General features: G+C 58.5%; 66 protein-coding genes and 1 pseudogene (1 of these 67 only partly in view). 47 read left to right on the top strand and 20 right to left on the bottom strand.

The annotated features are described in order from the left end of the window. The 11 genes from ACYZTS_RS00335 to ACYZTS_RS00285 all read right to left on the bottom strand — a co-directional run. Nucleotides 1–80, bottom strand: the beginning of a protein-coding gene (locus ACYZTS_RS00335; protein ID WP_461993189.1) for a hypothetical protein. It extends 253 nt beyond the left edge of the window; the window shows 80 of its 333 coding nt (coding positions 1–80); its start codon is at nucleotides 78–80; its stop codon lies off the left edge, out of view. An 81-nt stretch (nucleotides 81–161) separates the two neighbouring features. Then, the gene (locus ACYZTS_RS00330; RefSeq protein ID WP_461993186.1) at nucleotides 162–518 is read right to left on the bottom strand and encodes a hypothetical protein; all 357 of its coding nucleotides are present in this window, start codon (nucleotides 516–518) and stop codon (nucleotides 162–164) included. 1 nt (nucleotide 519) lies between these two features. Then, entirely contained in the window at nucleotides 520–861 is a 342-nt protein-coding gene (locus tag ACYZTS_RS00325) for a hypothetical protein (RefSeq protein ID WP_461993184.1), read from the bottom strand. After that, on the bottom strand, nucleotides 858–1,490 hold the full coding sequence (locus tag ACYZTS_RS00320) for a lambda exonuclease family protein (RefSeq protein WP_461993182.1): 633 nt from the start codon (nucleotides 1,488–1,490) through the stop codon (nucleotides 858–860). Before ACYZTS_RS00320 ends, ACYZTS_RS00325 begins: the two co-directional genes overlap by 4 nt. After that, on the bottom strand, nucleotides 1,477–2,421 hold the full coding sequence (locus tag ACYZTS_RS00315; RefSeq protein WP_461993180.1) for a recombinase RecT: 945 nt from the start codon (nucleotides 2,419–2,421) through the stop codon (nucleotides 1,477–1,479). Before ACYZTS_RS00315 ends, ACYZTS_RS00320 begins: the two co-directional genes overlap by 14 nt. Before the next feature lie 7 nt (nucleotides 2,422–2,428). After that, complete coding sequence (locus ACYZTS_RS00310; protein ID WP_461993178.1) at nucleotides 2,429–3,586, bottom strand: hypothetical protein; 1,158 nt, start codon at nucleotides 3,584–3,586, stop codon at nucleotides 2,429–2,431. A 155-nt stretch (nucleotides 3,587–3,741) separates the two neighbouring features. Next, on the bottom strand, nucleotides 3,742–4,266 hold the full coding sequence (locus ACYZTS_RS00305; protein WP_461993176.1) for a hypothetical protein: 525 nt from the start codon (nucleotides 4,264–4,266) through the stop codon (nucleotides 3,742–3,744). Next, nucleotides 4,263–4,466: a hypothetical protein gene (locus tag ACYZTS_RS00300; RefSeq protein ID WP_461993174.1), complete on the bottom strand. Its 204-nt coding sequence runs from the start codon at nucleotides 4,464–4,466 to the stop codon at nucleotides 4,263–4,265. Before ACYZTS_RS00300 ends, ACYZTS_RS00305 begins: the two co-directional genes overlap by 4 nt. Continuing rightward, nucleotides 4,463–4,678 carry a hypothetical protein gene (locus tag ACYZTS_RS00295; RefSeq protein WP_461993172.1) on the bottom strand — a complete coding sequence of 72 codons (216 nt, stop codon included), beginning with the start codon at nucleotides 4,676–4,678 and terminating at the stop codon, nucleotides 4,463–4,465. Before ACYZTS_RS00295 ends, ACYZTS_RS00300 begins: the two co-directional genes overlap by 4 nt. Beyond that, on the bottom strand, nucleotides 4,675–4,968 hold the full coding sequence (locus ACYZTS_RS00290) for a hypothetical protein (protein ID WP_461993170.1): 294 nt from the start codon (nucleotides 4,966–4,968) through the stop codon (nucleotides 4,675–4,677). Before ACYZTS_RS00290 ends, ACYZTS_RS00295 begins: the two co-directional genes overlap by 4 nt. Before the next feature lie 541 nt (nucleotides 4,969–5,509). Further along, a complete protein-coding gene (locus ACYZTS_RS00285) occupies nucleotides 5,510–5,695 on the bottom strand; it encodes a hypothetical protein (protein WP_461993168.1) in 186 nt (61 codons plus the stop codon). Nucleotides 5,696–6,130: 435 nt separating this feature from the next. On the opposite strand from ACYZTS_RS00285, the gene ACYZTS_RS00280 reads away from it, so the two are divergent. Next, entirely contained in the window at nucleotides 6,131–6,448 is a 318-nt protein-coding gene (locus ACYZTS_RS00280; protein WP_461993166.1) for a DUF1654 domain-containing protein, read from the top strand. A gap of 38 nt (nucleotides 6,449–6,486) precedes the next feature. Here the strand turns inward: ACYZTS_RS00280 and ACYZTS_RS00275 are convergent, their stop codons facing one another. Together ACYZTS_RS00275 and ACYZTS_RS00270 are read right to left on the bottom strand one after the other, a co-directional pair. Then, the gene (locus ACYZTS_RS00275; protein ID WP_461993164.1) at nucleotides 6,487–6,762 is read right to left on the bottom strand and encodes a hypothetical protein; all 276 of its coding nucleotides are present in this window, start codon (nucleotides 6,760–6,762) and stop codon (nucleotides 6,487–6,489) included. A gap of 9 nt (nucleotides 6,763–6,771) precedes the next feature. Next, nucleotides 6,772–7,620: an XRE family transcriptional regulator gene (locus ACYZTS_RS00270; protein ID WP_461993162.1), complete on the bottom strand. Its 849-nt coding sequence runs from the start codon at nucleotides 7,618–7,620 to the stop codon at nucleotides 6,772–6,774. 86 nt (nucleotides 7,621–7,706) lie between these two features. Here ACYZTS_RS00270 and ACYZTS_RS00265 point away from each other — a divergent pair, with 86 nt between their 5' ends. The 36 genes from ACYZTS_RS00265 to ACYZTS_RS00090 all read left to right on the top strand — a co-directional run bounded on the left by ACYZTS_RS00265 (nucleotide 7,707) and on the right by ACYZTS_RS00090 (nucleotide 37,986). After that, nucleotides 7,707–7,883, top strand: coding sequence for a Cro/CI family transcriptional regulator (locus tag ACYZTS_RS00265; protein WP_461993161.1), 177 nt, complete (start codon nucleotides 7,707–7,709; stop codon nucleotides 7,881–7,883). 54 nt (nucleotides 7,884–7,937) lie between these two features. Beyond that, the gene (locus tag ACYZTS_RS00260) at nucleotides 7,938–8,126 is read left to right on the top strand and encodes a hypothetical protein (RefSeq protein ID WP_017133288.1); all 189 of its coding nucleotides are present in this window, start codon (nucleotides 7,938–7,940) and stop codon (nucleotides 8,124–8,126) included. Between the two features lie 20 nt (nucleotides 8,127–8,146). After that, entirely contained in the window at nucleotides 8,147–8,386 is a 240-nt protein-coding gene (locus ACYZTS_RS00255) for a hypothetical protein (protein ID WP_461993158.1), read from the top strand. Between the two features lie 301 nt (nucleotides 8,387–8,687). After that, on the top strand, nucleotides 8,688–9,695 hold the full coding sequence (locus tag ACYZTS_RS00250; RefSeq protein ID WP_461993156.1) for a replication protein: 1,008 nt from the start codon (nucleotides 8,688–8,690) through the stop codon (nucleotides 9,693–9,695). Continuing rightward, complete coding sequence (gene dnaB / locus ACYZTS_RS00245; RefSeq protein WP_461993154.1) at nucleotides 9,692–11,032, top strand: replicative DNA helicase; 1,341 nt, start codon at nucleotides 9,692–9,694, stop codon at nucleotides 11,030–11,032. The genes ACYZTS_RS00250 and dnaB overlap by 4 nt, the downstream gene beginning before the upstream one ends. Continuing rightward, the gene (locus tag ACYZTS_RS00240; protein WP_461993152.1) at nucleotides 11,032–11,235 is read left to right on the top strand and encodes a hypothetical protein; all 204 of its coding nucleotides are present in this window, start codon (nucleotides 11,032–11,034) and stop codon (nucleotides 11,233–11,235) included. Before dnaB ends, ACYZTS_RS00240 begins: the two co-directional genes overlap by 1 nt. 183 nt (nucleotides 11,236–11,418) lie before the next feature. After that, nucleotides 11,419–12,012: a hypothetical protein gene (locus ACYZTS_RS00235; RefSeq protein WP_461993150.1), complete on the top strand. Its 594-nt coding sequence runs from the start codon at nucleotides 11,419–11,421 to the stop codon at nucleotides 12,010–12,012. Continuing rightward, nucleotides 12,005–12,421, top strand: a complete 417-nt coding sequence (locus tag ACYZTS_RS00230; protein WP_150712704.1) for a recombination protein NinB — start codon at nucleotides 12,005–12,007, stop codon at nucleotides 12,419–12,421. The genes ACYZTS_RS00235 and ACYZTS_RS00230 overlap by 8 nt, the downstream gene beginning before the upstream one ends. Further along, a complete protein-coding gene (locus ACYZTS_RS00225) occupies nucleotides 12,421–13,014 on the top strand; it encodes a recombination protein NinG (RefSeq protein WP_461993148.1) in 594 nt (197 codons plus the stop codon). The genes ACYZTS_RS00230 and ACYZTS_RS00225 overlap by 1 nt, the downstream gene beginning before the upstream one ends. After that, the gene (locus tag ACYZTS_RS00220) at nucleotides 13,011–13,370 is read left to right on the top strand and encodes an antiterminator Q family protein (RefSeq protein WP_461993146.1); all 360 of its coding nucleotides are present in this window, start codon (nucleotides 13,011–13,013) and stop codon (nucleotides 13,368–13,370) included. Before ACYZTS_RS00225 ends, ACYZTS_RS00220 begins: the two co-directional genes overlap by 4 nt. Further along, complete coding sequence (locus ACYZTS_RS00215) at nucleotides 13,367–13,660, top strand: hypothetical protein (RefSeq protein WP_461993144.1); 294 nt, start codon at nucleotides 13,367–13,369, stop codon at nucleotides 13,658–13,660. The genes ACYZTS_RS00220 and ACYZTS_RS00215 overlap by 4 nt, the downstream gene beginning before the upstream one ends. 22 nt (nucleotides 13,661–13,682) lie before the next feature. Continuing rightward, nucleotides 13,683–14,015 carry a hypothetical protein gene (locus tag ACYZTS_RS00210; RefSeq protein ID WP_461993143.1) on the top strand — a complete coding sequence of 111 codons (333 nt, stop codon included), beginning with the start codon at nucleotides 13,683–13,685 and terminating at the stop codon, nucleotides 14,013–14,015. A 400-nt stretch (nucleotides 14,016–14,415) separates the two neighbouring features. Beyond that, nucleotides 14,416–14,757: a phage holin, lambda family gene (locus ACYZTS_RS00205; protein ID WP_461993141.1), complete on the top strand. Its 342-nt coding sequence runs from the start codon at nucleotides 14,416–14,418 to the stop codon at nucleotides 14,755–14,757. Further along, nucleotides 14,754–15,176: a structural protein gene (locus tag ACYZTS_RS00200; protein WP_461993139.1), complete on the top strand. Its 423-nt coding sequence runs from the start codon at nucleotides 14,754–14,756 to the stop codon at nucleotides 15,174–15,176. Before ACYZTS_RS00205 ends, ACYZTS_RS00200 begins: the two co-directional genes overlap by 4 nt. After that, nucleotides 15,173–15,556 carry a hypothetical protein gene (locus tag ACYZTS_RS00195; protein ID WP_461993137.1) on the top strand — a complete coding sequence of 128 codons (384 nt, stop codon included), beginning with the start codon at nucleotides 15,173–15,175 and terminating at the stop codon, nucleotides 15,554–15,556. The genes ACYZTS_RS00200 and ACYZTS_RS00195 overlap by 4 nt, the downstream gene beginning before the upstream one ends. Then, entirely contained in the window at nucleotides 15,477–15,713 is a 237-nt protein-coding gene (gene lysC, locus ACYZTS_RS00190) for an Rz1-like lysis system protein LysC (RefSeq protein WP_461993135.1), read from the top strand. The genes ACYZTS_RS00195 and lysC overlap by 80 nt, the downstream gene beginning before the upstream one ends. Continuing rightward, nucleotides 15,710–15,946, top strand: a complete 237-nt coding sequence (locus ACYZTS_RS00185) for a hypothetical protein (RefSeq protein WP_461993133.1) — start codon at nucleotides 15,710–15,712, stop codon at nucleotides 15,944–15,946. The genes lysC and ACYZTS_RS00185 overlap by 4 nt, the downstream gene beginning before the upstream one ends. A gap of 3 nt (nucleotides 15,947–15,949) precedes the next feature. Then, nucleotides 15,950–16,579: a hypothetical protein gene (locus ACYZTS_RS00180; protein ID WP_461993131.1), complete on the top strand. Its 630-nt coding sequence runs from the start codon at nucleotides 15,950–15,952 to the stop codon at nucleotides 16,577–16,579. Further along, nucleotides 16,539–17,999, top strand: coding sequence for a phage terminase large subunit family protein (locus ACYZTS_RS00175; RefSeq protein WP_461993129.1), 1,461 nt, complete (start codon nucleotides 16,539–16,541; stop codon nucleotides 17,997–17,999). The genes ACYZTS_RS00180 and ACYZTS_RS00175 overlap by 41 nt, the downstream gene beginning before the upstream one ends. Before the next feature lie 10 nt (nucleotides 18,000–18,009). Next, complete coding sequence (locus ACYZTS_RS00170; RefSeq protein WP_461993127.1) at nucleotides 18,010–18,330, top strand: hypothetical protein; 321 nt, start codon at nucleotides 18,010–18,012, stop codon at nucleotides 18,328–18,330. A 3-nt stretch (nucleotides 18,331–18,333) separates the two neighbouring features. Further along, a complete protein-coding gene (locus tag ACYZTS_RS00165; RefSeq protein WP_461993125.1) occupies nucleotides 18,334–20,022 on the top strand; it encodes a portal protein in 1,689 nt (562 codons plus the stop codon). After that, on the top strand, nucleotides 20,023–20,334 hold the full coding sequence (locus ACYZTS_RS00160) for a Bbp19 family protein (RefSeq protein WP_461993123.1): 312 nt from the start codon (nucleotides 20,023–20,025) through the stop codon (nucleotides 20,332–20,334). It begins immediately after the preceding gene. Continuing rightward, entirely contained in the window at nucleotides 20,327–20,965 is a 639-nt protein-coding gene (locus ACYZTS_RS00155) for a hypothetical protein (RefSeq protein WP_461993121.1), read from the top strand. The genes ACYZTS_RS00160 and ACYZTS_RS00155 overlap by 8 nt, the downstream gene beginning before the upstream one ends. A 12-nt stretch (nucleotides 20,966–20,977) precedes the next feature. Beyond that, nucleotides 20,978–21,982 (top strand): major capsid protein, encoded by a 1,005-nt coding sequence (locus tag ACYZTS_RS00150; protein WP_461993119.1) that lies wholly within the window; start codon nucleotides 20,978–20,980, stop codon nucleotides 21,980–21,982. Between the two features lie 10 nt (nucleotides 21,983–21,992). Then, nucleotides 21,993–22,451 (top strand): Bbp16 family capsid cement protein, encoded by a 459-nt coding sequence (locus ACYZTS_RS00145; protein ID WP_461993117.1) that lies wholly within the window; start codon nucleotides 21,993–21,995, stop codon nucleotides 22,449–22,451. Between the two features lie 10 nt (nucleotides 22,452–22,461). Continuing rightward, nucleotides 22,462–22,845, top strand: a complete 384-nt coding sequence (locus ACYZTS_RS00140) for a hypothetical protein (protein ID WP_461993115.1) — start codon at nucleotides 22,462–22,464, stop codon at nucleotides 22,843–22,845. Between the two features lie 57 nt (nucleotides 22,846–22,902). Beyond that, complete coding sequence (locus ACYZTS_RS00135; RefSeq protein WP_461993113.1) at nucleotides 22,903–23,547, top strand: hypothetical protein; 645 nt, start codon at nucleotides 22,903–22,905, stop codon at nucleotides 23,545–23,547. Beyond that, nucleotides 23,544–25,853 (top strand): phage nozzle protein, encoded by a 2,310-nt coding sequence (locus ACYZTS_RS00130; RefSeq protein ID WP_461993111.1) that lies wholly within the window; start codon nucleotides 23,544–23,546, stop codon nucleotides 25,851–25,853. Before ACYZTS_RS00135 ends, ACYZTS_RS00130 begins: the two co-directional genes overlap by 4 nt. Continuing rightward, on the top strand, nucleotides 25,834–26,310 hold the full coding sequence (locus ACYZTS_RS00125) for a hypothetical protein (RefSeq protein WP_461993109.1): 477 nt from the start codon (nucleotides 25,834–25,836) through the stop codon (nucleotides 26,308–26,310). Before ACYZTS_RS00130 ends, ACYZTS_RS00125 begins: the two co-directional genes overlap by 20 nt. Then, nucleotides 26,298–26,771, top strand: coding sequence for a virion core protein, T7 gp14 family (locus ACYZTS_RS00120; RefSeq protein WP_461993108.1), 474 nt, complete (start codon nucleotides 26,298–26,300; stop codon nucleotides 26,769–26,771). Before ACYZTS_RS00125 ends, ACYZTS_RS00120 begins: the two co-directional genes overlap by 13 nt. A 4-nt stretch (nucleotides 26,772–26,775) precedes the next feature. Continuing rightward, nucleotides 26,776–29,190, top strand: a complete 2,415-nt coding sequence (locus tag ACYZTS_RS00115; protein ID WP_461993106.1) for a hypothetical protein — start codon at nucleotides 26,776–26,778, stop codon at nucleotides 29,188–29,190. Next, a complete protein-coding gene (locus ACYZTS_RS00110; RefSeq protein ID WP_461993104.1) occupies nucleotides 29,187–30,962 on the top strand; it encodes a hypothetical protein in 1,776 nt (591 codons plus the stop codon). The genes ACYZTS_RS00115 and ACYZTS_RS00110 overlap by 4 nt, the downstream gene beginning before the upstream one ends. Beyond that, nucleotides 30,959–33,508, top strand: a complete 2,550-nt coding sequence (locus tag ACYZTS_RS00105) for a hypothetical protein (RefSeq protein ID WP_461993102.1) — start codon at nucleotides 30,959–30,961, stop codon at nucleotides 33,506–33,508. The genes ACYZTS_RS00110 and ACYZTS_RS00105 overlap by 4 nt, the downstream gene beginning before the upstream one ends. 64 nt (nucleotides 33,509–33,572) lie before the next feature. After that, nucleotides 33,573–36,008, top strand: a complete 2,436-nt coding sequence (locus ACYZTS_RS00100; RefSeq protein WP_461993100.1) for a phage tail fiber domain-containing protein — start codon at nucleotides 33,573–33,575, stop codon at nucleotides 36,006–36,008. A gap of 176 nt (nucleotides 36,009–36,184) precedes the next feature. Continuing rightward, the gene (locus tag ACYZTS_RS00095) at nucleotides 36,185–37,528 is read left to right on the top strand and encodes an O-antigen ligase family protein (RefSeq protein WP_461993098.1); all 1,344 of its coding nucleotides are present in this window, start codon (nucleotides 36,185–36,187) and stop codon (nucleotides 37,526–37,528) included. Nucleotides 37,529–37,638: 110 nt separating this feature from the next. Beyond that, nucleotides 37,639–37,986, top strand: coding sequence for a LexA family protein (locus ACYZTS_RS00090; RefSeq protein ID WP_461993096.1), 348 nt, complete (start codon nucleotides 37,639–37,641; stop codon nucleotides 37,984–37,986). 234 nt (nucleotides 37,987–38,220) lie between these two features. On the opposite strand, the gene copD is transcribed toward ACYZTS_RS00090, so the two are convergent. From copD to ACYZTS_RS00070, 4 genes are read right to left on the bottom strand one after another with little or no spacing between them, the layout of a single operon-like run. Then, complete coding sequence (copD, locus tag ACYZTS_RS00085; RefSeq protein WP_461993094.1) at nucleotides 38,221–39,171, bottom strand: copper homeostasis membrane protein CopD; 951 nt, start codon at nucleotides 39,169–39,171, stop codon at nucleotides 38,221–38,223. Nucleotides 39,172–39,174: 3 nt separating this feature from the next. After that, entirely contained in the window at nucleotides 39,175–39,558 is a 384-nt protein-coding gene (gene copC, locus ACYZTS_RS00080; RefSeq protein ID WP_461993092.1) for a copper homeostasis periplasmic binding protein CopC, read from the bottom strand. Nucleotides 39,559–39,614: 56 nt separating this feature from the next. Next, entirely contained in the window at nucleotides 39,615–40,502 is an 888-nt protein-coding gene (locus ACYZTS_RS00075; RefSeq protein WP_461993090.1) for a copper resistance protein B, read from the bottom strand. A gap of 10 nt (nucleotides 40,503–40,512) precedes the next feature. After that, nucleotides 40,513–42,249: a copper resistance system multicopper oxidase gene (locus ACYZTS_RS00070; RefSeq protein WP_461993088.1), complete on the bottom strand. Its 1,737-nt coding sequence runs from the start codon at nucleotides 42,247–42,249 to the stop codon at nucleotides 40,513–40,515. A gap of 735 nt (nucleotides 42,250–42,984) precedes the next feature. On the opposite strand from ACYZTS_RS00070, the gene ACYZTS_RS00065 reads away from it, so the two are divergent. The 4 genes from ACYZTS_RS00065 (at nucleotide 42,985) to ACYZTS_RS00050 (ending at nucleotide 45,469) form a co-directional block, all read left to right on the top strand. After that, nucleotides 42,985–43,410, top strand: coding sequence for a hypothetical protein (locus ACYZTS_RS00065; protein WP_461993086.1), 426 nt, complete (start codon nucleotides 42,985–42,987; stop codon nucleotides 43,408–43,410). A 377-nt stretch (nucleotides 43,411–43,787) separates the two neighbouring features. After that, nucleotides 43,788–43,979 carry a YegP family protein gene (locus ACYZTS_RS00060; RefSeq protein WP_461993084.1) on the top strand — a complete coding sequence of 64 codons (192 nt, stop codon included), beginning with the start codon at nucleotides 43,788–43,790 and terminating at the stop codon, nucleotides 43,977–43,979. Nucleotides 43,980–44,119: 140 nt separating this feature from the next. Continuing rightward, nucleotides 44,120–45,046, top strand: a complete 927-nt coding sequence (locus ACYZTS_RS00055; RefSeq protein WP_461993082.1) for a LysR substrate-binding domain-containing protein — start codon at nucleotides 44,120–44,122, stop codon at nucleotides 45,044–45,046. A 57-nt stretch (nucleotides 45,047–45,103) separates the two neighbouring features. Then, complete coding sequence (locus ACYZTS_RS00050) at nucleotides 45,104–45,469, top strand: 5-carboxymethyl-2-hydroxymuconate Delta-isomerase (RefSeq protein ID WP_028621862.1); 366 nt, start codon at nucleotides 45,104–45,106, stop codon at nucleotides 45,467–45,469. Between the two features lie 46 nt (nucleotides 45,470–45,515). Here ACYZTS_RS00050 and ACYZTS_RS00045 read toward each other — a convergent pair. After that, nucleotides 45,516–45,785, bottom strand: a pseudogene (locus tag ACYZTS_RS00045) (LysR family transcriptional regulator); the annotation flags it as partial. Nucleotides 45,786–46,170: 385 nt separating this feature from the next. Between ACYZTS_RS00045 and ACYZTS_RS00040 the strand changes: the two are divergent. The 6 genes from ACYZTS_RS00040 to ACYZTS_RS00015 all read left to right on the top strand — a co-directional run bounded on the left by ACYZTS_RS00040 (nucleotide 46,171) and on the right by ACYZTS_RS00015 (nucleotide 51,944). Then, nucleotides 46,171–47,553 carry a glutamine synthetase family protein gene (locus ACYZTS_RS00040; RefSeq protein ID WP_461993080.1) on the top strand — a complete coding sequence of 461 codons (1,383 nt, stop codon included), beginning with the start codon at nucleotides 46,171–46,173 and terminating at the stop codon, nucleotides 47,551–47,553. A gap of 106 nt (nucleotides 47,554–47,659) precedes the next feature. After that, complete coding sequence (gene rnd, locus ACYZTS_RS00035) at nucleotides 47,660–48,793, top strand: ribonuclease D (RefSeq protein ID WP_461993078.1); 1,134 nt, start codon at nucleotides 47,660–47,662, stop codon at nucleotides 48,791–48,793. Continuing rightward, a complete protein-coding gene (locus ACYZTS_RS00030) occupies nucleotides 48,790–49,083 on the top strand; it encodes a YcgL domain-containing protein (protein ID WP_007898694.1) in 294 nt (97 codons plus the stop codon). The genes rnd and ACYZTS_RS00030 overlap by 4 nt, the downstream gene beginning before the upstream one ends. A gap of 120 nt (nucleotides 49,084–49,203) precedes the next feature. Further along, a complete protein-coding gene (locus ACYZTS_RS00025; protein WP_461993076.1) occupies nucleotides 49,204–50,136 on the top strand; it encodes a D-2-hydroxyacid dehydrogenase in 933 nt (310 codons plus the stop codon). A gap of 109 nt (nucleotides 50,137–50,245) precedes the next feature. Then, nucleotides 50,246–50,695: a YcgN family cysteine cluster protein gene (locus ACYZTS_RS00020; protein WP_028621857.1), complete on the top strand. Its 450-nt coding sequence runs from the start codon at nucleotides 50,246–50,248 to the stop codon at nucleotides 50,693–50,695. Between the two features lie 19 nt (nucleotides 50,696–50,714). Beyond that, the gene (locus tag ACYZTS_RS00015; RefSeq protein ID WP_461993074.1) at nucleotides 50,715–51,944 is read left to right on the top strand and encodes a hypothetical protein; all 1,230 of its coding nucleotides are present in this window, start codon (nucleotides 50,715–50,717) and stop codon (nucleotides 51,942–51,944) included. 88 nt (nucleotides 51,945–52,032) lie between these two features. Here ACYZTS_RS00015 and ACYZTS_RS00010 read toward each other — a convergent pair whose 3' ends face one another. After that, nucleotides 52,033–52,410, bottom strand: coding sequence for a YgaP family membrane protein (locus ACYZTS_RS00010; RefSeq protein ID WP_028621855.1), 378 nt, complete (start codon nucleotides 52,408–52,410; stop codon nucleotides 52,033–52,035). Between the two features lie 90 nt (nucleotides 52,411–52,500). Continuing rightward, entirely contained in the window at nucleotides 52,501–52,971 is a 471-nt protein-coding gene (locus tag ACYZTS_RS00005; protein WP_010462134.1) for an RNA methyltransferase, read from the bottom strand. Nucleotides 52,972–53,226 lie beyond the last annotated feature (255 nt).

Raw genomic sequence — 53,226 nt, 5'->3', positions numbered from 1 at the left:
CGATGCCGCAATTCCTTCTCGTCGTACTCGACTCGCTTTGCTGCAGCTTTCGCCGATCTTTCCTGTCCGGTCTTGGCCATGGCTTACCTCTTCTATTCCGCTGGCCGGGATTCCCAGCCAGGTCTGTCGTTTGCGTTGCTGAACTCGAGCGATCCTGCGCATTAGCCTGTCGCCGGGAAGTCGAGGGCGAAGTCATTGATCAGCTTTCGACAGAGCGTCTCGCTGATTTCCAGATGCCTGCTCGCCTTGTACCGAGACATGCCGGCCGCTTTGCACTCCATCAGCCGCACAGCCAACGCCTCTTTCTCGGCTGTGCTGATGATCCGGCCACGCTTTGATTTGACCGGTGCGATTCGCCCGTACCCGTAGCGAAGTGGCGGCACTTCTGGTGGCGATAAGCTGTCTTTGCCGACGCCGCGAGGGATGTGCTGGATTGATCCGTTGGCCGCGAAGAACGCAGCTTTCGCGACATCCAGTTCACATTGGCGCTCGGTGCTTTTTACTATTGCTGGGTCCATATCAGTCTCCTTTCGATCGACTGTCGATATCGATGTGATGGATTTCCGCGAGCTCGCGAAGCACGAACCGGGTCAATCCCAGTGCCGCGCAGATCTCCACCTGAGAGCGAGTGCCGGCCAGCGCTTTGATCTGAGCGACCATTGAGGCCCTCTTCTGTCGGCGGGCTTCCATCGTCTTGGCGGTGCAGGTCGAGAACTGGACGCCATGCTCGATGGCGATTCGGTTGAGAGAGCGGGTGGAGCGATGCAGCGCCTTCGACGCGGCGAAGATTCCCGCGTCAGCGAACTGATGCAGGGCTTGGGCGATGGCCGGCTCTGCGGCCTTGTGGGCGTCCCATCTCATGCTGCTTTGCTCCTCATCCGTTCGCGCATTTCCTTTTCAAGCCCTGCCAGCTCTTCAAGGAAGGCCTTGATCTCGGCTTCCATCTCGCGACCACGCTTGAAATCGAAGTCGTAGCGAAAGCATATGTATTGCAGCTCTTCAGGAAGGCGGTCGTCGTAGCTCACGAAGTCGGCCCAGTGGCGGCCAGTGCAGGCCATCTGGGCAAGCATCTGCCATTCGTATTGCGGATCGTGACGTCCTGACTGCATCGTCGCGATATGGGTTGCCGTGTTGGGGCACTTGATCTCCAGCACGCCATCGTCCCCGGCAAGGCCGTCAGGTGATGCCCCGAATCCTTGGATGGTGGGGTGCATGACCAGCCCGGTTTCGACGACCATCAGACCCTTGTCTGCCTCGTAGGCCATGCAGGCGAATGGCTCAAGCTCAACGCCGCGCTGCACTGCGGCATTACGCGAGAGGTCGGACCCGCCTTGTTGGCCGGTAAGGCGTTCGCACAGCAGCTCCATCATGTAGTTTTTGCGAGTGGCAGACGGCGCGCTGCCTCGCCCGTTGGCCATGACATCCTTTACGCGGCTGGCCGTGACGTTTCCGAGACGTGCCGCAAACCATTCAGCGCTACGCTGCTCCATCTAAAACCTCCTCGGCCTGGCCTTCGATTGGCGCAGCCTCTGCTTTCAGGGTTTCGCTGCGCTTGGTCACTTCCGACTTAAATCGGGAATGACCTGCAGCGTCTTTGGCTTGCTTCATGGCTGCGGTGCCTTGGTGGTAAACCTCGGCGAGCGCTTCCAGGCTTCCAGCCTTCAGGGCTAAGTCGATCCAGCTGTTCACCATCTCAGGATCGGTCGGCGCCGAACCGGGCATGCCGGCCAAGCCTTCGCCGCCATCCGTGTTCAGGTGGTGGATGGCCTGTTCGAGTCGATCAGTCTTCGGCCAGTACTTGTAGCCGCGCTTGACGACGGTCTTCTTGGCCATCTCGCCAGGGTCAGTGACCCACGGGCAAGACTTCTGCTTACTGACCCATGCCTTCCAGGCGCTTGACCGGTCGCGGATGGCGTTGACGTCATCGATGCTCATCGTTTCCGTGAGGTAATCGCCGTCGGCGGTTTTGACCACCACGTAAACGCCAATGGCGTCGCCGCGATCCTTGGCGAAGGGGTTGTATGAGTGGGAAGGTGGTTTGTCGAAGCCGTTCAGAGTGAATGAATCGGCCGCATAGACGAGTTCAGCCTGAGCCCAGCGGATCGCGCCGGTTGCCATCGCCAAATCCATCAGGCCGATGTAACTGATGTCGAGGCAGATCTTGCCGTCGCGAGGGACCAGATAGGCCTGTTTTTTGGCCGGGTTTAAGCTGATGCCGATCGCAGCGATGTTCGTGATCGCATTGGCTACCGACTGCCGGTTCTGCATGGCGATTTTGGTGGCGTACTCGCCGGAGGTAATGACCTGAATGGCGAACTCAGCTTCGCGCTCGAAGTTAAGCGAACGATCAGTCAGGACGTTGGCGAACTGGTTTCGCACCGCATAGATGTCTTGCGTGATGGTTGCGATTGCTGTGCTCATGTCGTCCTCAGTATTGAATGCTGATTGCTGGGATAAAGCCGCTGGCGATCACTTTCACGGCCAGGCGGGCGCATTCCTCGCTCATGCCGTTGGCAATGAAGGCCTCTTTGGCTGCCTTGTAGATGGCGCCTTTGTGCGCCTTGTCAGCTTCGCGGGCCTGAGCCTGCTCCAGTTCAAACGCTACGGCTGCGGCTTGGCGGGCCAGTTCGTTCTGACGCGCTTGCTCGACTGCTTGTTCTTGGCGCAGCACTGCGGCGACTCGTTCCTGCTCGGCTCGCTGTTCGGCGGCAACACGACTGGCTTCGGCCTGCGCCGCTGCTGTGCGGGCTTGTTCGGCCTGTAGTTCCAGTTGCATGAGCTGGCGTTCGGCGGCGGCCTCGGCGTCCCGTGCAGCCTGTTCAGTGGCGCGTTGCGCGACTGCTGCCTGATCAAGTAGCTCCTGTTCTCTGCGTGCTGCGGCATCACGTTCAGCCTGTGCCCGCTGCTCGGCTTCGATACGAGCCTGTTCAGCAGCAACGCGGGCAATCTCTGCCTCACGGTCACGCCGTGCTTGCGCTTCGGACTCGGCGCGTAACCGGATCAGTTCGGCCTGCTCGGCTTCGTACTGGGTGCGCTCGGCCATCAGAACGCGCAGCTTGGCAAGCGTCTGATCCTTCACCTGGGCGGCCTCAGCAAGAAACTCTTCCCAGCTGTCATCCATCGGCACCAACTCGAGGTTGGCAATGAGCTGACCAACCTCTGCGGCGGTCGGCGTGGCATCCAAAACGAGCAGGTCTCTCATGCTCTGGATGCGATCGACGTGTCCGTCAGTGCGGGCAAGCTCGGCCTGCTCCCATTCCGTCAGCGGCTGGCGAGTGGCATCGCGGAGGGCGTCCATCTTGGTGACGAACTCACGCAATTCAGTCTCGACCACCTTCGGCATTTCCTTCAGGCGCTTCAGGTAGTCGCGGCCCGGCTTTTCGACAGCAGCCTTTGACTTGCTGACCTTCGCAGCCAGCGAGGCAATGCGCTCCCGGCCTTTGCGGGTGGTCAGGTCTGGCACTTCTGCGGAGACTTCAGCAGCTACCGCTTCTAGGAAGCGACCCAGGCCGCCAGTAACGTAGATGGCCGGCGCGTTATCGGCGCTGATGTCATCAATGGTGATGACTTGCTGTTCTGCGGACATAAGGAATCCCTGCCGCGATGCACGCAGCGTTTGAAGGTGGGGTTATTGGGTGATGCAATCAGCGAGGGCGCTGAGCAACATCACGAGAGTGGTGCCGGCCAGAACGATTCCCGAACCTCTCCAGAGGTAGATGCGCTTGGCGCGCTGGTAGGAGGTCACTGCGCTGCCTGCTTACGCCATCCCGCGTCGTACAGTCGACCTGCCTGAATCAGCGCAAACGCGTTTTCATCCTGATAGCAGTCTTTCAGCAGTTGCCGGCACGCCGCCTCCCGTTCATCCGCCGCTATCCGCTCGGGGGTCCGAATGGGGCGCATACGCCTTCCTTCATCCGTGTACATCGCCAGCTTGTTTCCGAACTTGACTACGCAGAATTCTTCGCGGCCTTCCGGGTCTTCGCCAACAGCTACGCAAACACCTTTGTGCCACATCTCGAATTCTTCGCATGCAAAGCCAGCTTCCAGCTCAGTACCAACAGGCGGCAGGCCTTCGCCTGTCCAGACAACAGGTCGCTCAGTTAAGCCGTGAAACGCAGAAAGCTCGTATCCGGTAGTGCCGAACTCCCAGATACCTATGTCCTCAACATACTGATAATTCTTTTCGCCAATCCAGGCGGCCTGGTTAAAACTATTGAATCCATGCCGCTTCGCCCAGTGCGGCGCCTTGCTCCAATCAATATTCATGCCTTCACCTCATAAGCCACAGTCCACTCACCACACATGCAGGCCCGACCACTCCATGCATGCACGTTCGGGATGCCGGCATCGTGGGCCAGCGACAGGGCGCCCAGCCACTTGGTATGGGTAAAGGCGAGGATCATGCGGTCGGCGGCCAGCTCTTCAATCTGCTCGTCGATCAGCGATTTAACCGGTGCAGTCGTCATGCAACCCTTCCTTGTCGGCGCTCATAAACACGGCGCAGGCGTTCGGTGTAGTGGGCTTCTTCGTCCGCAGTGATAACGCTCAGGGTGCGGAAGATCAGCAGGGCGGTGTTGGCCGAAGCCCTCACTGCGATTGCGCTGCATTGCGTGTCGATCATGCTTGCGACATAACCGTCGAGCATGCCGATGGCCAGATCGTGGCTGCTGGTGCTCATGCCGCCCACCGACCATTCTTGCGGCGTTGCATGGCGTCAATCTCAACCCACAGTGCGGTTTCAATCTGTTGGCCGAACTGGTGAGCCACCACCGGCAGCTGATGCGGCCTAACGTCCATTGGCACGCCATCATCGTCATAGCAGATGGCCGACTCGACTTTGAACTCCAGCTCGCGGCTGCCGTAAAAGTCCCAATCGCTGTTCCAGCTGTTAAAGCAGGGCGCGATATTCTCGCAATGGGTCACCTCCACCTGGAGGACGAACCCTTCAACAATCACTTCGTAAGTCATGGTCGCCTCCAAGTGGCGGTTGGTTGAATTCACTCGGCTGCCTTCGTTCCTGCCAGTTGCCGTTGGGCGCAAGGGAAGGCATGCGACTGAGTTCAATAAAAAGGCCCAGTCGAAACCGGGCCTTTCCCTCTTTACGTAACAGCCTGCGGAGCCATGTGGGCCGCGCAAGTATCTGAAGTTCACATGGCTGCCAATCCTCCGTACTGGTTTTCAACTGCAGCGGCGTGCTCTGGCAGCTGGGTGCAGGTGGGCGGTTATAGGCCGCGATTTCGTCCGCATCGGTAGATCAACTGACTTCATAGCTCGACCCGCTTCGGCATGCGCATGAGCGGCGGGGTTGTCCTCGACCAGTTGATCTACCGATGCGGCCTCTTTCGAGGTCATCGGGTGGGTTCAAGGCAGCTTTCAGCGTGACCACCCACGCTCCCAACCATCGCTGCATAAGGGCAGTTTTCGTCAGGCTGACGTGGAGCAGGCCCATACATTCCGTTTCAAGTGCTGCCGACGACAGCTACACGGTTTGCAGTGGGGCCTGACATTCTTACAGCGTCAGCCCGTGCTCAATGCAGAACTGAATCTCTGCGTCGTATCCAGCACGGCTCAGAACCTGCTGTCCGTTCTGGTCGTAGATCGCTCGGTGGAAGCCAGGGCCATTCCGGCGCGGTGTCCGCTCAACCGTATAGCCGTGGCGCTGGTAGCAGTCGTTGGGGCTGTTTGGGTTAGGCATCGTCTTACCCTCCAGGGTGTTTGATTTCCCGTCTGGCCCTGTCGCCAAGGCCAGCCAGTGAAATCTGTTTTCTCCACCACGCGCATCGCCTCGGTTTCCCCACCTGGCCGGGTCACACATTTCGTGTGCAGTGTTATTCCCGGCTGGCTTGCGTGGTTTCGCGTACTCACATCTGGTGAGCACGGCCAGTTCCAGAGCTGGCATGGCATCGACTATTTGTTGCTCGCACTTACCGGATCGGGTCCGGGGTAGTCGATGGCGAGGATCCTGAACTGTTAAAGAGCGGTGGGTCTGTTGAGGCCCTGTCCAACTGCTCTTGTGTTTGAAGTGCAAGTCGGCTTGCATTAATAAAAGCATGCTGGTGTTTCGAATGCAAGCACGCTTGTATTTATTTTTCGTACTGTACGGATATACAGCAAACAAAAAGGAGGTTTTATGGCAAAGCAGAAGGGTGGCGCGGCACAGGCTCAACGGCATGTAGTGAGCGGAATAGAGCGGCTGGGCTTGAGGGTTTCGTCAATGATCAACCATCCAACCGCGCAGCATCAGCGGTGGGTGACCATTCACAGATTGGACACGGACGGAGATCGGGAGTGGGACGAGGTGATGGGGTTATTGTCCGAGACGGACGATCTAGAGATGACATTCAACGATGACGATTCAGTCACGCTGAAGTGGGAAGCGCGATCTGATGAGGATCGAGTGGTAGAAGCAGAAGATTTTGAAGTGGCGGCGGAGCCCGCGCCGTTCTGACATACAAAAGGCCCGCATCTTGGCGGGCCCTCGCAACCTCAGTTAAAGGCTTTCCAGCCGAGCCAGCCGAAGAAGCAAAGGCCGGCCGCGACAGTGAGCATGTCCTCCATCTTGGGTCTGGTCCTCTCGGTCAGCGCCGACAGCAGCGCACCGGCCAAGAGCAAAACCATCCCAGCGGTGAACAGCTTCCCTGATGAGTCGACGTTGAGGGCGTAAAGGCACAGCTCCAGCAAGACCATGAGGCCGCCGGCGAGAAACGTCATAGTGGTGAGCAGAGAAGCCTTGGTGTTCATCTGTGCGAGATCAGTGGTCATGGCCATCCCTCAAGCTTTCTTCGCGTTCCAGATCAGCAGAACCTTGGCGTGGATCCTGACGTCATCAATCAGCGCCTGCTGGTTTTCGTAGTGTTTGTTGTCCGAGATGAGCAGGTAGTGGTCAGCATCGATCATCTGCAGACGTTTGATGTAAAGCAGGTCGTGCCAGGTGATGACATATAGACCTTCACCAATAAACTCGGACACGCCACGATCAACCACGACGGGGTCCTTGTCATTGATCGTGCCTTCCATGCTCTGACCCCAGCCAGTGATCAGTGCCAGGGCTGCGGCCGACGTGTAGGTCACTCCCTTCTCGCGCAGGACATCTTCGCGCACCACCAGGTTGCGGATGGCTTCATTGTAATCGGCCGGCACCTGTCCATGACCCATCGCGGCACGGATGTCGTACTGTGGGATCAGGATTTCGTCGGCTGTCGCTTTGATGCCCGAGAAGTCCGCCGCGATTACATTCCCCGATCTCACCTCAAGCGCCGTCTCTTGCACTGCATCAGCGATTTTCTGCCGAGCGTCTTCCGGTAAATTCTTCCCGTGCTTGGCCAGCATCTGGCGAACGATGTCAGCCGACGACTGGGTCTCGGCCTGAATCGTGACCAGCTCCCTGCGGCGCGGCGGCTCGCCCTTACCGGAAAGCAGCCAGTCGACGGTCGTGTCGTAGCCCTCGGCAATCGCGCTCAGGTTTTCATTCTTTATGTTGCTGGTGTCGCCGGCAAACCACTGGCGCACAGCTTCATAACTGACCCCGCAAGTGGTCGCGATGTCTCGCTTAAAGCCGCGAGCGCCTACCTCGGGCTTTCTGGCTAAAACGAGTTTCGTAATTCGATCAGTAATTTTCATGCGAGCAATCTACAAGAGAGCTTGTCAAGCATGCTTGCCTTGCAAACACAAGCATGCTTGAATATGGGTAAGCAAAGGAGGTCGGCATGACCAAAACACAAGCAATCAAGCATTTCGGCTCCGTCTCGGCGCTGGCTAAAGCACTCAGCGTCACCTACGAGGCCGTCCGCCAGTGGGACGGCGTGCCCGAGTTGCGCCAGTACCAGATCGAGCGAATCACTCAAGGTGAGCTGAAAGCTGAGCAGAAATCCCAAGCTGCGTAGCCGTGCCGTCCTACTCAACATTTCTGAACCTTCAAAAGCCGCAAGGAGCAACACATGTACGAAGACCCTAAGCACTTAAATCACAACGAAACAAAGGTTCGTTTGAGCGATGAATACGACAGCTATCTGCGATCGCTCGCCAAGATCCACGGAACCCAGAAAGCCGTTCTGGCGCGGGAAATTCTGAAAGCTGCCATTCAGCAGATGAGGGATGAGCTTACCCGTGTTCAAGACATGGCCTGAAGGCCCGCAATGGAGGCTCTATGCCTGAGAACCAGAGCGATCTGTCTTTGGGACAGCTCGCGGATGCTGAAGACATCCAATTCCTTGAACAGGCAGCCGCCGAACTTGGAATCACGCCACAACAACTGGTGAAGGAATTGATTGAGCGCCACATCGTTGCCAGGACAAGACCGAAGACGATGCCGGGGACAGTTCAGCCATTCCGGCGACCGTACAACCCAGCGAGAGCTGGGCCTGATGAGGGCCTGAAAAGTGAATGAAGCCAAATCGCAGACACAAAAAAGCCGGGGCGCAATCCCGGCTTTTCGTGCTGCACATAACTTGAAACTCTGTGAGGCCGATTATGCATACCTCTGACATTGATGTACAGGGCCTGAAAAAGTCCGCGACACATTTTCTGCAATCGCAAAACGTGTCGCGCTGCAATTTCCACCTCGACGCAGCAATGAGCGCCGCGAAGCAGATTCGCTTCCAGTACTCCAAGCCATCCAAAAATAAGCTCGTGCGCGAATGCCTTGATCATCTCCAGGCTTTCCTGGCGTCGTCGGAAGGCGCTCGCCCATGAACAATGTCATTCCTCTCAAAATCACCGGGGGTTTCACCCGGATGGAAAACAAGCTCATCGAAGCCTTGATGGTTGTCGATCTGCCTGGGCGAGAGCTGAAGGTTGCACTGTACGTGGCCAGAGCCACCATAGGCTTCCATGTGCCCGAAGCTCGCATCCAGGCTACCGAGATATCCAAGGCGACAAACATTCATCCTGACGTCGCTTCCAAGGCCATCAGCCACTTGCTCAAGCGCCGGATTCTCTACCGCGTTGGAGGAGCCCGTGGCGATATCGGTATCAGCGACCCCTCTGAATGGATCTTCTACGACACCAAAAATGAATGTCCGAATCAGACCATATCGTCCGACTCGGATCATTCGGACCGAGTCGTCAGTATTGCGAGACAGACCAAATCCGACGACTCCCTTCTTTATACAAAGAAAGAACCCCTAGTAACTGTTTCTACGAAACAGATTACTGCCCCCCAAGGGGCGAAACCCACCCAGCCTGAAATCAAAACCGAAAAGCCAGCAGCTCTGGTTTCGTTCGATGGTGAAGATTTCGAAGTCGACGCCACCCTGATCACCAAGTGGGCAGAAGCCTACTCGCCGACCGATGTTGAGGCCGAGATCAAGCGTGCCGCCGCCTGGGCCAGTGGGAGCAAGCCGAAAAAGGACTGGCGCCGCTTCCTGGTCAACTGGTTGGGTCGCGAATTCAAGAAGAATCCAAGTGGCGCGTCTGAGGCCGGCGTCCCGGTGGACAAGATCATCGACCTGTACCACAAGGTCTGCCCGAACCTGCCGGCCGTCACCGTGGCGAGCGACAAGGTTTTGCGCAGCATGATCGCCGAGCGCTGGAACGAGTCGCCGACTCACCAGAGCGGGCAGGGCTTCTGGCTCCCGTTCTTCCAGAAAGCAAACAACCGAAGCCAGGTGTTCTTCCGTGGCGCCAACGTCGCGCCGCGTCTTGAGGCCCTCGTTAGTCGCGCAGTCTTTCGCGAAGTGTCGGAGGCATCCCAATGATGGAACTTCGAAGCCTTGAGGCCGAGCACGGCGTGATTGGCGCCATGCTCTGCCAGCCCCACCTGATCGATGTGCTCAGCGACCAGCTATCCGCTGACGCCTTTTCGTGGGATGACAACGCCGAGCTGTACCGCCTGATTCTGGAAATGCATGCCGATGGCCAGCCAGTCGACATCGTAACCCTGAACGACCGCCGCGCTGAGCTTGCGAGTGGTGTACGTGTCATGGCGTATGCCGCCGAGATCCAATCCAACACGGCCAGCGTTGCTAACGCGATGGTTTACGCAAAGATCATTCGCGAGCGGGCCGTCTGCCGCCTGATGTCAGCTGCCGCCGCAAGAATCAACGAGGTGGCGCACGAAGAAGCCAGCATCGAGGACAAGATATCCCTCGCTCAATCGATCGTGCTTGGCCTGGACAGCAGCGGCAGCGATGGCGAGTGCCAGATGGTCGGCGACATCCTCATGGAGCACGTCGAGATCCTGCAGGATCGGCTCGACAAGTTCGCGGCGGGCGTAGCCATCGACGGTCTCGGTACCGGGCTCCCTGATCTGGATGGATTCACGCAAGGGCTTAAGTCCGGGCAGATGATCGTAGTTGCCGGGCGTCCTGCAATGGGCAAGACAACCCTGGCAATGAACATCGCCGCAGATGTGGCCATCAACCAGAAAAAACCGGTTCTGGTCATCAGCCTGGAAATGAGCAAGACCCAGCTCATGGACCGTCTGCTTGCCGCTGTTGGAGGCATCCCGCTTCCGTCGCTGAAAACCGGTGAGTGCAGCAACGACTATGTAACCGAGCTGAACGCTGCCGTGCTCAGGCTTCGCGACGCGCCGATAGCGGTGTCCGACGTGCCAGTCATGACCATGCCTCGCATCCGCTCAATTGCCCGCCGCCAGTCCCACCGCATGGGCGGCCTCGGCCTTGTCGTCATTGATTATCTCGGGCTCGTCGAAGGCGAGGGCAAGGGTCGCACCGAAGATGTCACCGCCATGTCTCGCCAGATCAAGCTGCTGGCTCGCGAGCTGGATTGCCCGGTGATCATCCTGTCCCAGCTCAATCGCGGCTGTGAAGGCCGACCAGACAAGCGCCCCGTGCTCAGCGATCTGCGTGAGTCGGGGGCTATCGAGCAGGACGCCGACATCGTCATGTTCGTGTACCGGGACGAGGTCTATCACCCGAACACTCAGGACAAAGGCATCGGCGAAATTCTCATCCGCAAAAACCGGGATGGCGAAATCGGCATGGTGCCGACCGCCTTCCAGGGCGCCAAGTCCCGCTTCCTTCCGCTGGCCAGCCACGCCCGCCAAGACAACGTCGTGAAGGTGAATTTCTGATGGATACCAACAAGCTTAAATATCTTGCCCTCGAAGAGATGAGTCTGCGCGACTGCACTAACAGCGAGCAAATTGAAAAGTGGGTGCAATCCGTAAAGATGTTGCGCATCGAAATCCCTGACTGGTGTTGCGTGGTGCTGGAGTTGATCGCTGAAAACGAAGTATTGCGCGCGAAACTTGAAGCAGCGGAGCAACGGACATGACCACTAAAACCCAAATCGGATTTGCTTGCGGCCTTGCTGGCTTCGGCATCGGTATCTACTGCGTCCTGATCACAATGGCGGTGACAGCATGATCATCACCTGGGAACAACTGAAAGCCCTGCTCAATACGTCGGTAGTAATTCACGACGGACGTGATGGGTATTCCTTCGCGAGGGTGGTGGCATGACTGACTACAGCGAATTGAAAATTATTGCCGAGGCGTGCCAGCAGCATCAGCCGCTTCGTTTCATGCGCAGTCACGGCGCGCTTTACATCCGCAACGACAACGGCATCGTCTTTGACGTGCATCAGAACCGGTCATTCCCCGAGTTCATGGCACAGAACAAGGATTACGCGGATCTGGTGCTCGCCGCCAATCCTGCGACGGTCTTGGCCCTGATCGCCGAAAACGAGCGCCTATCTGCCGATATCGAAGGTTTCGAGTCCGGCGAGCACGCTGCCCAAGTTGCTGAGGAGCTTGGACATCAGTTGTGTGCTGCGCAGGCGATGCTGGAAACGGCATATGCCGAGCGCGACCACCTCAAGGCCGAAAACGCAGGCCTCAAGACCGGCTACGAAGCCTATGAGCAGGTAGTGCAGGGGCTCAAGGCTGAGAACGAGGTTCTGCGCAAGCTCGTCCCGAGCAAAGAAATCATCTGGTGCGCCTGCGGTGACGGCCATGCGGCCAACAGCTACGGCGCGGGGTTCATGGATGCGAACAACGGCGTGTGCGCGAATTGCGACGCCGCCATGAGCAAGGAGCCTTCCCATGGTTGAGATAGTCATGCGTCACCGCACAGACACCAGCCGCCTCAATGGCTTCCTCGACGGCACAGATTTCACGAAGCCGAAGAAGATCATCATCAAGGATCTCGACCGCAGTGGGGAGCAGAACAAGAAACTTCACGCATCGCTGACCGACATCGCCAACCAGGTGGAGCACGCCGGCCGCAAGTGGGACGTGCTCATCTGGAAGCGCCTGCTGACCGCTGCGTGGTTGCGCGAGGCCGGCGATCAGCCTCAGATGATTCCTGCGGTCGATGGCCACGGGTTCGACGTGATCTACGAACGTACGTCGAAGCTGACCGTGAAGCAGTGCGCAAGCCTGTTGGAGTGGATCGCAGCATTCGGCGCCGAGCACGATGTCCGCTGGACGCAGAAGGATTTGTGGGAGGGTCGTTACTGATGCTCGCCACCAAACAACCGAAGGCCAAGACCTGCAAGAACTCAGTATGCAGGGCCTCTTTCGTGCCTCAGCGCCTCGAGCAGGCGGTGTGCAGTCCTAAGTGCGCGCTGGCCACCGCCGACGTGAACCGCGAGAAGGCACGCAAGTCGCTGGCCCAGATCGAGCGCAAAGAGATCAAGGTCCGCAAGGAGAAGCTGAAGAGTCGCGGCGACCACATCCGCGAAGCTCAGCAGGCTTTCAACGAATACATCCGCGCACGCGATCAGGCCGCCGGCCACCTCTGCATATCCAGCGGCAAGCCATTGGACTGGAGCGGAAACGCGGTAGATGCCGGCCATTACCGCAGCGTCGGATCCGCGCCGCACCTTCGCTTCGATGAGCGCAACTGCCATGCCCAGAGCAAGCAGGACAACCGGTTTCTCTCGGGTAATGCCGTGGATTACCGGATCGGCCTGATTGCGCGCATTGGCCAGGAGGCCGTCGACGCGCTGGAGTCCGACCAGAGCGTACGCAAGTACACCGTGGAAGAGATCAAGGCCATCAAGGCTCACTACCGGGCGAAGACCAGAGAACTCAAGAGGGCGGCAGCATGAGAGACGCAGAAGATCTTTTGACCCAGTGGGGCCGCTGGAGCCGTCAGCAAGTGGGTGTTCCTCGCTGCACCTCCCCCTCATACGTCCTGATGCGCGATAACGTTGAGCAAATGGATTGCCTGCCCGCCGCGAGTATCACGGACGAAGATGCGCTGATGATTGATCGACTGGTCGCTGTGATGGGCCGCAAACGCCCTGACATGGCCGCATGCATTCGCGTGTATTATCGGGGGATAGATAAGACCATGGCAGAGGTCGGCAAGGAATTGGGCTTGGCGCGGCTGAAGGTGCGCGAGCTGATCATCGCCGGCCACGCGTTCATTGAAGGATGTCTCGAGATGAGGATGGCGGCATGACAGATCTCGACCAACTTGAAATGGACCTCGCGACCTATCACTGGTCTGACGTCGCGAGCGAGAGCTTATTGCGGGAACTGGTATCGCGTTTACGTGCCGCCGAGAGAGACGCCGAGCGGTATCAGTGGCTGCGCAGTACGGGCTGCTGGGAGGATGAAGTTGATAAAATACCGTGGAGGGAGCGGCCAGATTTTCTTTGGGTCGCTTCTTCCAGGGAAGAAGTAACAAATAATGATGGCGAGAATCTTGATGCCGCGATTGATTACCTCATTGCAAGGAGCAAAGTATGATTCGTCGAGCCGGAGGATCGTCATGACTGACCGTGAATTATTGGAACTGGCAGCTATCGCTATCGGCGGCGAATATCGAGACCATGCATTAGGTCATCAATATCTCGCATTCCCTCCACACTGGAATGGAAGCGCGTGGAATCCGCTCAATGACGACGGCGATGCGCTGCGCCTGGCGGTGATGCTGGACTTCTGCGTCGAGATGAATGGGCAAGGCCCTTATGTGAATGATCGCTTCGGTAAAAGTCTGGCTGCGCACCAAAGTTGCTCGGAAGAAAACCATCTTCAAGTTGTCAGGCGTCAGATTGTCCGCGCCGCTGCCGAGATCGGTAAATCCATTGACGTGTTAACTTGAAAGTGGCACATTAACACCAGATTGCGGTTTTACCGCTTCAGATAAGCCCGGCCATTGAGTCGGGCTTTTTGTTTTATGCAGATGAATGCTCAGGCTGATGAGCAATAGCCGGTCGCGACGGTAGCGCGCTTGGGCGAACAGACGAATCAAGCAAGCCGGGGATCAGCGCCGGCCATCTGCACCCAGCTCCACCGGCAGTGAAACAGCATAACGCTGCGGATCAGACCGGAACGCACCGCCGGGTGGAAACATTCGGCGCCGGATAAAGGTAACCGGCAAAGCCCAGCCCTAAACCAGCTGGGCTTTTTTATTCCCCAATTTTGGCGAATCCGCCCCCTCGGACTTACGCCAGGCCTCGCAGGCCTTCTTATCGCCTACATCCCGAAAGGGAATACCTGAGATGCCAAAGATGACGCCTGATAAAGACCCCACGTTATGGGCAGAAGCCTTGCGGGTCTTGAGAAGTATCGTCGGCGATCCCCTTTGGCAGGGAGCAATCATGGCCGCGACTATTTCTCTCCTTCGCGTGCTGTACGACGCCAAGGAAACGAAGGTGTGGCGGGTGATCTTGGAGTCGCTCATCTGCGGCGGACTCAGCCTCTCGGCCAGCAGCATCATCAAGTGGATGGAATGGCCTGACGGGCTCTCAGTAGCGGCCGGCGGGATGATCGGATTCCTTGGCGTAACCGCCATCAGGGAATTCGTCCTCAAGTTCATCGGCAAAAAGGTGGACGTGGCATGACCGGCACCCGCGGAGTCAGGAACAACAACCCCGGCAATATTGATTACAGCCCGGCGAACAAATGGAAAGGACAGCTGGGGGTTGAGCTTGGAACGTCCAAGCCCCGATTCGCCCGCTTCGATTATCCCGAGAACGGAATCCGCGCCCTCGCCAAGCTGCTCCTGACCTACCAGAACAAGCACAACCTTAAAACAGTCAAGGCGATCATCAATCGTTGGGCGCCCAGCGTCGAGAACGACACGGCCGCATACGTGCGAGCAGTGGAGAAGAGTACCGGTACCAAACCTGGGGCCGAGATCGATCTCAAAGACGAAGCGGTTATGAAGGGTTTCGTGAAAGCCATCATCCACCACGAAAACGCCGGCTTCGAATATTCACAATCAATTCTGAATGAAGGTGTGCGCCGGGGGCTGGCATGAACGTCCTCCGAGCGATGGCGCTTGCTGCCGTGATCGCCCTGGTAGCCGTATTACTCATCGGGATACAGCAATACCGCGTCATGGCTCTCCAGGCGTCGGTCACCTTCGAGCAGGGTGAAAAGACCAAAGCCGTACAGGCCAACGCCGAGAGCCAAGCCACCATCACCACGCTACAGGCCGAAGCCAAGCGCAACGCAGCGTTTCAGGCGGACCTGAGCAAGCGCATCAAGGCCAGCGAACAAAAGGCCCGCCAAGCGAGGAAAGACTTTGAAGACCTCAAACGCAACAGCAAGCCTGTTCGTGATTGGGCTGCTCAGCCTATTCCTGGCGGCCTGTTCAAGCCCGCCAGTAGTGACAAAGACAAGCGCGCTACTAATTGAATCGCCTGAACTCGTTCCGTGTGAGCGAGTGACCACGGAAGACGCCGAGCTGCGCACCAACGGTGACGTCTGGAGCCTCAAGGATCGGGCGATCAACCTTCTCGACACCTGCGCCGATCAGGTAGACGCATCCATTCAGCGGAGTAAGAGCAAGTGACCAAGTATTTGATCAAGACCCATGACGGCGTGGTGCACACCATCAACGCCGCCACGTACGTGCAGGACTCTCTCGGTCTGCGCTTTGTGGGTGACGCTGGTGCGACCCAAGGCCTGTTCCCATTCTTCGAGTGGATGAAGGTATCCGAGGAAGAAGAGCACAGCACAGACGATCAAGCCGCGCCGCAGACTGACGAAGCCGGCACCGCCTCGCCCGAATTGGCCGGGGAGTAAGACGTGGCTGATAAGATCACGCCGGACTGGGAGCGCATAGAGCAGCTGTACCGCGCCGGCCTGCTGTCCGTACGCGAGATTGCAGCATCACAAGGCATCACGCACGGCGCCATCAACAAGCGCGCCAAGCGGGATGGTTGGGTGCGCGACCTCAAAGCGAAGATCAAAGCCAAGGCTGATTCACTGGTATCCAAAAGCCTGGTATCCACTCCGGTATCCATGGATACCATTAAATCGGAGCGGGACACGGTAGAGGCAAATGCCCAAGTAATCGCCAGCATCCGCATTGGGCATCGAACCGACATCGGCCGTTACCGCAGGCTGGCCAACAAGCTTCTGGATGAGCTTGAAGGGTTGACTGATAACCGCGAGTTGTTCGAAGAGCTTGGCGAGCTGCTGGAGCGCCCAGATGACAACGGCATGGACAAGCTCAATGACCTGTATCGCAAAGTTATCGATCTTCCTACTCGCACCAAAACACTGAAAGAGCTGGGCGACACTCTGAAGAACCTGATCGCGCTTGAGCGCCAGGCTTATGACGTCGGCGCCGAGCAACCAAATGACGACCGCAGCAAACTGACGGAAGACGAACTTGATCGCAGAATCGCCAAGCTCTCAGGTCAGCAAGGCTGAGAAACTTGAGCTCCTGGCGCTGCTTGAAGAGAAAGCGCGCCGGGATGCTCAACGGCGACACTTGCTTCAGTTCGAAACGCTGTACGAGTGGCAGCACAAGTTCGTAAAGGCCACGGCCGACAACACGTCATGCATGCTGATGGCTGCGAACCGGGTTGGCAAAACGCGCACCGGCCTGACCATTGATGCCATGCACTTGTTGGGCGACTACCCGGATGACTGGGAAGGGCACAAGTTCAGCCATGCGCCGATGTGCTGGCTGCTGGGCTTCTCGATGGAGAAGACGCGTGACCTGCTTCAGACGCCGCTGTTCGGCACGCTGGAAGGTGGCAAGTGGTCTGGCGGCCTGATACCTGCAGACCGGATCGTTGCCCACCTGTCCGCCACCGGCACATCAGGCGCGATGCGACAGATCACGGTCAGGCACAAGACCGGCAGCATAGCCACGGTGCAGTTCTGGTCCTACAGCCAGGGCCAGCACGCAATCATGGGCGACAGCGTCGACTGGTACCACATCGACGAAGAGCCGAGAGACAAAGCGATCTACCCGCAGGTTCTGACCCGCACCGCAACCGGTGATAAGGGGCAGGGCGGTCGCGGGATCCTGACGTTTACGCCGGAGAACGGGCGCACCGAACTGGTAGTTCAGTTCATGGACTGCCCGGCCGAGGGCCAATACATTCAGCGCGCCACTTGGGCCGATGCACCGCACTTGACTGCTGAGACGCAGCGCAAGTTGCTTGGCATGTATCCAGAGTGGCAGCGCGACATGCGATCCAAGGGGCTTCCATTGCTGGGTACTGGTCTGATCTTCGACTTCGGGGATGAGGACATCAAGTGCCAGCCGTTCCCGTGCCCCGATCATTACTGGGTCATCAACGGCATGGACTTCGGCTGGGATCACCCGCAGGCACACGTGCAGCTGTGGATCGACATGGACTCGGACACGATCTACCTGGCGCATGCCTGGAAGAAGTCCAAGGTCACACCATCCACGGTGTGGGGCACCATCAAGGCCTGGGCGCAGAACGTGCCGACGGCCTGGCCATCGGACGGGTTGCAGTCGGAGAAGTCCTCAGGCGAGCAGCAGAAGGCCGCCTACGTCGATGCGGGATGGCAGATGCTGCCCACGCACGCGACATGGCTGGACGGCGGCGTCGGTGTCGAGATTGGCCTCGTCGAGTTGTACGAGCGCATGACCACCGGCCGCTTCAAGGTGTTCTCGCACCTGACCGACTTCTTCGACGAGAAGATGAGCTATCACCGCGACGAGAACGGAAAGATCGTCAAGCTGAACGACGACATCCTCTCTGCGGCCCGTTACGCCTACATGATGCGGCGATATGCCCGTCAGAAGTACCAGTGCAAGCCTGCTCAGCACGGCACACACCAAACCGATTACGACCCCTTCAACCAATAGGAGAGCAGCCATGTGTGGCGGAGGCAAACTACCAGGCACTGACTTCATCAAGAAGTGGGACCCACTGCGCGGCGGTGACGTGATCCTCGACAAACTCGGCCTGCCAAGCGTGCTGGGTGATGAGCACGGGATGATGAATGGCAACGAGCCCGAGGTGAACGCGACCGGGACCACGACCATTCCGCAGGAATCCAACGTGCCGGAGGAAGTGCAGTCGGCCCGCGATGCAGAGAAGCGCCGTCGCGCGGCTGCGTCGGGCATGTCCTCGACCATCCTCGGCGGCTCTACGGCCGGCACCACCACCGGGACCAAGTCCCTGCTGGGGCAATAACCTATGGACGAGACTCCACGTCAACGCGCAGACAAGCGCCTCACGATGCTCAAGAGCGAGCGTCAGCCGTGGGAGATCACGTGGAAGGACTTGTCCGATTACGTCCTGCCGATGCGCTCGAAGTTCCTGTATGACGGCAAGCCTCAGGGTGATCGCCGCAGCAAGAAAATCATCAACAGCACCGGAACCAAGGCGAGCCGCACCCAGTCCGCCGGCATGGTGTCGGGCATCACTTCACCGGCCCGCCCATGGTTTCAGATGAGCACCGAGTCGCAGGAGGCGATGGAGTTCGGCCCGATCAAGGCCTGGCTGTATGACGTCACCCAGCGCATGCGTGACAAGTTCCTCAAGTCGAACCTGTACAGCGCATTGCCGGTTGTGTACGCAGAGATGGGCACCTTCGGCATTGGAGCCATGTCGATCGAGGAAGACGAGGACGAGGTGTTCCGCTTCGAAGCCTTCACCGTCGGCCAGTATTACGTCGCAAACGGCGCCAACGGCAAGGTGGACACGTTCTACCGTGAATTCAAAATGACCGTGGGCCAGCTGGTCGAGAAGTTCGGCAAGGAACAGTGCTCCGCCCGGGTGAAATCAGAGTGGACTGCAGGTCGTCGTGACACGTGGGTCGACTGCGTCCAAGCCATCGAGCCGAACAAGTACCGTGAAGACGGCAAGCGCGACAGCAAGAACCTGCCGTTCTCCTCGATCACCTATGAGGTTTCGGCCGAGAACCCGAAGGATCTGCTGGAAGAGAAGGGCTTCCACGAATTCCCGATCATCGCCATTCGTTGGGACATGCTGCCCGAGGATGCGTACGCCACCGGCCCAGGCCACGTCGCGTTGCCAGACATCAAAGCATTGCAGCTCTATGAGAAGCGCTCGGCGCAGATGGTTGATAGAGGGTCTGATCCGGCCCTGCAAGCCCCGTCAACGCTTCGTGGGCAGCCAAGTTCGATGATTCCCGGTGGCATCACCTACGTGGATCAGGTGGGCGGCCAGAACACCATTCAGCCGATCTACACGCCGAACCCTGCTTGGCTCGGCCCTCTTCAGCAGAAGATCAACGACCTAGAGCAGAGCGTCAAAGAGTCCTACTTCGCCGACCTGTTCCTGATGATCAGCCAGTTGGACGACGTGCGCAGCGCTACCGAGATCGTTGAGCGCAAGGAAGAGAAGATGCTGATGCTCGGCCCAGTGCTCGAGCACATCAACGATGAGGGCCTTGATCCTCTGACCGACCGCTGCTTCAACATCATGCTGCGCCAGTCGCTGCCGATCTGGCAGGGGGTTATCGACGGCATCCCGTTGCTGCCGCCGCCGCCTGAAGAGTTGAGCGGTATCGAGCTGAAGGTCGAGTACGTGTCGATCCTGGCCCAGGCACAGCGTGCTCTCGGCGTTGCCAGTCTTGAGCGTTACGCGGCGTTTGTGGGCAACCTCTCCGGCGCGTTCCCGAATGCTGCCGACAAGATGGACGCCGATCAGCTCATTGACGAATACGCCAATGCGATTGGTGTTGTGCCAACAGTCGTGCGCGGTGATGAGCAGGTTGCCGAGATACGCCAAGCCCGCGCCCAGCAGGCACAAGCAGCACAAGCACAGCAGGTGCTCGGCTCCGGTATCCAGGGCGCCAAGCTCCTTTCCGAAACCGAAGTCACGCCGAACAACGCACTCGGCCAAATGCTCGGAGCCTAAATGTTTGATGACGACGATATCCAGCGCACTGAGCTGGAGGCCAAGCAGCGCCTTGAAGAAAGGCGTGAGGTCGATGACTTCCTTTGGCTGATGGGCGATCTGCGGGGCCGGCGCATCGTCTGGCGCCTGCTGAGCCAAGCCCGGATCTTCCACTCCACCTTCGACACCCACGGCGGGCGCATGAGCCTGAACGAGGGCGAGCGCCAGTCCGGCCTGCGCCTGATGGCAAAAATCAACCTCCTGTGCCCTGACCTTTACCCGGCCATGGTCAGGGAAAACACAGTGAAACAAGAGGAAAAGATCGATGACTGACGTAACCGAGGCAACCACCACCACAACCGTAAGTGGTGCCGAGACCGCTCCGTCACAGACCGTCGCAGCACCAGCAGTTGCACCCGCAGTAACAGCGCCCGCTGAACCTGCCGCAACCGCTCCAGCCGCGACGGAACCACCTGCCGAAGCCACAAAGCCAGCGGGCGCACCTGAGAAGTACGAGTTCAAAGCGCCAGAAGGCTATGTGCCTGACGCGCAGCTGCTTGCCGGGTTCGAGTCTCTTGCCAAAGAGCTGAACCTTCCGCAAGACGCGGCGCAAAAGCTCATGGAGTTCGACGCCAAACGACTCGCCTCATCCCAGGACGCGGCTGCGGCTGATCAGAAAGCGCAGGTGGAAGCGTGGATCGGCGAACTGAAACAGGACAAGGACTTCGGCGGTGCCAACTTCGACGCGAGCGTCAAGGTTGCCCAGAAGGCCATGGCCGATTTCGGAACGCCAGAACTGCGCCAGATGCTGGATGCGTCGGGTCTCGGGAGTCATCCCGAAGTCGTCCGCTTCTTTCATCGAGTTGGCAAGGGCTTGGGTGAGGGTTCGATTCACAAAACCACCACCGAGCAACCGGCCGAGCGCTCGCTCGCCGAACGCATGTACCCAAATTATCCAGCTTAAGGAGCGCCATACATGGCCACTATTGGTAACACCGTACCGACGCTGCTCGATGTAGCCAAGCGTATGAACCCGGACGGCGGCGGCATCATGCCGATCGCTGAAATGCTCACCCAAGAAAACGAGATGTTGCTCGACATGCCATGGTACGAGGGCAACCTTCCTACCGGCTCGCGCATCACCACCCGCACCGGTCTGCCGTCGGTCATCTACCGCAAGCTGAACAGCGGTGTGCCGCCAAGCAAGTCGACCACTGCACAGGTTGACGAGTCCTGTGGCATCCTCGAAGGCCGCGGTCAGGTCGACAAGGATCTGGCGCTGCTCAACGGCAACACCGCAGCGTTCCGCCTTTCCGAGTCCAAGTCGTTCATGGAAGCGATGAACCAGGAAATGCAGCGCGGCGTGCTCTACGGCAACACCGACGTGACGCCTGAGTCGTTCACCGGCCTGGCTCCACGCTTCCCGACTGTACTGCCTGCCACTGCGCAAACCGGCGCGAACGTGATCGATGCCGGCGGCACTGGCTCGACCAACACCTCGATCTGGCTGATTGGCTGGGGCGAAAGCACCGTGCACGGCATCTACCCGAAAGGCTCGAAGGCCGGTCTGGTTCACAACGACCTGGGCGAAGGCGATGCGTTCGACGTGAACGGCAACCGCTTCCGCGCGCTGATGGACCAGTACCAGTGGAAGTGCGGTATTGCGGTCAAGGACTGGCGTTATGTGGTCCGCATCGCAAACGTCGACGTGGCCACCCTGACCAAAAACGCCGCCACCGGTGCAGACATCCTCGACCTGATGACCCAGGCACTGGAATTGATCCAAGGCCTGACCGGTGTTACTCCGGTGTTCTACGTCTCGCGTCGTGTGCGTTCGTTCCTGCGCCGCCAAACCGTCAACAAGGTTGCATCTGGCACCCTGAGCTACGACAACGTCGCGGGCAAGCCTGCGCTGATGTTTGGCGAAGTGCCGGTGCGCCGTGTTGACGCCATCCTCAACACCGAAGCCCGCCTGGTTTAAGGAGCTCACCATGTACGTTGATAAGCAAGCCGAGTTCTCGGACAGCCAGGTCGTCACTGCGACGGCCATTTCCACCAATGTTTACGACCTGTTCCCGGTCGGTAACGGGGTGAACAGCAACACCGTGCGCGACATCGGTGTGGGCGAAGACGTTTATCTGGTTGTTCAGGTAGACGCCGCAGCCACCGCCGCGGGCGCCGGGACTGTCACTGTCACCCTGGAGTCGTCCACCACTGCGGATCTGGCAACCGCGCCAACCGTTCACTTCTCCTCGAAGGCGTACGCGCTGGCTGAGCTCACGGCCAACAAAACGCTGATGGCGATCAAGCTGCCAGCGGACGCATACAAGCGCTACATCGGTGTGCGTTACACCGTGGGTACCGGTCCGCTGACTGCCGGTTCGTTCTCCGCGTTCTTCGCGAAGGATATCCAGGCGTTCCGTGCGTACGTCAAAGGCTACAACTTCTGAGGATTGAGTCATGACCAAGAAGACTGAAGAGCCTGACCTGAAGTGGTACGAGGTATTGGAGCCGAGCTACATCGGTGACCGCCTCTGCCAAGTCGGTGAGCAGGTGCAGTACGCCGGTGAAGTTGGCTCGAACCTCAAGCCGATCTCCGCCAAGGAAGTTAAAGCCCACCAGCAGGAAGAACAGGAGCCGGAAGAAGAGGACTTGAATGTCCGCGAAGCCGACCTGAACAAGCGCGAAAGCGATGTTGCTGAGCGTGAAAAGCTGGTCGCAACCAAGGAAGAAGAAATTAATGGGCTGGCCGAGGCGAACGATCTGCGCGCCAAGGAGCTTGACGACCGCGAGGAAGTGGTCGCAGCCAAGGAAAAGGCGCTGATCGAGAAGACCAAGAAGTAACACCACCCGCAACACATAGGGGCCTTCGGGCCCCTTTCTTTTTGCCCGAGGAATCCCATGGCCAGTGTCGTCGAAATCTGCAATATGGCGTTGTCGCGCATCGGCAACAGCCAGCGCATTGACAGCCTGACCGAGCGCAGCGTTGCCGCTGAGCAATGTGCGCTGTTCTATGAGCAAACCCGCGACATGGTGCTACGCGACAAACCGTGGCCGTTCGCTACCAAATTCGTAAGCTTGGCGGAAATTGCCGTCAATCCAGATCCAGCCTACCCCTACAGCTATTCGATGCCGGCTGACTGCCTGATGGCGCGCCGCATTGTGAATGACGTGTTCCCGATCAATGCCTGGCCTTATCAGGGGTACGGCTGCGGTATTGATCTGCCGCAGGTTCCGGCGATCCCATTCCGCATCATCCAAGGCGAATCCACCAGGCTGATTGCAACTTCGGTATCACCGGCAACGCTCGAATACACCGTGCGCGTGGAAGATCCTGGATTCTTCGACCCCATCTTCGTCTCGGCGCTGGCCTACAAGCTGGCGGTCGAGATCGCCGCGCCGCTTTCCAAAGACCCGAGCATCGTCAATCGTTGCGAGGGTGCGTATCAGTCCCTTGTGGCTTCCGCGTTTGCCCAAGGCATGAACGAAGGAAGCACCGACCATATGCCGGAATCGGTGTTTATCACTGGTCGGGGTTGCTCATGACCGAAGCCATTCAACCATCCTTCAGTAGTGGCGAACTGGCCCCGGCGACCTATGCGCGTGTTGATTTGGGCCGCTATTACACCGGGCTGCGCACCTGCCGAAACTTCATGGTCATGCCAGAGGGGGGCGTTCGTAACCGGTCAGGGACCAAGTTCATCGCCGAAACCAAAGTGAGCGCCACCAGAACCAGACTGATCCCGTTCCAGTTCAGCACTGAGCAGACCTACGTGCTGGAGTTCGGCAACGGGTACCTGCGCTTCTACACCAATGGCGGTCAGTTGCTGAGCGGGGGATTGCCCTACGAGATCGCCACCTGGTACGCAGACGCCGATCTGTTCACGCTGAACTACACGCAGTCGGCGGATGTGCTGACCATCGTCCACCCGAACTATGCGCCCGCAGAGCTTCGGCGCCTTGGGCCGACCAACTGGACGCTGACGGTCATCAACTTCACGCCGACCATTGCCGCGCCGGCTGGATTATCAGCCACAGCGCGAACCGGTGGCGCTGGCGACACCACACCATTTCGCTATGAAGTGACCGCTGTATCAGGCAGCGAATCGGCGGAAGAGTCTCTGCCTTCTTCGCCGGCCAGCGTCTCAAGCTGGGACAACAAGGCCGGGGCGAACCTGAGCTGGAGCGCCGTGGTCGGTGCTGCAAGCTACAACGTCTACAAGGAGAACAACGGCAGCGGGATATTTGGCTTCATCGGGCGCGCCAGCGGCACCACCTTCACGGACTTGAACATCGCGCCAGAGAAGACCGACACGCCACCGTCCTACGACAACCCGTTTGCAAGTGGCAACAACCCGGGCGTGGTCGCTTATTACCAGCAGCGCCTGGTCATGGCCGCCAGCAATGCAAATCCTCAAACGATTTGGATGAGCCGGGTCGGGTCCTTCCACAACTTCGGGTTCTCCACGCCGACAAAGGACGACGACGCGATCACGCTGACGATTGCCTCACGCCAAGTGAACAGAATTCGCAACATGGTCGCCCTGAAAGAGCTGCTGGTACTGACCTCGGGCGCTGAGTGGACTATTTCTGGTGATGCGACCGGCCTGAAACCAACGAACGTTCAGGCCAATGTGCAAAGTTACATCGGATCAAGCTCTGTTCCCCCGGCGGTCTACGGCAATACCGCGCTGTACGTCCAGGCGCGTGGGCAAAAGCTCGCCGATCTAGCCTACTCATACACCAGCGACGGCTTTCAAGGGCAGGACCTGACCGTCCTGTCGTCCCATCTGGTGCGCGGATTCGAAATCAAGGACATGGCGCTGGCTCAGGTGCCGAACAGCGTGCTCTGGTCCGTTCGCAATGACGGTGGGTTGCTCGGGTTCACGTACTTGCCGGCGCAACAGGTGTTCAGTTGGCACCGCCACGACACTGACGGCCAGTTTGAGTCGGTGGCCAGCGTGCCAGAGGGTGACGAGGACGCGGTTTATGTGGTGGTTCGCCGTCTCATTGGCGGCGTTGTCCGTCGATACGTCGAGCGGTTCGCCTCCAGGCAGCTCAGCGTGCCCGGCGAAGATACGCCGCTGGACCGGGCGTTCTTTGTCGACAGTGGCCTGACCTATGATGGGCGCGGCCCGACACCGTACTACCTGACGCTTGTTTACGGCACCGACTGGAAATATCCGAATCCGCTCACGCTGCTGTCAGGAACCGCCGCGTTTACGGTTGGCGACGTCGGGACCACGATAAAGCTGGTGGGTGACGATGGCGAGAACGTCCGCGTGGTCGTCACGGCCTACGTCGACGCCAAGACGCTCACCGTCATTCCGCAGTCCATCGTACCGGCATCGCTTCGCGGGCTGCCGTCCATGCGCTGGGGGCGGGCGAAGACCACGTTTAGCGGTCTGTCTCATCTCGAAGGCAAGACCGTCAGCATCCTTGCCGATGGCAACGTGGAGCCACAAGCAGTGGTCACCAGTGGATCGGTCAGCATTCAGCGCCCGGCCATGCTGGTGCACATCGGCCTGCCGATCACCAGCGACTTCGAAACGCTGGACATGACCTTGTCCAATCAGCCGAATTTCCTCAGCGCTCAGAAGCGCATCAATGACGTGACGATCATCTGCGAGGAAAGCCGGGGCATGTTCGCCGGCAGCGACGAAAACAACCTGTACGAGTTCAAGCAGCGCAACAGCGAGAACTACAACGACGCCATCAAGTTGCTCACGGGACAGGCAGAAATTCTTATTTCCGCTCGATGGGAGAAGCCTGGACGGGTATTCGTGCGCCAGGTCGACCCACTGCCCACCACCATTTTAGGGGTCATGTTCAATGTCCAAGCCGGAGGCTGAGTTGGTGGCGCTGGAGCACTGGCATATCGCCGCGCTTCTGGCTGATCTGCGCGAAGCCGATCGCGTTGAGCTGGAGGCGATTCGTGGCTGGACGGCAGAGCAGGAGCTGAAACACGCCATCGCCAGCACGAAGTTCGTACGCGCCTGCCTTTGTGAAGGGAGGGTATTGGCCATCTTCGGTGATACCAAGCACGACGCCACCTTTGGGCTGCCGTGGATGGTGACGTCGACGTGGGTAGAGAGTTGCGCGCGGCCTTTCATTTCGGTCTGCCGTGGCGCCCTTGTCGAAGCGCGAGCCCGGCACGTGCAACTGATCAACTTCGTCGAGATACACAACCTGCTGGCGATCCGCTGGCTGAAGTGGCTCGGCTTCGAATTCGCAGCGCCTATCCCCTACGGGATCAATGGCGAGCTTTTTTACCCATTCCAGATGGAGGGCACTCTATGTGCGCAGTAGCGGCAATCCCGTTTGCAATCATGGCTGTAGGCGGCCTGATGCAGGCTCAGGCAGCGAAGAAAGAAGGCGCGGCGGCAGCGTCTGCGGCCCTGCAGAACGCTCAGTTTTCCGAGGCTTCGGCGGCGGACACAATCAAGCGCGGTGATTTCGAGGCTGATCAGCAGCGCATCCAGACTCGCGATGCAATCGGCTCCCAGCGCGCAGGCTTTGCCGCCAACGGCATCGACGTCAATAGTGGTACTGCCGCCAATGTCCAGGACGACACGGCCATGCTCGGCGAACTGGATGCCCTGACCATCAAGAACAACGCCGCACGCGAGGCCTGGGGCTACGGCAACCAGGCCACCCAGTTCAAGACCTCGGCCGCGAACTCACTCAGCACCGGGCAAAGCAACATGTTCGGGTCGCTGCTGAGTTCCGGCGCCAATGGTGCGCGTGCTTACAGCGCGATGGGGAGCTGATCACATGGCAGCAGTCCCTACTTACCGGCGCCAGATCTCGACGCAAGGTCTGCCGCAGGCGCGCGCGATTGCCGAAGGCGGCGACACCTCCGGGCTGCAGCGCGGCCTGGCCGATTTGTCGAATGTCGCTTCGCAGATCATGGAGAAGCAGCAGCAAGAAGCCGACACTACCTCGCTGTTAGAGGCCGATAACAAGCTGACCGAGTGGCAGAACAATGCCTTTTACAACCAGGAAGGCGGCGTCTTCACCAAAAAGGGCCAGCACGCCATCGATGTGACCGGGAAAACCCTGGGCGAATTCGACAAGGCGCAACAGGAAATCGGCTCGTCGCTGAGCAACGACCGCCAACGAGCGCGGTTCAACCAGGTAGTGCAACAGCGCAAGCAGTCCATCTCCAACGACCTGAACCGTTATGAGTACGGCGAGCACCAGCGCTACATGGACGACGTTGATACTGCGTCGGTGCAACTCTCGATCGATTCTGCGGCCCTGAATCCGAATGACCCGAACAAGGTGGGGTTCTACAAGCAGAAAGCGCTGGACGTTGTGCAGAATCGGGCCGATCGCCTTGGGTGGTCTGCCGAGGAAACCGAGCTTCAGAAGCTGAACACCAGCAGCAAGCTGCTCACTGGCGTCATCGGTCGTGTTGCCCAGGAAAACCTCGGCACAGCCAGGCAGATGTTTGAAGCCAACAAGGACGGTTTGAGCGCCGATGCGCAGTTGCGCCTGACCGACCAGTTTCAGCAGGAGCAGCGCCGGCTTCAGGCCGAGGCCCGCCAGCGGCAGGTCGAGGCCCGGCAGATGCAGGCAATCAACCGGATGGAGCTAGGCAGCCGAGTGCAGGATGCGCAGGCAGCGTATATGCAAGGCCTGGACTTCAAGAACCCGCCATCCAAAGCGGATTTCGTAGCAGCCTACGGTCCTGAAAAAGCAGCCGAACGATACGAAAGCGAAATCGCCAAGCCTCAAGCGATTGCGCCTGCCATCCGTGAATTCGCCACGGCCGATCCGCAAGAACGCCAAGCCATTCTGGACAAATTCAATCCCGCCCGCACATCGGCGGGGTCATTCTTCGGTGACAAGGGCACCGGCATGCTGGAGCAAGGCAACATCGATCTTAATGCTCGCCCCACCGTGAAGAACTCCGACGGATCAATCAGCACCGTGCGTTCTATATCGGCGAACTTCGACGGGAAGGAGGTATTGATTCCGACTGTAAGCGATGACGGCAAAATCCTCAGTGACGAGGATGCGATCAAGGCCTATCAGAAGACAGGCAAGCACTTAGGGAAATTTGATAACCCTGACGATGCCACTGCTTATGCAGAATCCCTGCACGAGCAACAGGCCCGGCAGTACGGCTCTGGCGGAACGCCTACAGTTGGCGAGGGTTTCAAGGAAGACCAGCAGCTTTACCAGCACCTGACCAGCGTTGGTTTGCAGTTGATGAAGCAGCAGCAAACCGACCCGGCCGGGTATGCCGTCAAGTACAGCCCCATCGTGCAGAAGGCTTTCGAGACCGCACAGAACGATGGCTCGCCAGAAGCGTATCAGGCCTATGCAGTCGCCACCGCCGCCGAGCAGCAGCGCTTGGGCGTGGTACAGCCGAAGCTTTTGCCGGAAGCCGCAGCCGACCAGTTCGCCGCCTCATTCAGCCAGAAGATGGAAGGCGGAGAAAATGCCGCAACCATGATCGAGCAGCAGGCTCAGCTGTGGGGCAAGGACTTCCCCGCAATCCTGCAGCAAGTGGGCAACAAGCTGCCGGCAGAGGCACAGGTTATTGCTACCGGGCTGCCGAAGGATGTGGCTGAACGCATGGCCACGGTGGCGAACATCAAGGACACCGATCTGTATGCGGGGCTGCAGAAGGGCCAGAAGGACGAGATCGGCCAAGCAGTGCAGGGTGAAATGCAAGCCTTCGCCGAATCCCTTCAAGGTCAGTCGGGCGGGATCAACACCTTCAGCACCATGTACAAAGCCGCTGTCCGCACCGCCAGTTCGTACGTTCTCCAAGGCGAAAGCCCGAAAGATGCTGCACAGCGAGTGGTTAAGGGGATGATCAACGACAAGTACGATTTCTTCGGCACATACCGTGTGCCGAAAACGCTAGATACCCAGGCCGTTAGCCGCGGCGCCGAAGAAGCGCTGAAGCGGATCACGCCCGAAGAGTTGATGCCGCTGCCAGGTATCAGCGGGGTGCTGGAGTCCGAGAACGCTCGCCAACTGCACGAAGCGCTTCAGTCCGGTGGGCAGTGGGTGCCGACCAACGATGAAAGCGGTTTGGCGCTGACCTTGAACGGGTACCGCGTGCGTGACAAAGATGGGAAGCCGCTCGTCAAGAGCTGGGCTGAGCTGCAACAGGAGGGCGTCACAGCCCCGACCAGATCCAAAGGGCCAGCGATGGGGATTTACAATTGACCATCTTCGCAGGCGACGCGCCGGTTCTTGATCGGCGCACGATGCTGGACATCCCGGCCGAGTCCGGTGAGGTGTTTGACGCAGCGTTCGACAGCGCCTTTTCCACCAACCCCACCACCTCGCTGGTGCGCACCGAGGAGCTGGCCGAGCAGGCGGAAGGCCGGGCCGTGGTCATGGGCCCCGAGTCCTACCTTGCCCCGAACGCTGGCCGTCTTGAGCCTGAAACGCCGCTGCTTGAAGCTCAAGCCGCCCGCGACCGTGTGGCCGGCATGGGGCTCGAAATCAAAATCCCGGATCAGGGCATTCGCCAGGGCGCGCTGGATGTGCTGGTTGAGCGCCACCGTGAACAGGCTGCACGCCAGCAGGTCATGGCGCGGGCCAACGGCGGCGCCATGGGCACACAGATCGCTGCGAGCCTTGCCGCTTCGTTGCTCGACCCTCTGAATGTCGCCTCGGCATTCGTGCCGGTGGTGGGCGAGGCGCGCTATGCCGCGATGCTGAGCCGCGCCGCTTCACCTCTGGGTCGTGCGGGCGTGCGCGCTGGCGTGGGTGCGGTTGACGGTGCTGTCGGCGCCGCGATCATCGAGCCATTGCCGCTGATTGCTGCGAGCATGGATCAAACCGAGTACGGCCTCTCCGACTCGCTGGCCAACATCGCGCTGGGCGGTGTGCTCGGCGGGGGCCTGCATTCCATTGGTGGGGCTGCATCTGATGCGCTGCGCCGGAGAATGGCGACCGAGACACCAGCGGCCGACGTGGCACCGAACATTGCCGAGCGGCAATCATCTCCAGCAGCGCAGACCCAGTCCATCAGCGCCGCTGATTTTGACCGGCTGTTTGATCAGGATCCGGACATGGCTCTGCGTGCCTCCTTAGCTCGCAGTCTTGAGGAAGATGGCGCGACCCTCTACCGCAATGCTCAGCGTCAAGCAGTGGACGAGATCCGCCCGACATTGAACGGCGAGCGCGTAGGCAATGTGGCTGATTTGCATAACGAACGACTTTCACTGACCCAGCAGGCTATGAAGCTGGACGATACGTTCAGAGACGTAGCAAAGCAGTATCAGGGGCAGGGCTTGAGCCGCAAGCAGGCCGAGCGCGCAGCTCGTGACAGCATTGCGGCCCAGCGAGAGCAGATCGGCGCACGTCAGGCTGAGATCAACACCACACTCGAGCGGAACCGCGCTGGCGAATTTGACCGCCGCGACCTCGGGTTGATTGAGCGAGGTGAAGTCCCTGAGCGCCTGAAGTCGCAGATCGATGCCCGCGCCAAGCAGATCATGAGTGGCTACCAGCAACGGCCATTGGGTGCTGCCGTGCGGACCGCGCGCGAAACAGCCGCTTCTGCCGACTGGACCGTGCGCGACAGTGCGTTGCGCAGCGCCGTGGCCCAGGCCGTCAGCGGGCGCGATATCGACGTCAACGCGCTGTTCGACCTGGAAGCCCCCGGCAAGTCAGGTGCGGCGCTGGAATACGTCAAGCGACCTACCGCGCGCAGTGTTGATCCTCAAGGCCAGACCGAAAGCCTGCGCTCGGACAGCGAGATAAAAGCCCAGGGTCAGGACGACTTCGAGTCAGCCAGACAAGCCTATGAGGAAGACGAGGCGCTGGTGGACGAGATGCTGGCGCAGTTGCCTGAGGCGGATCGCACCGCCGTTGTGGCCGCCGGGCGTGAAGAGGCGCAGGCCGCGCAGCTAGAAGCCGACCGAGCCGAACAATATTCGAAGGCATACCGCGCTGCGGCCGTGTGCGACATAAGGAATGGACAATGACCCCTTGCATCGACGCCGTGCGGGCTGCCGCTGGCAACCTGGACGATCAGGAAATTTCGGAGATTTTCGAGCTGCTGCGCGGTCGCGCCAAAGAAATCATGGCCAGAGAGGGAGCACTGGGCATGGAGCAGGCAACGCTGCGGGCCGCCGATGAACTGGGCAAGCAGGCAGAGCAGGCAGCCTTGATCGAGCGCCGCAATGCATTGATCAACCTTCGCCGGCGCGCCGAGGTGGTGTCGTTCGTGCGCAACAGCTTCCCGGACCGGCCGGACCTCGGCATCGAATCGTTTCTGGTGGGCACCAACGTTGCGCGCCAAGGTTCCAGGCTGTCGGTAGCGGCTGAGCAGAAGTCGCTGGGAGATGCCTATATCGGCGGGTTGATCCACGACCTTGAAGCCAAAGACCTGACAGCCATCCTCGCCAAGGGTGATTCCGACATCGACATTGCCGACGCGCTGTGGAAGCTCGGCAACGATCTTGACACGTCCAAGCTGAATGACCAAGTGGTCGACATCGCGAAGGTGATCCAGAAATACCAGGAGACGTCGCGCCTTGATGCGAACCGGGCCGGCGCCAGCATTGGCAAAATCCCCGGATACATTGCCCGCCAGAGCCATGACAGCGAAAAGATCGGGTCCGCCGGCTACGACAAGTGGGCCGAAGACATCCTGCCGCGGCTTGACCCCAAGACCTTCGACGGCGTGACTAATGAGGCGCGATTCCTCAAGGGCGTGTTTGATGGGCTGGTATCGGGCGATCACCTAAAGTCCGCTGACGTACCAAAGCCAAATGGGTTTCGTGGGCCGGCCAACATCGCCAAGAAGCTCAGCCAGGAGCGGGTGCTGCACTTCAAGGATGGCGTGTCGTGGCACGAATACAACCAGCAGTACGGCACCGGCAACCTGCGCGAGGCTGTCATGCGCGGCCTGGATCTCTCGGGGCAGAACACCGCCATGATGCGCCGGCTCGGCACCAATCCAGAAGCCAACCTGAACATGGCCATGGACATCCTGAAAGAAGACATCCGCAAGGGTGGAGACACCGAGGCGCTGAGCAACTTCAACACCGCCCGCGAGACGATGATCAAGAACCGCTTTGCTGAAGTGAGCGGACAGACGCGAATTCCGGGCAATGCCTGGCAAGCGCGCATCGCGGCGAACGTCCGGGCGTGGCAGTCGCTGTCCAAGCTGGGTGGCGCGCTGCTGTCGAGTTTCACGGATTTGCCAGTGGCCGCCAGCGAAATGCGCTACCAGGGCAAGAACTTCCTCGGCTCGCTGGGCGAAATGACCGCAGGGCTTGTCAAGGGGCGCGGGAGCAAAGAACAGAAGGAAATCCTGTCCAGCTTTGGCGTGTATGCCGACTCGATGCGCGGCGAGATCATGCGCCGCTTCTCGGCCGATGACTCGGTAGGTGGCAAGATGAGCCGGGGTATGTCCCTGTTCTTCAAGCTCAACGGCCTGTCGTGGTGGACTGACGCCAACAAGGCCAGCGCCGGGCTGATGATGTCCCACAATTTGGCACAGAACAAAGGCAAAACTTGGGGCGCAATGGACAAGGACTTCACGCGCACGCTCAGCCTGTATGACCTCGACGCTGGCAAGTGGGACCTGTTGCGCAGCATGGATACGCGCATGGCGGATGGTCGGGACTACATGACGACTGACGGCATTCCCGGCATACCGTCCGGGCGCATTGGTGAATATCTGGCGTCACAGGGTCGCAAGGTGTCCGAGTCGGCAATCCGCGAAACCCGCGAGGGTCTGGAGCGCAGCCTGCGCGCCTACGTTAACGACCGGGTGAGTTACGCGGTGCTCGAACCAGACGCACGCACGCGCTCGATCATGAACCAAGGCACCCGGCCCGGCACCACGATGGGCGACCTCAACCGCTTCCTGACCCAGTTCAAGAGCTTCCCCGCTGCGTATATGCAGAAGACGCTCGGGCGAGAGCTGTACGGCCGAGGTTATGCGCCTACTCCGCTGGGCGAGGGGTATCGCGGGAGCAAGGATTTGATGGCCGCGCTACGCAACGGCAATGGCGAAAAGCTCGGGCTGGCTCAGCTGCTGCTATGGACCACCGCCTTTGGCTATCTGTCGATGGCGTCCAAGGATGTCGTTAAAGGTCGCGAACCTCGATCAGTCGACGACCCCAAGACGTGGGTGGCGGCGATGGTGCAGGGCGGTGGCTTCGGGATCTTTGGCGACTTCATGTTCGGCGAGGTGAGCCGATTCGGCAACAAGCCGCTGGAAACGCTGGCCGGCCCAACGCTCGGCACCGCTGCCAGCGCCGTCGACCTGTGGAGCAAGGTTCGCTCCGGTGATGACGCTGCTGCATCCGCCTTACGGCTTGCCCAGAACAACACGCCTTTCCTCAACCTCTTCTACACGCGCATCGCCCTGGATCATCTCTTCCTTTATTCAGTACAGGAAGCGATGAACCCCGGCTCATTGCGCAGAACCGAGCAGCGCATCCAGAAAGAGAACGGTCAGCAGTTTCTGATCAGGCCTTCGCAGTCGTACCAAGACCCTCTCGGCATCGCTCGATAAGAGCCAAGCCATCCCAAAGTAACCCCGCCAAGTGCGGGGTTTTTGCATTTAAGGAGTAAGCACTTTGACCGTCTCCAACACGACAAGCGTTGTCCAATACAACGGTAACGGCGCAACTGTGGCCTGGCCAACAGGGTTCAGGTTTTTTAAGAACACCGATCTTGTTGTCACGAAACGCTCGGTGTCGGGTGCTACTACGCTGCTGACGCTGAACACCGACTATTCCGTAACCGGGGCTAATTCGGTAACCGGTGGCACGGTCACCACGACCAATCCGTTGCTGGGCGGGCCGGCGCCTGAGCTGCTGACGATTGCCCGGGTGCTCACGGTTCAGCAGCTGACGGATCTGCGCAACCAGGGCGATTACTTCGCCGAGATCCACGAAGACGTTTTCGATTACCTGACCATGCTGGTTCAGCAAACAGGCGAGAGCGATTCGAGAGCGCTACGGCATCCGCGAGACGCTGAGCACTATCAGGCCGAAGCGCGGCGCATCGTTGATATGGAAGACCCCGTCGACCAGCAGGACGCCACGACGAAAGGTTGGGTGAGCAATCACTTTGCCAGCCTAATCGACCAGGTGACTGGCCTGATCAACACCACCACCGGCATCATCTACGACGCTGGCACGCTGTTCGACCACCTTCGGTTCGGCGTTGCGCGGACCGTCGATAGCATCGCTGCACTGAAGTCGCTTAGCAGCGCCCGTAACCAGCGCGCTTTCGTCATGGGCTACTACGCGGCCAACGATGGCGGTGGCGGCCATTACCGTGTTCGTGTGGGGGATGTGTCCACTGCGGACAACGGCGGGACCATCATCGTGGCAAACGACGGTGCGCGCTGGGAGCTGGTGGTTACCGACCGGGTGTCGCTCAAGCAGTTCGGTGCCAAGGGCGATGGCACCACTGTGGATTCGACATTCATCCAAAAGGCGTTCGATTCTGGCTTGCCGCTGTATGCCGGACCAGGGACATACATTCTGACCCTGTGGCAGACGATGCAGATGGAGGGTGGTTCTACCTTCGCAGCGCTGAAGATCGCTTCGAGCCTTAACCTGCAGGGCGCTGGTCGAGATCTCGTTTCTTTCAAAATGAAGAACAACGAGTCAACCGACGCAAGCCCTAAATATTTCAACATGATAGGAATTAACACCGTCGTTCAAGGGCTGTACATCGACGGCATCACCTTCGACCTTAACGGTCAAAACAACAAGATCAGTCCGGACCGTGCCGGGTTGGTCTACAACTACTTCAACTGCGCCGCCTTGATGGTATCAGGCAGCTTTGGAACAGTAGGGCAAGACGCTCGCCTGATTAACGCAACGTTTACGAACAACCGCGTCAAAAATAGCCCAGGTGTCACGGCGATTTCTCTGGGGCAATCCAACGCTGCCGGTTACACCCTCGGCAACAACATCGAGATCGCTTACAACATCTTTCAAGACAACGGCTTGGACTGTAACGACCACAGTTCGATTTATATGTGGGCGAACAATGTGAAGGTTCACCACAACCTTTTCACTAACTCCGTAATGTCGAGTGGCGTTCAAGGCCCTTTGGCCGCCGCAGAGCTGCACGGTTCTCAGAACTGGTTCCATCACAACACCGTCAACAATTATCTATGGGGCGTTTACGTTGCCGGCAACTTCTCGGGCATTTCTCGCGGTCAGTTCGTGCATGACAATGAATTCTTCGTGGCTCAGAAGGCGGTCATCTTCTTCAATGAGACCATTGCAGAGCCAGGGATGGCCGACATCAATATTCACGACAATCATGTGTGGCTTACAGACGACTTCCGTCATCTGGGTGGTGAACCGAAACGCGCTTTCGACTTGACGCCATCGCAAGGCAATGTCGACGGGGTAAAGGTGCATGGAAATACCCTTCTGTGCACCGACCTGTATGGCGCGATTGCGATTCACATCGGCGTGCTGGCTATCGGCAGGTCGATCAAGAACGTCAGCGTTACCAACAACGAGACAAAAGGATTCGCCACGCCGATCCAGTTCGGGACCACAGGCGGCGGAAGCGTCGAAGGACTGAGCATTGATAGCAACCAGCTGCTTGACATAAAGCCGAACATCACAGCCCCGACGTTCACTATCGCCATCTACGGCAAGGCCGCAAACGGGTCGGTAAAAATCTCAAACAACAAAGGGCAGGGCGTTACCTCTGCTCACCCATATTTCGGGGTGCTGCTCGATACCGGGACCATGTCGAACCTGGACATGCAAAACAACCAGTTCGACGCTGGTACAGCTGCTCCGATCTCGGACACTGTCATCGTGGTTGGCCGCCGGTCGGGAGCGCAGGCGTTACGTTTCGCCGCGCTGCCTACCCAAGGGACGTGGACAATCGATCAGGAAATTGACAAGATCGGCGCAATCGAAGAAGGCACCGCCGGCACCAAATACATGATTCTGGGATGGCGCCGCATGACCAACGGGACTGGCAACACTGGAACCGACTGGCTCCAGCGTAGAGCGCTTACGGGTAACTGAAACCTAGTGAAACACTTGGGCGTGGGGTATCCTTTGCGAACCGCTGACAATACGCTCACCAAGGTTCCCAACCTTGCGCAGTGCTTTGCCGGCGGTTTTTAGAGCTGGTGCATGGCCGCTTGGCTTCCTCCTCGTGGACTTGCATCAACTCATTTATCTATCCAGGAAGGGTTAGAATGTCTGTTGCGCAGAAGATCAATTCTATAAATGCTGACAGGGGGATACTTGTTCCCGTTATTGGCGCGGCTATGTCACTACCCATTGTGATGTTCTCACTGATGGGCTACGACATTAACCCAGCATTTTTGCTAGCACCGCTGATTGGGATAGCTTTCCTGATGAACTTCGGTCGTACAGGGCTAGCTTATATTTCGGCTATGGTTCTTGGGCTGGTTTCAATCGTAGCCGCTAGCAAATTGTCTCCTGATGGCGAAATGGTACGGCATGTTTTTTCGCTGATTCTTATCATGTTTGCTCCGTCGTTTATCTTTCTTGGCAAATACGTATCGAAAGAGCACGACATTGCGAAGGTCTTCTATTGGCTTTCTCTATTTTCAGCGCTCTTTCTGATCTTTGTTACAGTTCGGATATTTTTCTTAGAGCAAGCCGTCCGCATATATGTCGGACCGCTAGGGCTTGCCGCAATGAACGCCGAGTTCTTCGGCCTCCCGGTTTTTGCAACGTTTGGCGTCTTGAGCCTCGCACACTTGGTGTGCCTGCAAGCGTTGATTCTGTGCGGGACACTCATTGGCGGTAAGGCGAGCAGGCCGGTGTCTGCCGTGATTTGGATCGCGCTGTTTTGCGCAACCTTCCTTATTATCGGTAGCGACTCTCGCAGCGCCCAAATCCTGTTGGTGTGGATTCTCGGTTCGGTAATCGTCTACGCGCTCCGCAATGCTTCAGCCCGGCTCATGTGCGGCGCTGCCGTCCTCGCAATGCTTATGGCTTTCGGCGTGACGTATGTAAGAGGGATGAGCGAAAGCCGCCTGGTAAGTTCTATCGAAGTCCTATCCGGCTATGAGGAGCCTGGTGTTTCGAGTGCGCCTAGCGTGCCTGGTGACTCAGGTGGTACGGATGAAAAAGAAGACACTAAACAGATGGTGGAAAAGGCCGACCAGTTCGCAACTGGCCGCGTTGAACTCGCTATCGCGGGCGTGAAAGAAGTCATAGCGAGCCCGTTCATAGGCAACGGTTTCGGTGGGTACGGTCGCTACAACTCTGAAGGCATGACGCCGGCGCTGGAAGCGAACAGCTCGACGCACGTCTATTACCTCACCTTGCTATGGAAAGGTGGGCTGATCTTCTTCATACCATTCGTGGCAATGATCCTGCTCAACCTGAAGTCAGCTATCACCCGCACAAAGTCCAGCGGTGCATCAGCTGAGCGATTCTTCGCTTGGGCTGCCGTGTTGATGGCGTTCGGACCGATGGCGCTGGCCTGGGACATCCTGATAGTCCCGAGCGCTGGGGCGCTGGCTTTCTTCCTGTTCGGCATGCTCGCGGCTCGCAAGAAAGTTTAAACACTGAGCTACGGAAACCGCCTTCGGGCGGTTTTTTTTCGTCGGCAGAAACACATGCTCGCATCGGAATTGGAATAGACTGCTGTTTGCACATACAGTACTGAGCCGCCATGAACGCCCCTGACCACCTTGAAATCTCTCTTGATGAAATGCTGAACGTCCGAGATCCAGGCACGTACCTGGTGATGTGTGAGGGCGACAGCATGAAGGACGCCGGTGTGTTCAGTGGCGATTTGCTGGTGGTAGACAAAGGGCGTGATCCGGTTGCTGGAAACATGGTGATCGGCGTGATCAACCAAGAGCCGGCTGTGAAGTTTCTTAGCTACCTCCACGGCCGGCCTGTCCTAAGGTCTGCCAACAGAGGCTACCCAGACCGGCACATCCTCGAAGGCGACACCTTTGAGGTGTGGGGTGTGGTCACGCACAGCATCCGTGATCACTCAGTCGGCGGCACCTAGCGCCCATGGAATTTTGCGCTGGGGGAAATTCGGGGGAATGGTTCCCCCAAATGATGTGGATTGGTGTTGTGTCGGTATGCGTTGAAAGTGAGGCCCTCAAAGGGTCCGCAAGATTTAGCGTCAACGATCATTTAGGCTGAAAACGGATTCGAAATCCGTTGTACCTTCACCGGTACCTAGGGTTCGAATCCCTATCTCTCCGCCATACATAGAAAAACGCCGTAACTCAATGAGTTACGGGGTTTTTTCGTTTAGGGATGCTATGTCCATTTCGGGACTCAGGGTTCCCAACCAGGCCACTAGCCCCACAATTAAAACCGCCGCCGATAATTCAACCCACACACTGCGCCTTAACGAATTAGCAACCGCCTGATACTGGTCCTTGCGTAATGACCTCTGCAAAAACGGGCCAAGGTGAAACCGGTTGAAGGCGGCCAGCACCAGCATGCCGGCAAACAACACCACTTTGATGATCAGCAAAGCTCCATAGGTGCTGAGGTATACGTCATCGAGTTTTGGGCCCACGATGAACAGATAGTTCACCACGCCAGTGACCGAGATGACGACTACGATCAAAGCGCCCACCGATCCGAATCGGGTGATGGCCCGAGCCAGCAATCTGATGCGCTCTTCGGTTTTTAGCGTGTCGAGCCTTGCCATCCAGGCCAATGCGACTAATGCGCCGAGCCAGGCTCCAGCTGCCAGCAGGTGCAGTATGTCAGTTGCAAAATGCCAAAAACGACGACTGCCTTCATCCATCGCCCCATGACCGTTCCAAGCCAGACTTGCGAGGGCGACACCCCCGGCAATAGCTGCGACCGATAAGCTAAGGCCAGGCGCACGTTGAAGGGGTATCACCGCTAAACCGCCAACGATCAACGCGATGATTCGCACGACGCAGGCCAGCCCTATGTCCGTCTCAAATACCATGATGTCGATATGTGGACGCAGCTCAGCGAAATCTGACTCTCCACTCATGGAGCTCGCCATCATCACCATGCTGGCGACAGACACCAGCACGCCGAGCGCCGACGTCCCCTTCACCAGCGACCGAAATGGCAACACGGTACCCGATACGCGCTCTCGTCCTTTAAGGCTGTACAAGCCGAAAAGCGCCACGCCAAACAACAGCATCAAATCCAGGTACAAGCCGAAGCGCAGGGCAATGCTGGCCCAGTCGCTCATCAATTACTTCACTTTGAACGTAACGTTGCCGGTGATCGGGTGAGTATCTGATGACACTGCGCGCCATTCGACTTTATAGCTGCCGGCGGGCAAAGGAGAGAGGGGTGTGATAACCATGGTTTTCGGGTCGCTGCCGCCGGAAACTTTGGCCTTCATGGGCATCGGGGCGTGGGCCATACCGGGCATTTCGGTCATCACCAGTTTCGCGCCAGAGAACTGGGTCATGAGGTTTTCGGAAAAGTGCAGTTCGATCTTGCCGGGGGCCGGGCCGTCCGCGCCTTCCTGCGGGGTAGAAGAGAGCAATTTCGGGTGCGCCTGAGCAAATGTGCTCAGCAGCAGCCCGGTGGAAAGTGCGACGGCAACAACGGTGGTTTTGATGGGGCGCATACAAGACCTCTCACCGCTTCGAGCGGTATTTATTGTGATCGTTAAGTTGACGCGTTCTAAAACCACAGCCGAACGCCAAGGACGAGTCGTGCTTCATTACGATCCTCGCCGTCGTCGTTGGCATAATCAGCTGTCTTGCCGTAGGTGCGGTTCCAGGTCACGCCGATGTAAGGCGCAAATTCTCGACGGATTTCATAACGCAGTCGCAGGCCCGCTTCTGTGTTGGACAGACCGGATCCGATGCCTCGTTGCGGGTCGTTTTTGCTGTAAAAATTAAGTTCGGCCGTTGGCTGCAAAATGAGTCGGTTGGTCAGCAGGATGTCGTAGTCGCCTTCCAGTCGCGCGGCGGTTTGACCACCTTCACCGATGAACGCTGTGGCCTCGGTCTCAAAGTTGTACACCGCCATGCCTTGCACGCCGAACGCCGCCCAGGTTTGGGAAGCGCCAGGTTTGAAATCTTGCCGAACGCCTGTTACCACGTCCCACCACGGTGAGATGGCGTGGCCCCACAGTGCCTGGACTTCGGCCTCTTCGGTCTTGCCATTGGTGCGTTCGCCTTCGGATCGCAGCCACAGGCGGTCGATGTCTCCCCCGACCCAGCCGGAGATATCCCAGGCCAGGGTGCTGCCGGCATCGGCATCCTGCCATTCAAGCTTGTCTGCGAGAAAGTAAGTGTTGAGCGCGGAGTCGTGCACGTTATGTCCACCCGGGCTGACGAACACAGCGGCGCGATCGGCATCGGTCAACGCCGGGATCGGCGTGCGGCTTTCGGTCGGCGCGGCAGGCTGCATTTGGCCATCGTCCATACTTTGCATCTGGCTGTGGTCCATGCCCTGCATCTGGGTATGGTCCATGTTCTGCATGTTGTCCGTGGCGGCCATCGCCGGGGAAAGTGTCAGGCTCGCGGTCACGAGCGCCAAAGAAATCGGAGTGATCCTGATCATGGGTAGCGCCTCATTCTTCCACGCGAACTTCACGGAACATGCCCATTTCCATGTGGTACAGGAGGTGGCAGTGATAGGCCCAGCGGCCGAGCGCGTCGGCCGTCACCCGATAACTGCGCCGTGAGCCTGGCGGCATGTCGATGGTGTGTTTGCGCACCATGAACTGGCCGTTCTCGTCTTCCAGATCGCTCCACATGCCGTGCAAATGGATGGGGTGAGTCATCATCGTGTCGTTGACCAGCACGATGCGAACTCGCTCGCCGTACTTGAGGCGCAGCGGTTCGGCATCGGAGAATTTCACGCCGTTGAATGACCATGCGAACTTTTCCATATGGCCAGTGAGGTGCAGTTCTATGGTGCGGCCGGGATCGCGGCCGTCCGGGTCTTCGAAGGTACTGCGCAGGTCGGAATAGGTCAGGACCCGACGACCGTTGTCACGCAGGCCGAGGCCAGGGTCATCAAGCTTGGGTGAAGTGGTCATGGCTTGCATGTCCACCAGCGGGTTGTTGCTTTCGGTCGCGGGGTGGGACTGCATTTCGCCCATTCCAGCCATGCCGCTGTGATCCATGCCTGCCATCTGGCTGTGATCCATGCCCGTCATGTCGCCGCCCGTACTACCGTGATCCATACCGCCCATACCCATGTCATCCATGGTCACCAGAGGCCTCGGGTCCAGTGGTGGTATCGGCGCGGACACACCCCTCTTCACTGCCAGCGTGCCCCAGGCATAGCCAGTGCGATCCATCGACTGGGCGAACAAGGTATAAGCATCCTGGGTCGGCTCGACGATCACATCGAAAGTCTCCGCCACCGCGATGCGAAATTCGTCGACGCTCACCGGTTTGACGTGCAGACCGTCCGCGGCGACCACCGTCATTTTCAGACCGGGAATGCGTATGTCGAAGTAAGTCATGGCGGAGCCATTGATGAAACGCAGGCGCAGTTTCTCGCCGGGCCGGAATATCCCCGTCCACTTCATGTCAGGCGACTGGCCGTTCATCAAGTAGGTGTAAGTCGCGCCGCTGACGTCGGCCAGGTCCGTGGGATTCATCTTCATTTCGGCCCACATCTTTCGATCTGCGACCGTGGAATCCCAACCTTTCTCACTGACGTCGTGGATGAAGTCGCCCACGGTGCGCTTGTTGTAGTTGTAGTAATCCGACTGTTTTTTCAACGTCTGCATTAGGCCGACTGCGTCTTCGTCGGTCCAGTCGGTCAGCATCACCACGTAATCGCGGTCGTACTGGAACGGCTCCGGCTCCCTGGCGTCGATTACCAACGGGCCGTAAACGCCAGACTGTTCCTGAAGCCCCGAATGACTGTGATACCAGTAAGTGCCGTTCTGCCGAACCTTGAACTGATAGACATACATTCCACCCGGTTCAATGCCATGAAAGCTCAACCCTGGCACACCGTCCATGTTGGCCGGCAGCAGAATGCCGTGCCAGTGAATGGAGGTGTCGGCGTTGAGTTTGTTCCTCACTCGCAACGTGACCGTGTCGCCTTCACGCCAGCGCAGCAGGGGCCCGGGTAGGCCGCCATTAATGGTCATCGCGGTGCGCGGGTTGCCGGTGATGTTGACCGGGGTTTCGCCGATGAACAGGTCGAAATCAGTACCGGCCAGGACATGCGCCTCGCCGGGGCTGGTGATTGCCCAGACAGGTGTGCGCCATAGCCCCAGGCCACCGAGGATCCCGGCGGCGGCGAGTCCCTTTACGAAGGTTCGTCTTGATGTTTCAGGTTGCATGGCGCTTTGTTCCAGTCAGTCGGATGACAGAGCAAGCAGGAGATACTGCCAAGTTCGATGAAGAGGGTAATGGGTACAACCTTTCAGAAGGCTGAGCGAAAGATTACGGTTTTGTCAGGTTCGCCCGCAGCTCTGGCCGTGATTCACTCTGATTCTGCCTTACGCGTTTCTGTTTCTGAGTGAGCATGCGCATCGATCATAGGGCAGGGGCTTCTGGCGCACCGCTATCCTGAGCAACTGTCACCATTACGGAATGGAACAAGGAATTATTCTGAATTTGGTCATAGTCGAGTTACTTGGTTTTACAGGATTGGCAGTAGCTCTGTGCAACAACTTGGAATACAACGCCATGTTGATAAGAAATCATCCAGCGCATGACGCATAGGTGAGTAGCAAAACGATATTCTGATCGAGCATTAGCTTGAGTGAGAATGTGAACCTGTTGTTAAGCGAATTAAGGATTCAGCCGCAATACGGAGCAGCTCGGACGCTGAGACTAAAAGGTGTGCGCGGGCTACAGTTTGTTAGGACGTTTCGTACATTTTCTTGCGCGGTTTCGCATTGCGATTTTTTGGGTGTGGTGATTATCTAGTTGGCGGGCGCCGTTAAATGGCGGGCTCATTATTTAACCCAAGGAGGGTATCATGGCTAATGGAGTGACGTTGCCACCACTTAACATCAATGCAGTCGCCCCTTTTGTCTTTTTAGTCGTTAATTTCAAGTGAGGACGATGCATTGGCAGCCCAAAACAATTTTATGGTAAACGACTCCGTTTTCTCGATTTTGATATTTAACGTGGTGACTTTGATTCCTTGGGTGGCAGTTTTTATCCATAGTCTGAATTATTCGGCTGGTGAAGATGGTCCTGCATCGATGTTTCTGCTGGTTGTTGCGGCGGTAGGTACGTTATTCGTCTTACCGTTCTACAGTTTGGCGATTTATCTGAGCAAATGTTTTAATTTGAAGCCTTTCTTGAAGTGCTTCGTTGTTTTTTCCTTAACTGTGGTTGCGGTGTTTTGCATTTGCTCATCATTTGTTTGGGTGAAAGTGGGGGCTGGTGGCGCAGTGGGTTTTCTATTCGCTGCGCTAGGATACGCCGTGTGCGTTATAAGGTTGCTCAAACAAATTGCTGGGGTGATCAAGATTGACGCAGGAAAATGATTAATTTTTGAGTCACTCACCTAGGCTTCTATTTGGCCAGGCACAGAAAGCCCCGTAGATGAAAATCTACTGGGCTTCTTCGTTTTCGCCCGACTTGTTCAGAGCATTTTTTCAAGCCGCCGCATGGCGGAATTCGACGAATAGGGCGTCAGCCGAACCATTGCAACTGCGTAGGAAAGATAAGCCTGTTCCCTGGAAAAGTTACTCCCGCCTGTCATGCTTTTCTCCAGGCCTCGTGCCTACTGGTTACTCCGCAGAAGCTGCTATGCAGGGCGAAATATCCCCTGACATTGAATGTCCTTGCCTCCTCAAAACTTCATCTACTCTGGGTTCGCAGGTCCCGATCTGCAGTCATTACCTATCGCAAGGAGCGAACCATGTATTTTGAGATTTATCGGCAAACCCGAGGCACCCCCAGGACAGGACAAGGCCAGTGGCGCTGGCGTCTGAGGGCTGGCAATCATGAGACGATTGCCAGCGGCGAGTCCTACACCAACAAGGCGGACTGCGTGCACGCCATCAGCTTGATCAAGGGAACTCAGGAACAGACACCTATCAAGGAAATCTAGATTGAACACCGTAAAGCTGCTCGGATTGAGCAGCTTTTTCATGACCCTCTCATCGGGTTGAAGATCTACTGTTTAGGTCGCATAGACGCCACTTGCGCCGCTTACCTAAACTGTCGGTAGTTCTGGGATGGGGTTAACGGATGAATCGCAACGAGCTTCGCAAGGCCGATATCAATCTGATGGTGGTGTTTGAAACACTCATGCATGAACGCAACGTCACGCGGGTGGCGGAGAAACTGTTTCTCGGTCAGCCAGCCATCAGCTCGGCGCTTAACCGCTTGCGTACCCTGTTCAATGACCCGCTGTTCATTCGTGTCGGCCACCGGATGGAGCCGACGGCGAGGGCAGAGGAGTTGATTCAGTATCTGTCGCCAGCGCTGGACTCGTTGTCGATTGCCTTGAGCCTGACCCACGATTTCGACCCCGCCAGCAGCACCATGACGTTTCGCATCGGGCTGTCGGACGATGTCGAATTCGGACTGCTGCCGCCCTTGCTGAGAGCGCTGCGTCAGGAGGCGCCCAAAGTGGTGTTTGTTGTGCAGCATGTCGATTATTGGCGGATTCCGGATTTGCTCGCCTCAGGTGACATTACCGTAGGAATCAGCCAGACGCGCGGGTTGCCGGCCAACGCCAAGCGAAAATTGTTGCGGCATATCCAGCCCAGTGTGTTGCGTGCCGATGCCTCTGACACGCCGTTGACGCTCGATGAATATTGCTCACGCCCGCACGTGCTGGTCTCTCACACCGCCAATGTCAGCGGCTACGCCGATGAATGGCTGGCGGAAATCGGGCGGACACGCCAGGTGGTGCTGTCGGTGCCGCAATACAGCGCGTTGCCTGCCTTGCTCGCCGGTACTGATCTGATTGCCAGCCTGCCGGATTACACCGCCGCTGCCATGGCCGCATCCGGTCTGCTGTTCAAGGAGCCGTTCCCGTTCAAAACGCCGACACTGGATTTGTCCATGGTCTGGCTCAGTCACGTCGACACCGATCCCGCTGAACGTTGGCTGCGCTCGCGCCTTGAAAGTTTCATGAGTGAGCGTGCCGTCTTGCCGTTGCCCGAGTGATCGGGGCAATGCTGTGTTATATGTACGCCCCTTCCACCCAATTTCAGGAGCCGACTCATGCCTCATCTGCACATGGAATACACCGCCAATCTGTCTGATCTGAATGCCGATGTGGCATTGATCAGGCTGAATAATGCGCTGGTGGCTTCTGGACAATTTGCTGCCGAATTCGACATCAAGAGCCGTGCGGTGAAGCTTGAAACCTTCAAGGTCGGCACTGCGATGAGCGAGCGCGCGTTTGTGCACGTGAAGCTCGCTTTGCTTAGCGGACGCTCGCCGCAGATCAAAAAGCAGTTGTCCGAGAGCCTGCTGGCGGTGGTGCAGGATCTTTGTCAGTGGCCTGCAGGCGTCGAGGTCCAGCTGGCGGTGGAACTGCTGGACATTGATCGCGAGTCTTACAGCAAAGTGGCTATCGGGCACTGAGCTGCAAGCCTTGCCCCAGTTGTCGCGTCAGGACGAGCGACTACGTCCCGGCGTGACATTGATTGATGCATTCGATCATTTTCAAAACGTGGGGATACATGGCGGAGGCCTTGGGAGTCGGTCGCATGCCCGCGCGAGTATTGATGAACAGTTCATCTTCGAAACTGTTCCGAAGCTTCTTCAGGCAGTAACTGACGGTTGACTGACTGACACATAGCGTGTCTGCCACACTGGTCACGCTGCGTTGCTCATGCACGGCGAGGAAGACCAGGAAGTCTTGCATGTCGAGTTTTCTAAGCAAGTTACTGTTCAGCATCCATTCTGTCCCGCTAGGTCATCGCGCTTCATGCGCAAGTGGTGTAGCTGATCGTAAACGAAACGATGGTGCCAAGTGAATGCTTTACTCCACGTTTCGACATTTGTTTAGTCATTGCTCAACCAAGGTTCTTCAAATCCCGCTTTAACGACCCATCTCTCCGTGTGACGCTGCAGCTCATCTGCCTGCTGCGGTTTTCCCTATGGACGCTTGTCCAGTCGCTTTACCCTCCGAGCTCGCCTTCTGGGCGTTGTGGCACTGTCGCCACGCGCGCCCACCCGATTCCTGTCTTCTCCACTGAGTGGTCCTACAGGTCCCGCGCCGAGCGCCGGACAACTCGGCATCGCGTTGTGCAGATGCCTGACGTATCAAGCAGAGAATTCCCATGAGTTGCGCCACGACCTCCTTCGCCACAAAGCAAGAAGCCCTGACTTTTCTTGAGCAGCATCCCGATATCGAAATGTTCGAGCTGTTTATCATCGACAACAACGGCGTGCCTCGGGGCAAGCTGTTGCATCGAGATGAATTGCTGGCGGTGTATGAAAGCGGGCGGCCGTTGCCGAGCACCATTCTCGGTTTGACGATCAATGGCGACGACGTGGAAAACTCAGGTCTGGTCTGGGATGTCGGCGATATCGATTGCCGGGCGTACCCGATCAGCGGCAGTTTGACGCGCATGCCCTGGCGCCTGATTCCCACTGCAGCCGTTCAGGTGAGCATGCACCCCAAGGAGGGCATGCCGGCAACCATCGCCGACCCGCGCCATTTGTTGGCGAGCGTCATCGAAGGGCTTCAGGCCGATGGTTACTACCCGGTCATGGCGGCGGAGCTGGAGTTCTACCTGCTCGATCAACAACGTGACAGCAACGGCCGGCCGCAACCGGCGCGGGACGTTGATGGCGGCCGGCCTCGCGGGACACAGGTGTATGGCTTGCGTGAACTGGAGCAGATCGAACCGTTCCTCGCCGATCTCTACAGTGCCTGCAAATTGCAGGGCATTCCGGCGCGCACGGCGATTTCCGAATACGCGCCGGGGCAGGTTGAAATCACCCTGGAACATCGCAGCGATGCGTTGCAAGCGATGGACGAAGCGGTGCGCTACAAGCGCTTGGTCAAAGGTGTGGCGCATAAACACGGGATGACCGCATGTTTTATGGCCAAACCTTTTGATGATCTGGCGGGCACCGGCATGCACATGCACGTCAGCCTCGCGGACAAGGACGGCAACAATCTGTTTGCCAGCGAAGCGCTGGATGGCACACCGCTGCTCAGGCAGGCGGTGGGCGGCATGCTCAGCACCTTGCTCGATTCGTTGCTATTGTTCTGCCCTAACGCCAACTCGTACCGGCGCTTTCAGACCAACAGTTATGCGCCCTTGGCGGCCACGTGGGGTGTGGACAACCGCACCGTGAGTTTGCGCGTGCCCGGCGGTCCGGCGTTCTCCCGGCATATCGAACACCGCATCTGCGGGGCCGACGCCAACCCTTATCTGGCGGCGGCAGCCATTCTGGCCGGCATTCATCGTGGCATCCGCGAACAGCTCGACCCGGGTGCGCCCGTTGAAGGTAACGGGTACGCCCAAGCTACGGAATTGTTGCCGACCGACTGGCTGACCACCTTGCGCGCACTGGAAGGGTCGAGCTGGGCGAGGGAAGCGTTTGGCAGTGAATTCCTCGGCGTGTATCTGGCCGTGAAGAGAGCAGAGTATCGACAGTTCATGGGCGAAGTCGGTGAGCAGGATTGGCGCTGGTATCTGCATCAGGCCTGAAACGTTCCAGGCACGCTCGCTGGCTGCGGCAAAGAATGAATGAGTGGGCGCGCGGAAGTCGTCGGTAGCGATATATACTGCGCGCCATTCTTCAAGGGAGAGCCGTGTGGCCATCGATATTCACTGGATTCGCGACAACGATAGCCTCGGTCAGTTTTGCGCCGAGTGGCAACAGCTGCCATTCGTTGCCCTCGACACCGAATTCATGCGGGTCGACACCTTTTACCCGATCGCAGGCCTGCTGCAGATTGGCGATGGCGTACGCGCTTACCTGATCGACCCGTTGACCATCGATAACTGGCAACCGTTGTCGGCTCTCCTGGAAAATCCGGCTGTCGTCAAAGTCGTGCATGCGTGCAGCGAAGACCTTGAAGTGCTGTTGCGCCTGACGGGCAGCCTGCCGGCGCCGCTGTTCGATACGCAGCTGGCCGCCGCTTACCTGAACCTCGGTTTCTCCATGGGTTATTCGCGGCTGGTGCAGGAAGTGCTCGGCATCGACCTGCCCAAAGGCGAGACCCGCTCTGACTGGCTGCAACGTCCGCTGTCGGAAACGCAGATCAGCTACGCCGCCGAAGATGCTTTGCACCTTGCGGAAGTTTTCATACAGCTGCGTCCGAAATTGTCTGACGACAAATACGCATGGGTCCTGGAAGACGGCGCCGAGCTGGTCGCCAACCTGCGTCGTGAGGTCGATCCCTACGAGGTCTACCGCGACGTCAAACTCGCGTGGAAGCTATCCCGCGCGCAACTTGCCGTGCTGCGTGAACTTTGCGCCTGGCGCGAGCGTGAAGCCCGCGCCCGTGATCTGCCGCGCAACCGCATCGTGCGCGAGCACTCGCTGTGGCCCCTCGCGCGAACTCAGCCAGACAACCTCGGCGCACTGGCAAAAATCGAAGACATGCACCCGCGCACCGTGCGTCAGGACGGTGAATTTCTGCTGGATCTGATCAAACGCTCCGGTAATGTACCGCCTGAGCAATGGCCGGCCGCTGTGCCGGAGCCGTTGCCGGTGGAAGCCGCTGCGGTAGTCAAACAACTGCGCGCAATCGGTCAGGCCGAAGCCGAGCGCCTGAATATCGCGCCTGAACTGATGCTGCGCAAGAAAACCCTGGAAGCCTTGCTAAAGAGCGGCTTCCCCGACGGTCCTTACCAACTGCCTGATTCGCTGCGTGGCTGGCGCCGCGAATTGATGGGCCAAGCGCTGCTCGACAGCCTGGCCACCCCCGGAGAACAGCCTTGAAACGTATTTGCTCCATCTATCGAAGCCTGAAGAAAAACGAGATGTACCTCTATGTGCTCAAAAGCGATGCACTGGAGCGCGTTCCGGAAAGTCTGATGGCCGCGTTCGGCAAACCGCATCACGCCTTCGATCTGGTGCTGACGCCTGAGCGCAAGCTGTCGCGGGAGGACATCACCGTGGTCCTGGAAAACCTCGAGAAGCAGGGCTACCACCTGCAAATGCCGCCGGCCGAGGACGAGTACATTGAGCACTTGCCGGAAGAATTGCTGCGGCGCAACGATCCGATGTGATCGGCAGACAGGTTCTGTTCAGAATCTGCCTGAAACACTGGAATGATTTTGGCGATGGCCGCTGCGCTGGAGCGCTGCTCCGCCGGCGGCCGTTTGCACTGCTTTTGAAAGGTTTGAACCATGCGCGTTCTGATTGCTGAACACGATCACCCTGTGTACGCCCAATTGCTGCGCCAGGCAGCACCCGATCTGGAAGTCCTCACCAGCGGTGATTCTGCCGAGCTGGCTCGTCAGGCAGCGGATTGTCCGATCTGGCTGGGTCAGCCGGACTTGCTGGCCACCCTGCTGCGTCAGGGGCACCAGCCACAATGGCTGCAGTCGACCTGGGCCGGCATTACGCCGCTGTTGGCCGATGGCTTGCCACGGCATTATCGCCTGACACGGGCGGTAGGAATTTTTGGTCAGGTAATGGCCGAATACGTGCTGACCTACATGCTTGGCCATGAGCGCGAGGTGCTGCCGCGTCTGGTCAGCCAGGTTGAGCGCAAGTGGGACAGTCGCCAGGGCCAGAGCCTGACCGGGCGCAAAGTTTTGATCGTTGGCACCGGGGACATCGGCCAGACCGTCGCGCGCTTTTTGCTGCCGTTCGGCGTCGAGTTGTACGGTATTGCCAGCGAAGCGCGAGAGCTGGCGCCATTTGTCGAAGTGGGAACGCTGGCCGATCTGCCGCGTCTGGTTGGTGAGGTGGATTATGTGATCAATCTGCTGCCGAACACACCGACGACTCACGACCTGTACGACGCGGCACTGTTCAAGCAATTCAAGCCGACCGGGTTGTTCATCAACGTCGGGCGCGGCGTCGCGGTGGTCGATGCGGATCTGGTCGAAGCCTTGAAAGAAGGGCATCTGGCGGGCGCGGTCATTGACGTTTGCCGGCAGGAGCCGTTGCCGCAACGCCATCCGTTCTGGACGGCTTGGGGATTGCTGCTGACCGGCCATAGCTCGGCACCGACCTCGCCCTCTTTGATGGTGAAGTTGTTTGTCGAGAATCTGCGGGCCTATCAGGCGGGCGAAGCATTGCGCGGCGAAGTGGATTTCAATCGCGGGTATTGAAGGCTCTTTTTCATCGCCGAGTTTACCGGCAGTCGCCAATCTTTTGCCGACACGGGCCCAGGCACTAGACTGGCGGCCTTTTCACCACCTTGATGTTGATGCTCGAGCCATGGCCGCCAAAGTCGAACCGTTCTGGATACGCAAAACCCTCGATCAACTTGATCAGCAGGAATGGGAATCGCTGTGCGACGGCTGTGGCCTGTGCTGCCTGCAAAAACTCGAGGATGAAGACGACAACAGCGTCTATTACACGCGCATCGCCTGCAAACTCCTCGATCTGAAAACCTGCCAGTGCAGCGATTACCCGAACCGTCGGGATTTCGTGCCGGACTGCATTCAGCTCACCCCGGGCAAGGCCGATGAATTCAAGTGGCTGCCGCCGACCTGCGGCTACCGGCTGGTTAGCGAAGGCAAGGACCTGCCGCTGTGGCATCACTTGGTCTGCGGCGATCGCGACGCCGTGCACCACGAACGAATTTCACAATCAGGACGCATGCTCGCCGAAGGCAGCGTGGCCGAAGACGATTGGGAAGACCACCTGATATTCCGCGCGGGCTGAAATTTACAACGGAGTGTATATGGCTGTGGGATTACGGCTGGGGTTGGCCGCTGCGCTGTTGGCCGTGGGCTCGTCGGTGTGGGCGGCGAAAAAGGTCGATCTGGATTACCACGTACGTTTGTTGCCGAAAAGCGATCAGGCGGAAGTGCGCCTGACCCTGGCGCAAGGCTCGGCGGTCAGAAGCCTGGATTTTGATCTGGGCGATGGCAGTCGTTACAGCGATTTCAAGGCTGACGGCCAATGGCAACTCTCGCCGGGCAAGTCAACGCGCGGTGTCTGGCAGCCAGCCGTCGACAAGGCCAGCCTGACGTACCGCGTGCATATCAGCCATGGCCGTAAAAACGGCAGCTTCGACACACGCATGACTTCGAACTGGGCGTTGATGCGCGGCGATGATCTGGTCCCGCCGGCCCGGCTTGATCAACAGGACGGCATTGAGCTGGTGTCGCGCCTGGAGTTCGAATTACCCGGCGGTTGGAAAAGTGTCGAAACCGCCTGGCCGCGAATTGGCAAGAATCGCTTCCGCATCGACAATGTCTCGCGCCTGTTTGATCGCCCCACGGGCTGGATGCTGGCCGGTCATTTGGGCACCCGACGCACGCGTCTGGCGGAAACCGAGATCACGGTTGCATCGCCGCGCGGGCAGGGCATGCGGCGCATGGACGTGCTGACCCTGCTGACCTTTGTCTGGCCGCAAGTGCAGGCGGTGTTCCCGCGCCATCCTGGAAAACTGTTGATCGTTGGCACCAATGATCCGATGTGGCGCGGCAGCCTGGCCGGGCGGGAATCGGTCTCTCTGAACAGTCGTTTGCCATTGGTCAGCGAAAGTGGCAGCAGCGCATTGTTGCGTGAATTGGTGCAGGTAGTGGGCCGGGTTAACGATGAACATCGCAGCGACTGGATCAGCGAGGGGCTGGCCGAATACTACGCCATCGAATTGCTGCGCCGTGCCGGGGGGATGAGTGATGAGCGCTATGAAAGCCTGAAGGCGAGGATGGCCAAAGACAGCCGCACGGTCAGCTCGTTGCGCGGGGAGCAGGTTGATGCGGGGCAGGTGGCCAAAGCAGTGTTGCTGCTGCAGGAACTGGATCGGGAGATCCGCCTGAAGACACGCAACAAGCGCTCACTGGATGATGTGATGCGCGGGGCGATGCGACTCGAGAATGTGGACACGGAGGCATTCGTTGGGCTCGCCGAAAGTGTTCTAGGAAGCTCATCGGCGGTTCTGCACAGCAATCTGATCCAGTGACAGATCAAAAGATCGCAGCCTGCGGCAGCTCCTACACTGGGGCGTTAAATCCCTGTAGGAACTGCCGCAGGCTGCGATCTTTTTTGTCTTAAATGCCGGTTTTGGGCGAAGTCAGCGAATCATTGCCGGTGACTGTCGCAGTGCTGGTCGCCGCTTCCGCGTTTGCCTTCAATCGGGTCAGATCATCACCAGCTCGTTCGATTTTCGCGCGCACGGTGTTCATCTCATGACGGCTCTTTTCCAGCAGGCTCTTGGCCGAGCAATGGCCGGTAATGCCGCGTGCCAGTGCCACGCCGCCGATTGCGAGCTGAATCAGGCCGAAAATGCCGCCGCGGCGCAGGCCTTTGCCCATCATCACCACGCCACCCGCCAGAGACCCAGCGCGTTCCCAGCCGTGGACGTTGCGCTCGGAATGAGTCTGAAACGGAGTGGATTCGATAGGTTCTACGCGTTTGAAGTCGGTCATGATCTGTCTCCTGGCGAAAAGGGCTGCTACAAGAATAGATAATTAGCTGACTGCTGCGGCGGGCGGCTTGTTCCATCGAATATTCGTTGCTCAGCGAAATTTTGCCCCGGAGCGGGTATTCAGGCCTTTGGCCATGCGATCGTAAAGCACGACGTTGACCGTGGCAGCCAGGTTCATGCAACCGGTGGTCGGGATGTAGACGACATCTTCGCACCAGTCACGAATCTCTTTATCCAGCGAGCCGTCTTCCGGGCCGAAAATGTACAGCGCGCGGTCCGGGTGCGTGTACTCGGGAAGCGAGCGAGCGCCTTCGACCAGTTCCACTGCAACGGGAACGCAGCCCAGCGGCAAGATTTTTTTCAGGTCATCGATGCCGATCAGCGGGATGTCGTAATGGACCCGCTTGGTGTCGGTGACAAAGTCGGCAGCACGCTCGTAGCGCTTGCCGGTATAGAACACGGACGCCACGCCATAGCAGCCGGCGGCGCGCATTACCGAGCCAACGTTTTCCGGTGATTTAGGGTTATACAAACCAATGCAGCTATACCGTTTGTCTGCCACGAGCGGGGTGCCTTCGGGGGAAAAGCGGCGATTATACGGGGATTGGGGGAGGGGTGTTCGGTTGAGATCGGCGGCGCCTGAACCATAGCTATCGCCATCAGGCTAGCTCCCACTCTGGAGCCAGGGCGGTCCCACATACGATGTGCACCGAAAGGCCTGTGGGAGCGAGCCTGCTCGCGATTGCGCAGTGTCAGCTTGAACAAAGGTGACTGGCACACCGCAATCGCGAGCAGGCGCGCTCCCCCGTTGGATTAC

It is taken from the genome of Pseudomonas sp. TMB3-21 (genome assembly GCF_054898145.1).
The sequence above is the reverse complement of the archived record's forward strand: the minus strand, read 5'-3'. Positions and strand labels throughout refer to the sequence as shown.

Excerpts from the sequence above, each read along its gene's own strand:
- ACYZTS_RS00145 (WP_461993117.1), top strand. The coding sequence starts at position 21,993 with ATGTACGTTGATAAGCAAGCCGAGTTCTCGGACAGCCAGGTCGTCACT.
- ACYZTS_RS00200 (WP_461993139.1), top strand. The coding sequence starts at position 14,754 with ATGACCGGCACCCGCGGAGTCAGGAACAACAACCCCGGCAATATTGAT.
- ACYZTS_RS00015 (WP_461993074.1), top strand. The coding sequence starts at position 50,715 with ATGGCTGTGGGATTACGGCTGGGGTTGGCCGCTGCGCTGTTGGCCGTG.
- ACYZTS_RS00160 (WP_461993123.1), top strand. The coding sequence starts at position 20,023 with ATGTTTGATGACGACGATATCCAGCGCACTGAGCTGGAGGCCAAGCAG.
- ACYZTS_RS00330 (WP_461993186.1), bottom strand. The coding sequence starts at position 518 with ATGGACCCAGCAATAGTAAAAAGCACCGAGCGCCAATGTGAACTGGAT.
- ACYZTS_RS00285 (WP_461993168.1), bottom strand. The coding sequence starts at position 5,695 with ATGCCTAACCCAAACAGCCCCAACGACTGCTACCAGCGCCACGGCTAT.
- ACYZTS_RS00055 (WP_461993082.1), top strand. The coding sequence starts at position 44,120 with ATGAATCGCAACGAGCTTCGCAAGGCCGATATCAATCTGATGGTGGTG.
- ACYZTS_RS00305 (WP_461993176.1), bottom strand. The coding sequence starts at position 4,266 with ATGAATATTGATTGGAGCAAGGCGCCGCACTGGGCGAAGCGGCATGGA.
- ACYZTS_RS00210 (WP_461993143.1), top strand. The coding sequence starts at position 13,683 with ATGACTGACCGTGAATTATTGGAACTGGCAGCTATCGCTATCGGCGGC.
- ACYZTS_RS00125 (WP_461993109.1), top strand. The coding sequence starts at position 25,834 with ATGTCCAAGCCGGAGGCTGAGTTGGTGGCGCTGGAGCACTGGCATATC.
- ACYZTS_RS00230 (WP_150712704.1), top strand. The coding sequence starts at position 12,005 with ATGGTTGAGATAGTCATGCGTCACCGCACAGACACCAGCCGCCTCAAT.
- ACYZTS_RS00195 (WP_461993137.1), top strand. The coding sequence starts at position 15,173 with ATGAACGTCCTCCGAGCGATGGCGCTTGCTGCCGTGATCGCCCTGGTA.
- ACYZTS_RS00235 (WP_461993150.1), top strand. The coding sequence starts at position 11,419 with ATGACTGACTACAGCGAATTGAAAATTATTGCCGAGGCGTGCCAGCAG.
- ACYZTS_RS00250 (WP_461993156.1), top strand. The coding sequence starts at position 8,688 with ATGAACAATGTCATTCCTCTCAAAATCACCGGGGGTTTCACCCGGATG.
- ACYZTS_RS00060 (WP_461993084.1), top strand. The coding sequence starts at position 43,788 with ATGTATTTTGAGATTTATCGGCAAACCCGAGGCACCCCCAGGACAGGA.
- ACYZTS_RS00215 (WP_461993144.1), top strand. The coding sequence starts at position 13,367 with ATGACAGATCTCGACCAACTTGAAATGGACCTCGCGACCTATCACTGG.
- ACYZTS_RS00310 (WP_461993178.1), bottom strand. The coding sequence starts at position 3,586 with ATGTCCGCAGAACAGCAAGTCATCACCATTGATGACATCAGCGCCGAT.
- ACYZTS_RS00295 (WP_461993172.1), bottom strand. The coding sequence starts at position 4,678 with ATGAGCACCAGCAGCCACGATCTGGCCATCGGCATGCTCGACGGTTAT.
- ACYZTS_RS00275 (WP_461993164.1), bottom strand. The coding sequence starts at position 6,762 with ATGACCACTGATCTCGCACAGATGAACACCAAGGCTTCTCTGCTCACC.
- ACYZTS_RS00315 (WP_461993180.1), bottom strand. The coding sequence starts at position 2,421 with ATGAGCACAGCAATCGCAACCATCACGCAAGACATCTATGCGGTGCGA.
- ACYZTS_RS00325 (WP_461993184.1), bottom strand. The coding sequence starts at position 861 with ATGAGATGGGACGCCCACAAGGCCGCAGAGCCGGCCATCGCCCAAGCC.
- ACYZTS_RS00135 (WP_461993113.1), top strand. The coding sequence starts at position 22,903 with ATGGCCAGTGTCGTCGAAATCTGCAATATGGCGTTGTCGCGCATCGGC.
- ACYZTS_RS00095 (WP_461993098.1), top strand. The coding sequence starts at position 36,185 with ATGTCTGTTGCGCAGAAGATCAATTCTATAAATGCTGACAGGGGGATA.
- ACYZTS_RS00155 (WP_461993121.1), top strand. The coding sequence starts at position 20,327 with ATGACTGACGTAACCGAGGCAACCACCACCACAACCGTAAGTGGTGCC.
- ACYZTS_RS00300 (WP_461993174.1), bottom strand. The coding sequence starts at position 4,466 with ATGACGACTGCACCGGTTAAATCGCTGATCGACGAGCAGATTGAAGAG.
- ACYZTS_RS00010 (WP_028621855.1), bottom strand. The coding sequence starts at position 52,410 with ATGACCGACTTCAAACGCGTAGAACCTATCGAATCCACTCCGTTTCAG.
- ACYZTS_RS00050 (WP_028621862.1), top strand. The coding sequence starts at position 45,104 with ATGCCTCATCTGCACATGGAATACACCGCCAATCTGTCTGATCTGAAT.
- ACYZTS_RS00140 (WP_461993115.1), top strand. The coding sequence starts at position 22,462 with ATGACCAAGAAGACTGAAGAGCCTGACCTGAAGTGGTACGAGGTATTG.
- ACYZTS_RS00225 (WP_461993148.1), top strand. The coding sequence starts at position 12,421 with ATGCTCGCCACCAAACAACCGAAGGCCAAGACCTGCAAGAACTCAGTA.
- ACYZTS_RS00220 (WP_461993146.1), top strand. The coding sequence starts at position 13,011 with ATGAGAGACGCAGAAGATCTTTTGACCCAGTGGGGCCGCTGGAGCCGT.
- ACYZTS_RS00240 (WP_461993152.1), top strand. The coding sequence starts at position 11,032 with ATGGATACCAACAAGCTTAAATATCTTGCCCTCGAAGAGATGAGTCTG.
- ACYZTS_RS00260 (WP_017133288.1), top strand. The coding sequence starts at position 7,938 with ATGTACGAAGACCCTAAGCACTTAAATCACAACGAAACAAAGGTTCGT.
- ACYZTS_RS00165 (WP_461993125.1), top strand. The coding sequence starts at position 18,334 with ATGGACGAGACTCCACGTCAACGCGCAGACAAGCGCCTCACGATGCTC.
- ACYZTS_RS00205 (WP_461993141.1), top strand. The coding sequence starts at position 14,416 with ATGCCAAAGATGACGCCTGATAAAGACCCCACGTTATGGGCAGAAGCC.
- copD (WP_461993094.1), bottom strand. The coding sequence starts at position 39,171 with ATGAGCGACTGGGCCAGCATTGCCCTGCGCTTCGGCTTGTACCTGGAT.
- ACYZTS_RS00265 (WP_461993161.1), top strand. The coding sequence starts at position 7,707 with ATGACCAAAACACAAGCAATCAAGCATTTCGGCTCCGTCTCGGCGCTG.
- ACYZTS_RS00290 (WP_461993170.1), bottom strand. The coding sequence starts at position 4,968 with ATGACTTACGAAGTGATTGTTGAAGGGTTCGTCCTCCAGGTGGAGGTG.
- copC (WP_461993092.1), bottom strand. The coding sequence starts at position 39,558 with ATGCGCCCCATCAAAACCACCGTTGTTGCCGTCGCACTTTCCACCGGG.
- ACYZTS_RS00270 (WP_461993162.1), bottom strand. The coding sequence starts at position 7,620 with ATGAAAATTACTGATCGAATTACGAAACTCGTTTTAGCCAGAAAGCCC.
- ACYZTS_RS00090 (WP_461993096.1), top strand. The coding sequence starts at position 37,639 with ATGAACGCCCCTGACCACCTTGAAATCTCTCTTGATGAAATGCTGAAC.
- ACYZTS_RS00105 (WP_461993102.1), top strand. The coding sequence starts at position 30,959 with ATGACCCCTTGCATCGACGCCGTGCGGGCTGCCGCTGGCAACCTGGAC.
- ACYZTS_RS00150 (WP_461993119.1), top strand. The coding sequence starts at position 20,978 with ATGGCCACTATTGGTAACACCGTACCGACGCTGCTCGATGTAGCCAAG.
- ACYZTS_RS00120 (WP_461993108.1), top strand. The coding sequence starts at position 26,298 with ATGTGCGCAGTAGCGGCAATCCCGTTTGCAATCATGGCTGTAGGCGGC.
- ACYZTS_RS00020 (WP_028621857.1), top strand. The coding sequence starts at position 50,246 with ATGGCCGCCAAAGTCGAACCGTTCTGGATACGCAAAACCCTCGATCAA.
- dnaB (WP_461993154.1), top strand. The coding sequence starts at position 9,692 with ATGATGGAACTTCGAAGCCTTGAGGCCGAGCACGGCGTGATTGGCGCC.
- ACYZTS_RS00320 (WP_461993182.1), bottom strand. The coding sequence starts at position 1,490 with ATGGAGCAGCGTAGCGCTGAATGGTTTGCGGCACGTCTCGGAAACGTC.
- ACYZTS_RS00025 (WP_461993076.1), top strand. The coding sequence starts at position 49,204 with ATGCGCGTTCTGATTGCTGAACACGATCACCCTGTGTACGCCCAATTG.
- ACYZTS_RS00280 (WP_461993166.1), top strand. The coding sequence starts at position 6,131 with ATGGCAAAGCAGAAGGGTGGCGCGGCACAGGCTCAACGGCATGTAGTG.
- ACYZTS_RS00075 (WP_461993090.1), bottom strand. The coding sequence starts at position 40,502 with ATGATCAGGATCACTCCGATTTCTTTGGCGCTCGTGACCGCGAGCCTG.
- ACYZTS_RS00040 (WP_461993080.1), top strand. The coding sequence starts at position 46,171 with ATGAGTTGCGCCACGACCTCCTTCGCCACAAAGCAAGAAGCCCTGACT.
- ACYZTS_RS00170 (WP_461993127.1), top strand. The coding sequence starts at position 18,010 with ATGTGTGGCGGAGGCAAACTACCAGGCACTGACTTCATCAAGAAGTGG.
- ACYZTS_RS00130 (WP_461993111.1), top strand. The coding sequence starts at position 23,544 with ATGACCGAAGCCATTCAACCATCCTTCAGTAGTGGCGAACTGGCCCCG.
- ACYZTS_RS00115 (WP_461993106.1), top strand. The coding sequence starts at position 26,776 with ATGGCAGCAGTCCCTACTTACCGGCGCCAGATCTCGACGCAAGGTCTG.
- ACYZTS_RS00255 (WP_461993158.1), top strand. The coding sequence starts at position 8,147 with ATGCCTGAGAACCAGAGCGATCTGTCTTTGGGACAGCTCGCGGATGCT.
- ACYZTS_RS00070 (WP_461993088.1), bottom strand. The coding sequence starts at position 42,249 with ATGCAACCTGAAACATCAAGACGAACCTTCGTAAAGGGACTCGCCGCC.